Annotated in this window: 55 protein-coding genes and 1 pseudogene (1 of these 56 cut by a window edge); 22 read left to right on the top strand and 34 right to left on the bottom strand. The window is 61.7% G+C overall.

Annotated elements, in window-relative coordinates; all coding sequences use genetic code 11:
* From IP76_RS07465 to IP76_RS07450, 4 genes are all read right to left on the bottom strand, one after another.
* Positions 1-1680, bottom strand: the 5' portion of a protein-coding gene (locus IP76_RS07465) for a potassium transporter Kup (protein ID WP_054157584.1). Its footprint begins 222 nt before the window's first position; 1680 of the gene's 1902 nt are visible here — the first part of the coding sequence; it begins with the start codon at positions 1678-1680; the stop codon falls past the left edge of the window.
* Positions 1681-1695: 15 nt separating this feature from the next.
* Positions 1696-2679: a magnesium transporter CorA family protein gene (locus IP76_RS07460; RefSeq protein WP_054157583.1), complete on the bottom strand. Its 984-nt coding sequence runs from the start codon at positions 2677-2679 to the stop codon at positions 1696-1698.
* A gap of 299 nt (positions 2680-2978) precedes the next feature.
* The gene (locus IP76_RS07455) at positions 2979-4151 is read right to left on the bottom strand and encodes an Mrp/NBP35 family ATP-binding protein (RefSeq protein WP_054157582.1); all 1173 of its coding nucleotides are present in this window, start codon (positions 4149-4151) and stop codon (positions 2979-2981) included.
* Between the two features lie 329 nt (positions 4152-4480).
* Entirely contained in the window at positions 4481-5218 is a 738-nt protein-coding gene (locus IP76_RS07450; RefSeq protein WP_054157581.1) for an autoinducer binding domain-containing protein, read from the bottom strand.
* A 362-nt stretch (positions 5219-5580) separates the two neighbouring features.
* Between IP76_RS07450 and IP76_RS07445 the strand changes: the two genes are divergently transcribed.
* Together IP76_RS07445 and IP76_RS07440 are read left to right on the top strand one after the other, a co-directional pair.
* Positions 5581-6465: an SMP-30/gluconolactonase/LRE family protein gene (locus IP76_RS07445; protein WP_054157580.1), complete on the top strand. Its 885-nt coding sequence runs from the start codon at positions 5581-5583 to the stop codon at positions 6463-6465.
* 203 nt (positions 6466-6668) lie between these two features.
* Positions 6669-7262: a PRC-barrel domain-containing protein gene (locus IP76_RS07440; RefSeq protein ID WP_054157579.1), complete on the top strand. Its 594-nt coding sequence runs from the start codon at positions 6669-6671 to the stop codon at positions 7260-7262.
* Positions 7263-7370: 108 nt separating this feature from the next.
* On the opposite strand, the gene IP76_RS07435 is transcribed toward IP76_RS07440, so the two are convergent.
* Entirely contained in the window at positions 7371-8732 is a 1362-nt protein-coding gene (locus IP76_RS07435) for a bifunctional diguanylate cyclase/phosphodiesterase (RefSeq protein ID WP_054157578.1), read from the bottom strand.
* Positions 8733-8849: 117 nt separating this feature from the next.
* Positions 8850-10571: a response regulator gene (locus IP76_RS07430; RefSeq protein ID WP_245281415.1), complete on the bottom strand. Its 1722-nt coding sequence runs from the start codon at positions 10569-10571 to the stop codon at positions 8850-8852.
* A 273-nt stretch (positions 10572-10844) separates the two neighbouring features.
* On the opposite strand from IP76_RS07430, the gene mutL reads away from it, so the two are divergent.
* Together mutL and IP76_RS07420 are read left to right on the top strand one after the other, a co-directional pair.
* Positions 10845-12698 carry a DNA mismatch repair endonuclease MutL gene (gene mutL, locus IP76_RS07425; protein ID WP_054157576.1) on the top strand — a complete coding sequence of 618 codons (1854 nt, stop codon included), beginning with the start codon at positions 10845-10847 and terminating at the stop codon, positions 12696-12698.
* A 91-nt stretch (positions 12699-12789) separates the two neighbouring features.
* The gene (locus IP76_RS07420) at positions 12790-13020 is read left to right on the top strand and encodes a DUF2093 domain-containing protein (protein ID WP_054157575.1); all 231 of its coding nucleotides are present in this window, start codon (positions 12790-12792) and stop codon (positions 13018-13020) included.
* Positions 13021-13023: 3 nt separating this feature from the next.
* Here IP76_RS07420 and lpxK read toward each other — a convergent pair whose 3' ends face one another.
* From lpxK to IP76_RS07390, 6 genes are all read right to left on the bottom strand, one after another.
* Positions 13024-14058: a tetraacyldisaccharide 4'-kinase gene (lpxK, locus tag IP76_RS07415; protein WP_054157611.1), complete on the bottom strand. Its 1035-nt coding sequence runs from the start codon at positions 14056-14058 to the stop codon at positions 13024-13026.
* Positions 14059-14163: 105 nt separating this feature from the next.
* A complete protein-coding gene (locus IP76_RS07410; RefSeq protein WP_054157574.1) occupies positions 14164-14871 on the bottom strand; it encodes an HAD family hydrolase in 708 nt (235 codons plus the stop codon).
* A gap of 16 nt (positions 14872-14887) precedes the next feature.
* Positions 14888-16207, bottom strand: a complete 1320-nt coding sequence (waaA, locus tag IP76_RS07405) for a lipid IV(A) 3-deoxy-D-manno-octulosonic acid transferase (RefSeq protein WP_054157610.1) — start codon at positions 16205-16207, stop codon at positions 14888-14890.
* A 162-nt stretch (positions 16208-16369) separates the two neighbouring features.
* A complete protein-coding gene (locus IP76_RS07400) occupies positions 16370-16606 on the bottom strand; it encodes a DUF4170 domain-containing protein (RefSeq protein ID WP_054157573.1) in 237 nt (78 codons plus the stop codon).
* Positions 16607-16667: 61 nt separating this feature from the next.
* Positions 16668-17510 carry a 3'(2'),5'-bisphosphate nucleotidase CysQ gene (locus IP76_RS07395; RefSeq protein WP_082352446.1) on the bottom strand — a complete coding sequence of 281 codons (843 nt, stop codon included), beginning with the start codon at positions 17508-17510 and terminating at the stop codon, positions 16668-16670.
* Positions 17497-18843: a TldD/PmbA family protein gene (locus IP76_RS07390; RefSeq protein ID WP_054157572.1), complete on the bottom strand. Its 1347-nt coding sequence runs from the start codon at positions 18841-18843 to the stop codon at positions 17497-17499. The genes IP76_RS07395 and IP76_RS07390 overlap by 14 nt, the downstream gene beginning before the upstream one ends.
* A gap of 120 nt (positions 18844-18963) precedes the next feature.
* On the opposite strand from IP76_RS07390, the gene IP76_RS07385 reads away from it, so the two are divergent.
* Positions 18964-20769, top strand: coding sequence for a monovalent cation:proton antiporter-2 (CPA2) family protein (locus tag IP76_RS07385; RefSeq protein ID WP_054157571.1), 1806 nt, complete (start codon positions 18964-18966; stop codon positions 20767-20769).
* Between the two features lie 3 nt (positions 20770-20772).
* Here IP76_RS07385 and IP76_RS07380 read toward each other — a convergent pair whose 3' ends face one another.
* From IP76_RS07380 to IP76_RS07370, 3 genes are read right to left on the bottom strand one after another with little or no spacing between them, the layout of a single operon-like run.
* Entirely contained in the window at positions 20773-21651 is an 879-nt protein-coding gene (locus IP76_RS07380; protein ID WP_054157570.1) for a patatin-like phospholipase family protein, read from the bottom strand.
* 24 nt (positions 21652-21675) lie between these two features.
* A complete protein-coding gene (rsmD, locus tag IP76_RS07375) occupies positions 21676-22236 on the bottom strand; it encodes a 16S rRNA (guanine(966)-N(2))-methyltransferase RsmD (RefSeq protein ID WP_054157569.1) in 561 nt (186 codons plus the stop codon).
* 6 nt (positions 22237-22242) lie between these two features.
* Positions 22243-24315, bottom strand: coding sequence for a pseudouridine synthase (locus IP76_RS07370; RefSeq protein WP_054157568.1), 2073 nt, complete (start codon positions 24313-24315; stop codon positions 22243-22245).
* 69 nt (positions 24316-24384) lie between these two features.
* On the opposite strand from IP76_RS07370, the gene IP76_RS07365 reads away from it, so the two are divergent.
* Complete coding sequence (locus IP76_RS07365) at positions 24385-24837, top strand: nucleoside deaminase (protein WP_054157567.1); 453 nt, start codon at positions 24385-24387, stop codon at positions 24835-24837.
* Positions 24834-25184: a hypothetical protein gene (locus IP76_RS07360; RefSeq protein ID WP_054157566.1), complete on the top strand. Its 351-nt coding sequence runs from the start codon at positions 24834-24836 to the stop codon at positions 25182-25184. Before IP76_RS07365 ends, IP76_RS07360 begins: the two co-directional genes overlap by 4 nt.
* Before the next feature lie 104 nt (positions 25185-25288).
* Here IP76_RS07360 and IP76_RS07355 read toward each other — a convergent pair whose 3' ends face one another.
* The 8 genes from IP76_RS07355 to soxR all read right to left on the bottom strand — a co-directional run bounded on the left by IP76_RS07355 (position 25289) and on the right by soxR (position 34038).
* On the bottom strand, positions 25289-25768 hold the full coding sequence (locus tag IP76_RS07355) for a GNAT family N-acetyltransferase (RefSeq protein ID WP_054157565.1): 480 nt from the start codon (positions 25766-25768) through the stop codon (positions 25289-25291).
* 69 nt (positions 25769-25837) lie between these two features.
* Positions 25838-26470 carry a hypothetical protein gene (locus IP76_RS07350; protein WP_054157564.1) on the bottom strand — a complete coding sequence of 211 codons (633 nt, stop codon included), beginning with the start codon at positions 26468-26470 and terminating at the stop codon, positions 25838-25840.
* A 299-nt stretch (positions 26471-26769) separates the two neighbouring features.
* On the bottom strand, positions 26770-29685 hold the full coding sequence (ileS, locus tag IP76_RS07345; RefSeq protein ID WP_054157563.1) for an isoleucine--tRNA ligase: 2916 nt from the start codon (positions 29683-29685) through the stop codon (positions 26770-26772).
* Positions 29686-29957: 272 nt separating this feature from the next.
* Positions 29958-30185, bottom strand: a complete 228-nt coding sequence (locus tag IP76_RS07340; RefSeq protein ID WP_054157562.1) for a BrnA antitoxin family protein — start codon at positions 30183-30185, stop codon at positions 29958-29960.
* A gap of 88 nt (positions 30186-30273) precedes the next feature.
* Positions 30274-31254: a bifunctional riboflavin kinase/FAD synthetase gene (locus IP76_RS07335; protein ID WP_054157561.1), complete on the bottom strand. Its 981-nt coding sequence runs from the start codon at positions 31252-31254 to the stop codon at positions 30274-30276.
* Between the two features lie 13 nt (positions 31255-31267).
* Positions 31268-32116: a TIGR01459 family HAD-type hydrolase gene (locus IP76_RS07330; RefSeq protein WP_054157560.1), complete on the bottom strand. Its 849-nt coding sequence runs from the start codon at positions 32114-32116 to the stop codon at positions 31268-31270.
* Positions 32117-32216: 100 nt separating this feature from the next.
* A complete protein-coding gene (gene chrA, locus IP76_RS07325) occupies positions 32217-33527 on the bottom strand; it encodes a chromate efflux transporter (RefSeq protein WP_054157559.1) in 1311 nt (436 codons plus the stop codon).
* A 58-nt stretch (positions 33528-33585) separates the two neighbouring features.
* On the bottom strand, positions 33586-34038 hold the full coding sequence (soxR, locus tag IP76_RS07320) for a redox-sensitive transcriptional activator SoxR (protein WP_054157608.1): 453 nt from the start codon (positions 34036-34038) through the stop codon (positions 33586-33588).
* 93 nt (positions 34039-34131) lie between these two features.
* Between soxR and IP76_RS07315 the strand changes: the two genes are divergently transcribed.
* The 5 genes from IP76_RS07315 (at position 34132) to IP76_RS07295 (ending at position 38240) form a co-directional block, all read left to right on the top strand.
* The gene (locus IP76_RS07315; RefSeq protein WP_156318505.1) at positions 34132-34491 is read left to right on the top strand and encodes a hypothetical protein; all 360 of its coding nucleotides are present in this window, start codon (positions 34132-34134) and stop codon (positions 34489-34491) included.
* A gap of 180 nt (positions 34492-34671) precedes the next feature.
* Positions 34672-34968, top strand: coding sequence for a co-chaperone GroES (groES, locus tag IP76_RS07310; protein WP_054157557.1), 297 nt, complete (start codon positions 34672-34674; stop codon positions 34966-34968).
* A gap of 69 nt (positions 34969-35037) precedes the next feature.
* The gene (gene groL / locus IP76_RS07305) at positions 35038-36678 is read left to right on the top strand and encodes a chaperonin GroEL (RefSeq protein WP_054157556.1); all 1641 of its coding nucleotides are present in this window, start codon (positions 35038-35040) and stop codon (positions 36676-36678) included.
* Positions 36679-37059: 381 nt separating this feature from the next.
* Complete coding sequence (locus IP76_RS23455) at positions 37060-37650, top strand: hypothetical protein (protein WP_245281414.1); 591 nt, start codon at positions 37060-37062, stop codon at positions 37648-37650.
* A gap of 155 nt (positions 37651-37805) precedes the next feature.
* Positions 37806-38240: a DoxX family protein gene (locus IP76_RS07295; RefSeq protein ID WP_054157606.1), complete on the top strand. Its 435-nt coding sequence runs from the start codon at positions 37806-37808 to the stop codon at positions 38238-38240.
* A 198-nt stretch (positions 38241-38438) separates the two neighbouring features.
* Here IP76_RS07295 and hisG read toward each other — a convergent pair whose 3' ends face one another.
* From hisG to hisS, 3 genes are all read right to left on the bottom strand, one after another.
* Positions 38439-39134 carry an ATP phosphoribosyltransferase gene (gene hisG / locus IP76_RS07290; RefSeq protein ID WP_054157555.1) on the bottom strand — a complete coding sequence of 232 codons (696 nt, stop codon included), beginning with the start codon at positions 39132-39134 and terminating at the stop codon, positions 38439-38441.
* Complete coding sequence (locus IP76_RS07285; RefSeq protein ID WP_054157554.1) at positions 39134-40252, bottom strand: ATP phosphoribosyltransferase regulatory subunit; 1119 nt, start codon at positions 40250-40252, stop codon at positions 39134-39136. Before IP76_RS07285 ends, hisG begins: the two co-directional genes overlap by 1 nt.
* 196 nt (positions 40253-40448) lie before the next feature.
* Entirely contained in the window at positions 40449-41969 is a 1521-nt protein-coding gene (gene hisS, locus IP76_RS07280; protein WP_054157553.1) for a histidine--tRNA ligase, read from the bottom strand.
* A gap of 231 nt (positions 41970-42200) precedes the next feature.
* On the opposite strand from hisS, the pseudogene IP76_RS23270 reads away from it, so the two are divergent.
* From IP76_RS23270 to IP76_RS07260, 5 genes and pseudogenes are all read left to right on the top strand, one after another.
* A pseudogene (locus IP76_RS23270) lies at positions 42201-42320 on the top strand (type II toxin-antitoxin system RelE/ParE family toxin); the annotation flags it as partial.
* A 3-nt stretch (positions 42321-42323) separates the two neighbouring features.
* The gene (locus tag IP76_RS07275) at positions 42324-43091 is read left to right on the top strand and encodes a hypothetical protein (RefSeq protein WP_054157552.1); all 768 of its coding nucleotides are present in this window, start codon (positions 42324-42326) and stop codon (positions 43089-43091) included.
* A 49-nt stretch (positions 43092-43140) separates the two neighbouring features.
* Positions 43141-43569 (top strand): hypothetical protein, encoded by a 429-nt coding sequence (locus tag IP76_RS07270; protein WP_054157551.1) that lies wholly within the window; start codon positions 43141-43143, stop codon positions 43567-43569.
* 64 nt (positions 43570-43633) lie between these two features.
* Entirely contained in the window at positions 43634-44026 is a 393-nt protein-coding gene (locus tag IP76_RS07265) for a DUF305 domain-containing protein (protein ID WP_054157605.1), read from the top strand.
* 98 nt (positions 44027-44124) lie between these two features.
* Positions 44125-44829 (top strand): HAD family hydrolase, encoded by a 705-nt coding sequence (locus IP76_RS07260; protein ID WP_054157550.1) that lies wholly within the window; start codon positions 44125-44127, stop codon positions 44827-44829.
* On the opposite strand, the gene IP76_RS07255 is transcribed toward IP76_RS07260, so the two are convergent.
* Positions 44830-45465, bottom strand: coding sequence for a DNA-3-methyladenine glycosylase I (locus IP76_RS07255; protein ID WP_054157549.1), 636 nt, complete (start codon positions 45463-45465; stop codon positions 44830-44832).
* Positions 45466-45676: 211 nt separating this feature from the next.
* Between IP76_RS07255 and IP76_RS07250 the strand changes: the two genes are divergently transcribed.
* The 3 genes from IP76_RS07250 to IP76_RS07240 all read left to right on the top strand — a co-directional run bounded on the left by IP76_RS07250 (position 45677) and on the right by IP76_RS07240 (position 48106).
* Complete coding sequence (locus IP76_RS07250; RefSeq protein WP_054157548.1) at positions 45677-46519, top strand: L,D-transpeptidase; 843 nt, start codon at positions 45677-45679, stop codon at positions 46517-46519.
* Positions 46520-46671: 152 nt separating this feature from the next.
* Positions 46672-47295, top strand: coding sequence for a L,D-transpeptidase (locus IP76_RS07245; protein WP_245281418.1), 624 nt, complete (start codon positions 46672-46674; stop codon positions 47293-47295).
* 181 nt (positions 47296-47476) lie between these two features.
* Positions 47477-48106: an outer membrane protein gene (locus IP76_RS07240; RefSeq protein ID WP_156318508.1), complete on the top strand. Its 630-nt coding sequence runs from the start codon at positions 47477-47479 to the stop codon at positions 48104-48106.
* Between the two features lie 6 nt (positions 48107-48112).
* On the opposite strand, the gene IP76_RS07235 is transcribed toward IP76_RS07240, so the two are convergent.
* The 5 genes from IP76_RS07235 to IP76_RS07215 form a co-directional block, all read right to left on the bottom strand.
* Positions 48113-48583: a hypothetical protein gene (locus tag IP76_RS07235; RefSeq protein WP_156318504.1), complete on the bottom strand. Its 471-nt coding sequence runs from the start codon at positions 48581-48583 to the stop codon at positions 48113-48115.
* Positions 48584-48655: 72 nt separating this feature from the next.
* Positions 48656-49957, bottom strand: a complete 1302-nt coding sequence (gene glcF / locus IP76_RS07230; RefSeq protein ID WP_054157544.1) for a glycolate oxidase subunit GlcF — start codon at positions 49955-49957, stop codon at positions 48656-48658.
* A gap of 49 nt (positions 49958-50006) precedes the next feature.
* Entirely contained in the window at positions 50007-50396 is a 390-nt protein-coding gene (locus IP76_RS07225; protein WP_054157543.1) for a DUF4870 domain-containing protein, read from the bottom strand.
* A gap of 12 nt (positions 50397-50408) precedes the next feature.
* Positions 50409-51602, bottom strand: coding sequence for an FAD-binding protein (locus IP76_RS07220; RefSeq protein ID WP_054157542.1), 1194 nt, complete (start codon positions 51600-51602; stop codon positions 50409-50411).
* Between the two features lie 28 nt (positions 51603-51630).
* The gene (locus IP76_RS07215; protein WP_054157541.1) at positions 51631-53064 is read right to left on the bottom strand and encodes an FAD-linked oxidase C-terminal domain-containing protein; all 1434 of its coding nucleotides are present in this window, start codon (positions 53062-53064) and stop codon (positions 51631-51633) included.
* Positions 53065-53201: 137 nt separating this feature from the next.
* On the opposite strand from IP76_RS07215, the gene IP76_RS07210 reads away from it, so the two are divergent.
* Complete coding sequence (locus tag IP76_RS07210) at positions 53202-54098, top strand: LysR family transcriptional regulator (protein ID WP_054157540.1); 897 nt, start codon at positions 53202-53204, stop codon at positions 54096-54098.
* A gap of 8 nt (positions 54099-54106) precedes the next feature.
* Here the strand turns inward: IP76_RS07210 and IP76_RS07205 are convergent, their stop codons facing one another.
* Complete coding sequence (locus IP76_RS07205) at positions 54107-55522, bottom strand: DUF6880 family protein (RefSeq protein WP_054157539.1); 1416 nt, start codon at positions 55520-55522, stop codon at positions 54107-54109.
* 161 nt (positions 55523-55683) lie between these two features.
* Here IP76_RS07205 and IP76_RS07200 point away from each other — a divergent pair, with 161 nt between their 5' ends.
* Positions 55684-56571 carry a DMT family transporter gene (locus tag IP76_RS07200; RefSeq protein WP_054157538.1) on the top strand — a complete coding sequence of 296 codons (888 nt, stop codon included), beginning with the start codon at positions 55684-55686 and terminating at the stop codon, positions 56569-56571.
* Positions 56572-56590: 19 nt separating this feature from the next.
* On the opposite strand, the gene IP76_RS07195 is transcribed toward IP76_RS07200, so the two are convergent.
* The coding region (locus IP76_RS07195; RefSeq protein ID WP_156318503.1) for a DUF3422 family protein at positions 56591-56959 on the bottom strand (369 nt) is incomplete at its 5' end.

Here is a 56959-nt window from a genome sequence, read left to right as displayed (position 1 = left end):
GGAGACGTTCTGGGTCTCCATGAAACCGAAGCGAATCTCGACGCGCGAGAAGCGGGAGGACAATTCCTCGACGGCGAAGCGCTCGCCCTCCGTGACACGCGGGCGCCCGAGGGTCCGGATCGTCAGGATGATGTTGCGCTCGTGCAGCACGTGGTTGTGCTTGAGATTGTGCATCAGCGCCGCCGGCGCCCGGGTCGGATCGCTGGTGAGAAAGATCGCGGTACCGGCGACAGCGGCCGGGCCGTGCTCGCCCTTCTTCTCGATCATCTCGATGAAGGCATCGAGCGGAATGTCGTCCCGTCTTGTTTTGGCAAACAGGATCGCCGTTCCACGGCGCCACGTCCACATGACGATGGTGATGGCAAAAGCAAACAGGACGGGAATGTAGCCGCCATCCTGGATCTTGAGGAGGTTTGCCCCCAGGAAAACAAGTTCAAGTGCGAGAAGCGGCATCAGCACGACCAAGGCGGTCAACAGGCTCCAGCCCCAATTCTTGCGGACGAATTCGAAGGCCATAATGGTGGTCACCACCATCGCCCCCGTGACCGAGATGCCATAGGCGGTTGCCAGCGCCTCTGAACTTCCGAACACAAGGACCAGCACCAGGACGCCAACGAGCAGCAGCGTGTTGACCGAGGGCAGATAGATCTGTCCGGTCTGCGTCTCGGAGGTGAACAGAATGCGCATGCGCGGCAGGAAGCCGAGATGGATGGCCTGGCGGACCAGCGAGAAGGCCCCGGTAATCACGGCCTGACTGGCGATGATCGTGGCAAAGGTCGCAAGGATGACAATCGGCAGCAGTGCCCAGGAGGGGAACATCAGGAAGAAGGGATCGGACATCGCCTCCGGATTGTGAAGGACGAGCGCGCCCTGCCCCAGATAGTTCAGCACCAGCGCCGGGAAGACCAGGGCAAACCAGGCCAACTGGATCGGCTTTCGGCCAAAATGGCCGAGATCGGCATAGAGCGCTTCTGCCCCTGTAACCGTCAGGAAGACGGCACCGAGAACGACGATGCCGAGAAACCCCTCGCGCAGCATGAAGCTTGCCGCGTACCAGGGATTGAAGGCAGCGAAGATGCCGACGTCGTCGAAGATATGATAGATGCCGCCTGCAGCCATGACGATAAACCAGAGTGCGGTGATCGGGCCGAAGAAGCGGGCGACAGCGCCGGTTCCATGCGACTGCACGGCAAAAAGGCCAATCAGGATAGCCAGTGAGATCGGGACGATGAAATCGGCCAGATCCGGCGCCACGAGCTTGAGCCCTTCGACCGCCGACAGGACCGAAAGCGCTGGCGTGATCATGGAATCGCCGAGGAAAAGGGCTGCACCGATGAGGCCCAGTACCATCAGGATCGGTCCGTGCCCGTTTGCCGTCTTCGATAGAAGCGCCAGCAGCGAGAGCGTGCCGCCCTCCCCGTCATTGTCGGCTCTCAGCAGGAAGAGCACATATTTGAGGGTAACGATGATGGTCAGTGACCAGATCATCAGCGAGATGAGCCCGATGACCTCAACGCGCGTGATGCCGTCAACGCCGATCGGCTTCAACGCCTCGCGAAAGGCATAGAGCGGGCTCGTTCCGATATCGCCATAGACGACGCCGACGGAACCGAGGGCGAGAGCCAGGAAGGCACGGGTGTCCTTGGGGCCGGCATCGGCCTGATGTTCGACAGTCTGCATGGGACTTCAGGCTCTTCAGAGCCAGCCTTTCCAACGGAAAAACAGGAAGGGAACAATGGCGGACACCAGCATGCCGACCAGCGCCAGTGGATAACCGAACTGCCACTGAAGTTCCGGCATCAGCTGGAAGTTCATTCCATAGATCGATGCAACAAGCGTCGGCGGCAAGAAGACCACGGAAGCGATCGAGAAGATCTTGATGATAGCGTTCTGCTCGACATTGATCAGACCAAGCGAGGCATCCAGCATGAAAGTGATGTTGTTGGCGACAAAGGCCGCGTGCTCGCCGAGCGAATTGAGGTCTCGGGACAGAAGGGAGCAGAGCTCGACGGCTTCCTCATCGCGGCGGATGGCCGGCTGCGCTTGCAGGAAGGCGACGAGGCGCGAGAGGGAGACGAGACTGTCCCGGACCTTGCTCACCAGCTGGTGATGCCTTGCGATGGTCAGGAGCTTGTCTTCGAGAAAGTGCGGTGGGCGCCGCTTGGCGGCCTTTCGGTCGACAAACACCGTGATCGACAAGTCGTCGAGGCGTGTCGCCAGCATTTCGAGCACCTCGGCCGTCCGATCGACAACCGTTTCCAACAGACGGCAGGCCAGGGTCGCACCGGAACGGCAATGTCCATTGCCATTGCCGCGCAGCAGGCCCGCACTGAAAAGGGCGAAGGACTTTGGCTCCGCATAACGAATGGTGATCAACCGATCCTCATGCAGGATGAAGGCGATATCGGTGAGCAACGGCAAGTCGGTCTCGGCCCGATAGATCAGCGATCCAGCCATATAGACCGTACCGTTTTCGACATAGAGGCGGCTCGACGGCTCGATGTCCTTGAGCTCCTCCCGCGTCGGCAAGGGAATTCCCAGCCTCGCTTCGACGAACAGCTCCTCCTCGCGGCTCGGGCTGATCAGATCGATCCAGACGATATCGTCGGTAAATTTAGCATAAGCCGGATCCACGCCGATCACTTCGGCTTTGCCGTCTTTTCTGTAGGCCCTGATCAAGAATGATCACCTTCGTCCGCACCGTATCCGGCAATGGCGCGGACCAAATCACACTCCGGCATCGCTTGCCAAGTCTTATCTTGCACGACTGAATTGCAGGCTCCGCACGGCTGAACCCGTCAAGCGACCGGCCGAAACCACAGCTTGATCTCGGTCAACGCGTCCGGAATCGACTGGCGCGATGGTCGTTGGTGATCGTTTCGCGCTGGTGAGCGTCCAAGCCCCCGACCCAAGAAGCCGGGCCTGCGCGACCCGCCGCCTCCTTGCGCCTCTGCGTTCGGGGGCGGCGGCCCTTGCTCCTATTCAAAAACGATTGAGGGTGCCGCACGACCAGAACGGGTCTTCACCTGATCCCAGACCTTCTCGGCGATGTCGCGGTAGATGCGCGCCTGCGGCCCATCGGGTTCGGCAGCCACCACGGGCGTTCCGGCATCAGACATTTCGCGGATCGAGATTGTCAGCGGCACCTCGCCGAGGAAGGGCACGCCAATCGTCTCAGCTTCGGTCTTTGCCCCACCATGGCCGAAAATATCATAGCGGTTGCCGGTATCGGGGGCGATGAAATAGCTCATGTTCTCAACAATGCCGAGGACCGGAACCTCAACCTTGTTGAACATGTTCAGCCCCTTGCGCGCATCGATCAGCGCCAGATCCTGCGGTGTCGAGACGATGACGGCACCGGTCAGCGGCACCTGCTGCGCCATGGTCAACTGTGCATCGCCAGTGCCCGGCGGCATGTCGACCACGAGCACGTCGAGATCGCCCCAGGCGACTTCCCGCAGCATCTGCATCAACGCCGACTGCACCATCGGACCGCGCCAGATCATCGCCGTGCCTTCATCGACGAGGAAGCCCATCGACATCACTTTGATGCCGTAGTTTTCCATGGGCACGATGATGCGGTTCTCGATCTGCTGCGGACGGCCGGTGATGCCGAGGAGGCGCGGCATGGAGGGGCCATAGACATCGGCATCGAGAATGCCGACGCTGAGGCCATTCGCCTTGAAGGCGAGTGCAAGATTGACGGCCGTAGTCGACTTGCCGACGCCGCCTTTGCCGGAGGCCACCGCGATGATGGCGCCCACACCGGGAACACCTGCCTTGCCGCGCGGGCCGGCCGGCTGACCCGTCGGTGCCGGACCATGGCTGTGGCCGTGACTATGCCCGTGGCTGTGGGCGGCAGGGGCGGCTTGCGGGCGCGGCGGCGCGGCACTTCCCTGCTTTCGCTCGGCCGTCAGGCTGACCACGGCACCCTTGACACCGGCAAGCGCCTTGACGGTGCGCTCGGCCGCCTGACGCAGCGGCTCCAGCGCATCGGCACGGTCTGCGGGCACATTGATCGAGAAGTAGACCTTGCCTTCGGAAATGAAGATGTCGGACACCATGCCGAGGTCGACGATGTTTCCGTCGAGATCGGGTCCCCGGACACCGGTCAGGGCCTGGCGTACGATCTCGCGTGTCAACTCTGTCATGTCATGTCCTTCTGCGTCTTGTCGCGTCCGGCCTTAGATAATGGAGCGACACGACTTCGCCAACAGGCATCGCATGCCTGCGTCGACATATACCGCGCTGGATGCGAGAAAAGAAAAGCCGCCACGTGGTGCCGGACGGCCCCTATGGCGGCTTCTCCTTGCAGGACCCTTGACAGGTGCCTTGCTACGTCCCCTCTGGACTGATCCTCAAGATGCAGGATCCGTGCCAGATTGTGCAGCGCAGTATCGGCCGCTTAATGCTGCGAAATCCGTGGCTTCGTGCGAAGAAAGCAGGCGGAATGGCGCTCAAAAAAGCGCCAGTTGAGCATCTACTTGATCAGGCCGAGGCGCAGGGCCTTTGCAACGGCCTGCGTGCGGTTGACCGCATCGAGCTTCTTGGTCGCCCGATTGAGGTAGTGGTTGATGGTGTGCTCGGAGAGGGTCAGGATTTCGGCGATCTCGACGCTGGTCTTGCCAGCGGCCGTCCAGTTGAGGCAGTCGAGCTCGCGCTCCGTCAGCATGTCGCTGTTGCGGCTGTCCAGTTCCCGGATTTCCGCCAGCTGGTTGAAGACGAAGATCGACAGATAGGTCAGGTCCTTCATCTCGTCATTGGTGAAGGGCTGGCGATCGCCACTGAGCGAGATCGCGCCGCGCGCGCCTGATGCGTCATGCACTGGGAAATAAGCCCCCCTGTTCATTCTGAACCGGGTGAAGAGGGCTCTTGAAACCGCAGCCGTCTGCGCGTCACGTTTCAGGTCGCTGCGCTCCACGTCGTAGCGGAACGGAATGGAGGCCCTGCGCAGATGCGCCAGAACCGGGCTTCCGGCCAGAAGGCCGACCTGGTCGAATTCGGAAATCAGATCGGATGGCCAATTGGTGATGATCGAGCTGCTGGCGAGGCTGAGTGCCGTCGGACCCGGCAGATTGACCACCATGAAGGCACGGGAGCCATATTGCTCGGTCACGCGCTTCATGAACCGGAAGACGTCGAACTGCGTTTTGAACCCCGACACTTCTTCAACCAAAGTGTCGATCCGGCTTTCCTTCACATTCTCCAACGGACTCATGGCTTCGTCATTTCCGCGCCAGCGACAACCCGGTCGATCAGACGTACCCGCCGATACCGATCATCCCCGTCGTTTCCCATCATATCGTCCAGGTGCCAGCAGAGCATCCAAAAAATCCATCATCAATGCCATCGCGAACCACCTCTGGTAACATGTATCGAGGCGCCGCATTACAAAATAGATCATGCCGGAATAACGTGAAGGCGAAAGATTCGAAAACCGAATCCGCCTCCAATAATTGGGTGAGGATAAGCCCCTGCGGCTTTGGGGGTCCAGATAGGCCTTCAATTTTACCGTAAACCCCTGTTAGACAAAGGTCTGACGCCTAAAAACACGACCGAGATTTCGGCAGGAGACAACGCATGGTCGCAACTGAGACATTCAAGGGCACGGTTCTTTCGAAAGAGTGCCTGGAACTGGGCGAAGGCCCGTCCTACGATCCGATCACGGGACGCCTCTGGTGGTTCGATATCCTCGGATCCACGCTCTGCGAGCTCGATGTCGAGCGTGGCCAGACCTACACGCATGCCCTGCCATTCAAGGGCAGCGTCATCGCCTCGGTGGACGACCAGCGCCAGATGCTGGCGTCTGACAAGGGGCTCTACCTGCGCGACCGCCAATCCGGCGTCCTCACGCCATACGTCCAGATCGAGGACAAGCCGAGCAATCGGTCGAATGACGGGCGCGTGCATCCAAGCGGCGCCTTGTGGATCGGCACGATGAGCCGGACGGCGGAAACCGGCGCCGGCGCCATCTTCCATATTGCCGGAACGCAGGTGACCAAGCTGTTCGAGGCTGTCAGCATTCCGAACGGCATCTGCTTCTCGCCGGATGGCACGATCGGCTATTTTAACGACTCGAAGGTCAACCACATGATGAGCGTCGAGCTTGACCCGCTCACCGGTCTGCCGCGTTCGGCGCCGAAAGTGCTGATCGACCAATCCGCACGCAAGGGCGTGATCGACGGTTCCGTGACGGATCTCGAAGGCACAATCTGGAATTCCAACTGGGATGGGGGTGCTGTGGATCGCTATTCGCCGGACGGTCGTCACCTGTCGCGCCATGCCGTTCCGGTAAGTCGCCCAACCTGCCCCGCCTTCTTCGGCAAGGCCCTCGATCGTCTTGCCGTCACCTCCTGCTGGGAAGGCCTGACTGACGAAGAACGTGGCAACGAACCGCTGGCTGGTGCGCTTTTCGATCTTGGTGTCAGCGTTCGCGGCAAGCCGGAACCGCTGTTCAAGCTTTGATCTCCGTCCTGTCATAGATCGCTTAAAAAGGAGGCCCGCAAACCACGTTTTGCGGGTTTTGTTCCGTCAAAACAACAAAATAAACCTGCGACGGATAACGGAACGAACGCGGCCAAAGGGCATTTTCCCCTCGAACCGACAAGGCAGCAGCATCTCGCAGCCAAGTCATTCGATAGAGAATTCGAGAGGAAAGGTAGTCCATCATGAAGAAGTCCTTCAAGACCCTCGCCGCAGCTCTGCTGCTCGGCTCCACCGCCATGGCCCCGGTCGCTTTTGCCCAGGATGCCACGACCACTCCCCCTGCCACGACTGGCACGGAAGCCCCGGCCGTTGCGCCTGCTGCCCCTGACGCTACCAACGGCGCCATGAGCACGACCACTGCCGCTTCTGCCTCTTCGGCCACCTATCTGACCGAGCAGGCTGAAAACCACATCAGCGTCAACGATTTCATGGGTGAGGCAATCTACACCGCCGACAATGAAACGATCGGCAACATCAATGACCTGCTCGTTGAGAAGGATGGCGGTGTTGTCGCGGCTGTTGTCGGCGTCGGCGGTTTCCTCGGCATCGGCTCAAAGGATGTCGCAATCCCGTTCGACAAGATCACCATCACCCGCGAAGCGGCTGAGAACGGTGCGGAGGGCGAAGCCCGCCTGACGACCACTGAAACGGCTGAAAGCCTGACCAACGCGCCGGAGTTCCGCACGCTGGACGACCAGGCTGCTGATGCTGGCAATGCGACCGGTACCGGCGTGGCTCCGACCGACGGCACGACGACCTCGTCGACGGGTAACTAATCCCCGGAATGAGGGACCTGTTGCGGTCGACGACCACACAAGCCTCATGGGCGGCGCTTCGGCGCCGCCTTTTGGTGTTTTGGCCATCCTGAACGATGGTCGCAAGCGTCAGGCGGTTACCCGGTCGATGACCGCGAATTCGTGATGATGTTCGAGCAGGTAGCGCAAGGTGGCACCAGAATCGGCCGGCTTGCCGAAATGGTATCCCTGCCCCATGCCGCAACCGAGCTGCCGCAAGGCTTCGGCTTCCGCTTCCGTCTCGATGCCCTCGGCGACGACTTCGAGTTCCAAGCCCTTGCACATGGTGACGATCGCCCGGACGATGTGTTCGGAAATGCGGTCGGTGGTGATGGCGGAGACGAAGGCGCGGTCGATCTTGACCTTGTCGAAGGTAAATTCGCGCAGGCGCCCAAGGCTGGATTGGCCCGTGCCGAAATCATCCAGGGATATGCGGATGCCGGCGTCCTTTAGCTCGCGGATGATCCTCCGGGCTGTATCGGCCGAGGACATGACGGCCGTTTCGGTGATTTCCATTTCAAGCCGGCGCGGATCGAAGCCAACGCTGTTGAGGATGGACAAGGTGTTGAATGAGGTGCGCGGGTCCATCAGCTGGACCGAAGACAGGTTAAAGGAAAGGAAGAGGTCGCGGGGCCAAGCGAGCGTCGCTTCCGCTGCCTTGCGCAACAGTGTTTCGGACAGCGTGTCGATAAAGCCTCGTTCTTCTGCGAGCGGCACGAAGACGGCCGGTGAAACGAAACCGAGATCGGGATCGATCCAGCGAGCGAGCGCTTCGAAGCCGAGCACGCGCCCATCGACAAGGCGGACGATCGGCTGGAAGTGGACATCAACCGTGTCATTGATGATGGCATTGCGCAGCGCCTGTTCCAGCTGCGTCGCGCGCTTCATTTCCTGGGCAATTTCGCGGGAATAGACGGTGATCTGACCGCGGCCACGACGTTTCGAGCGATAGAGCGCGGTCTCGGCGCTCTTCATCAGATCCTCGAAATCGCCGCCGGCAAAGGGGTAGACAGCAAAGCCGAGCGAGGCCGATAGCCGGACATTGCGATCGCCGAGGTCGTAAGGCGCAGAGAGCACATCCTTGATCAGCTGGCCCGCGCGATCGGCACCATTGCGCTCGAAAACCAGCGGCAGAATGACGGCAAATTCATCCCCATCATGCCGCGTGACGGTCGCACCATCCGGCACACAGGCCTTCAGGCGATGCGCGACCTGGCACAGGATTTCATCGCCGGCTGATTGTCCGAAGAGATCGTTGATCGGCTTGAAACCGTCCAGGTTGACGATGCCGACAGTGAAGGGTGCAGGGTCTGCCGAACGGTCAGCCGCGAGCTGGCGCACCTTGTCGCGCAGGCGCACACGATTTCCCAGACCGGTCAGGCGATCGGTGTAGGTCAGATTCGATTGCTCGTCCTGGTCACCGTGCTCGGCTTTGGTTCCAGCGGGACCCATTCACTCTTCCTGGTACGCCTCAACATGTTCCAGAATGCAGCGCAAGCCTTAATAAAAGCATATCGAGGGCGGCTCCACACAGCCGTCCGTCACCCCATAATCAGGGGTGATTGAACATTATGCGGCCGAACGCGCAAGTTCGGGTGCATGCCGCTGGATGACCTGCTCTATGACATCAGGGCTCAGAGGCTTGAGGATCACCTCGTCCATGCCGGCAGCATAGCAGGCTTCGCGATCGCGATCGAAGGCATGGGGCAGGACGCCGATGATCGGCATGCGCGCGGGTGTGTCGTCTTCTGCTGCGCGGATGCGGCTGGCGGCTTCGAAGCCGTTCACGATCGGCAAGGTGACATCCATCAGGATAAGAGCCGGGTTGAGGTCCCGCCAGGCGGCGATGACCTCCTCGCCATCAGCACAGATCCGATAGGCATGGCCCAGTCCATCAAGGATCTGGGAAAAGACGATCTGGTTGATCTCGTTGTCTTCGGCCACAAGGATGAGCGACTGGCGGCTCGGCGGCTGAGGCTTTTCGATGACCTGGACAGAGTCGACGACAACCGGTGGATCGTCCTCGGTGCAGATTTCCCAATCGTCGACCGGCGCCGGGTCCGACTGCAGCGCCGTCAATCTGTCGAGAATCGCGAAGGCGAGATCCGAAGGCTCCTCACCATCCTCGACGGTCAGGTAGTCGATCTCCTGCGCCTGGATCAGGCCAAGGCACTGCATGTCGACCCTGATATCGACAATGGCGAGATCAATCGACACGCTGACGGAGCGGGCGACATCCAGAAAGGCCTCGAGTTCGTCGTCGTTGCGAACGCAGCAGGAATCAAGGCCGAGCAAACTCAGAAGGTCGAGCATTTCGCGCTCGAAGGCGGGCTCGCCACTGACCACCAGTGCCTTGCGGCCAGCAAGGCGGCCACCGGCCTTTTCCTTATCCGCATCCATCACCGACGGGAGAGCCTCCGCCTGGGAATGTCCAGAGATGCCATCACCGCTGTCGGCAAGCGCACCGCCGTCATCCAGGCTGGAGACAAGAAAGTATCGACCTGGCTTGCCGACGCGCTGCATGTGGATGCGCATCATCCGCAATGCAGATCCGTGAACCCGCATCTCCAGCGCCAGCGACGCGGTGACGCCGGTTTCGAGAACCTCGCGCGACAGTTCCAGCAGCCGCTCGGCGACGGCGTGCTCGAAGACATCGTGGAGCGGGCTGCCCAATGCCTGTTCACTTCCCACCGACAAGGTGGAGCAGAAGATCTTGTTGACGGCAACGACATGCAGGCTGCGGTCCTGGACAAAAACCGGATGGGCGAGATTGTCGAGAATTTCCTCTGTCAGCTGGACGCGCTCGACATCGGCTCGCCACTGGTCCTCGCGGCGCTTCTGGTCGGTCACGTCCGTCATGATGCAGAAGCCAAAACCCGAGGCGAGGCGACGCTTGCTGTAGCGGGTCCAGCGCTTGCCATCTTCCCAGACCTGCATTTCGAACCGTTCGCGCCAGTGCGCCGCAATCTGGCGTGTCAGCCATTCGTCACGTGTCGGCGTTTCGTCGTTGCCCTGCCCCGGGACCAGATGCCGCCAGCCGGCCGCATAAGCCGTTTCGAGAATGTCGCGCAGGCGCGTTCCCAGGCGAAAGGTGTCAGTCGGCAGATTGAGGTAGTTGGTGACGTTGCGGCTGGCGAAGATGAGATGGTCGTTGCGGTCATAAACGAGAACGGCTGCCTGCAGCGCTTCGGACATGGCCTCGAGCAGCGCCGGCTGTAGCGGGGCGTCTGGCAGGATATCGCGCAAAGCGCCCAATCCTCCCTCGCCGGAAACCGGAGTCAACTCTTTCAAACTACAGCCTCTAACGACGACGCCGAGACAATCGGCGGTCATTCCTCAAAGTGACGCCTGTGCGCAACATGCCGGGCCTTCCTGACGGAGCTTGCGGTAAAATCGGAACGCCCCGGCAGGCGCCCCCCGCCGGCCGAAACCGAGCCCTGGGACATGTCAAGTCATGGATCAAATTAAAGCATCTGCGTTAAGAGCCACTTAATGCCTGCGGCAAGACGGGGGAGAGCGCGATTTTTCCCTTTCCGTCTCTGCCCGAATCCCCGAAAATGGGGAATGTTCATCAAGCAACTCTCCGAAACCCTGATCAACCAGATCGCCGCGGGCGAAGTCATCGAGCGCCCGGCAAGCGCTGCGAAGGAATTGATCGAAAATGCCATCGACGCCGGCGCGACCCGCATCGAGGTAGCGACGGCTGCCGGCGGCAAGACACTGCTTCGGGTGATCGACAATGGCTGCGGCATGGCGCCGGAGGATCTGGAGCTCTCGATCCGCCGTCACTGCACCTCCAAGCTCAGCGAAACGCTGTTCGACATCCGCTCGCTCGGCTTTCGCGGCGAGGCGCTGCCCTCGATCGGCTCCGTCGCCAAGCTGACGATCACCAGCCGCCCAACGGGTGCGACCTCGGGTTCGGAAATCGCGGTGGTTGGCGGCAAGGTCGGCTCGGTTCGTCCAGCCCCGTCGAATCCGGGGACGACCGTCGAGGTTCGCGACCTCTTCTTCGCCACCCCTGCCCGGCTCAAGTTCCTCAAGACCGACAAGGCGGAAACTGCCGCGATCACCGAAATCGTCAAGCGCATGGCGATCGCCTTTCCCGCGATCCGCTTCGTGCTGTCAGGCACGGATCGCAGCACGCTGGAATTTCCCTCCACCGGCGACGATCATCTGGCCCGCATCGCGCAGGTTCTGGGCGCCGACTTCCGCGACAATGCCATTGAGCTTGATGCCGAGCGCGAAGGCGTAGCGCTCTCCGGTTTCGCCGGACTGCCGACATTCAATCGTGGAAATTCGGCCCACCAATATGCCTTTGTCAACGGACGCCCGGTGCAGGACAAGCAGATCCTGTCGGCGATCCGCGGCGCCTATGCCGAAACCGTACCACATGGGCGCTATCCGGTTGCCGTTCTATCGTTGAAACTTGATCCGGCCCTGGTTGACGTCAACGTGCATCCGGCGAAATCCGACGTGCGTTTCCGCGACACGCAGCTCGTGCGCGGGTTGATCGTCGGCGCGATCCGCCAGGCCCTGCAGCGGGACGGCGACCGGGCGGCAACGACGGGTGCGGGGGGCATGTTGCGCGCCTTCCGCCCCGGCTTCAGCCCGCCACCTTCGACCACCTGGACCGCCGCCACCTCGCCATCGCGGCCACTTGCCTTACCGACGTCCACGGTTCACGGCTTTGCCGGGACAGCGCCCGCCTATGCAGCGCCCAGCCCTTCGCCGAGCGGGTTTTCCGAAGCGACGCAGGCGGCTTTTGCAAGCCTTGCCGAACCGGCTGCCCGCGCCGAGCCCGCCCCCGGTGGCAATGCCACGGTCGAGGCGCTGGCGAGCTATCCGCTGGGGGCTGCGCGGGCGCAGGTGCATGCCAACTACATCGTCGCGCAGACGCAGGACGGACTTGTTATCGTCGACCAGCATGCCGCCCATGAGCGGCTGGTCTATGAGCAGATGCGCAAGGCGCTGACCGGCCGCCGTCTCCCCTCACAGGGACTGCTGATCCCCGAGATCATCGACCTGCCGGAAGAGGATTGCGACCGGCTGATGAGCCATGCCGAAGGCCTGGAGCAGCTCGGGCTCGCAATCGAGCGTTTTGGCCCCGGCGCGATTGCGGTTCGCGAGACCCCCGCCATGCTGGGCGAGATGGATGCGGTGAAGCTGGTGCGCGATCTCGCCGATGAGATTGCCGAGTGGGATACCGCCGACCGGCTGTCCGTGAAGCTTGAACATGTCGCTGCGACCATGGCCTGTCATGGCTCGGTGCGCTCGGGACGGCAGCTCAGGGTCGAGGAAATGAACGCGCTTCTGCGGCAGATGGAGCAGACACCGGGATCGGGCCAGTGCAATCACGGCCGCCCGACCTATGTCGAGTTGAAGCTCTCCGATATCGAACGGCTGTTCGGGCGCAGTTGACGAAGGTCGCGATGTTTCGCCCGAAGGGGCTTCAAATCCCGGAAGGGGCGCTGTATTGCAGTTTCAGGACAGACGGCGCAGGAGAAGAGTGATGAACCGTTTCGAAGGCAGCGGCAACCGCGAGGCCAAGATCCGCTATCTCGACGCCGACTTCCAGATCCTCTCGCCGGGCCATCATGTGGTGTGCGCGATTACGGGCAAATCCATCCTGGTTGACGAACTCAAATACTGGAGCGTCGCGCGCCAGGAGGCCTATGCGGATGCAGGCGCCTCCCTGGAAGCCGAAAAACGCGCGGGCGCCCTGCCCAACCAGAAGCGCTGAAGCTCAGTCCGTCTTCTTCAACTGACGCTGCCGGCAGGCGGCAATCGCCAGATCGATGATCCGCGATGGCGCTTCGGGATCGTCGAAGACCATGTCGACCTCGACCACCATCGATTTTTCCAGCAATTCCTCCGCCTTGCCATGCTGGCCACTCAGCCGGACATGATCCTTTGCAGTGGTCACAAGCTGAAGGTCTTCTGCCTCTGATCGCTGCAACAGATCGGCGATCTCGTCGTCTTCCAACTGATGATGATCGGGAAATCCCTGCCGATCGACGATTTCGGCACCCAGATCTGCCAGCGTGCGATAGAACTTGTTGGGATCGGCTATCCCCGCGAATGGGAAAACCCGGCGACCGCGAAGGAGGTCGGGATCGCGCGGCAAGACATCCGACCGCAGCACAGGCTTGCCGCCGCGGGATGCCTGGCGGACGAACTGGTCTGCCGCATCGCCCTTGCCGACCTTCAGGATCGCATCGAGATGGTGCATCTGCACCGCGATCGGCGCACGCACCGGTCCGGCCGGCACGATCGCGCCATTGCCGATACCGCGGAAGCTGTCAACGACGATCAGCGCATAGTCGACGACAAGTCGCGCGCTCTGGAAGCCGTCATCCATGATGATCAGGTCGACGCCCTCTTCGACGAGTTTTTCGGCGCCGGCAATGCGGCGTCTCGAAATGACGGTCAGGGCTTCGCGGGCCAGAAGAAGCGGTTCGTCACCGACGGCCGTCGAGCGATGATGGCCGGGGTCGACGATAGTGGTGACATCGAGTGTGCCGCCATAACCGCGGCTGAGGATGCCAGGCTTCAAGCCCTTTTCGACGGCTGCTCGCGCAATCGCGACGGCGGTCGGGGTCTTGCCGGCACCGCCGACGGTAAAGTTGCCGACACAGATGACCGGGACCGGCACGGCATGACGGCGCCGCCGGTTCATGAGCGTGCCGGCTACTCGGCCATAGACCGTTGCGATGGGCCAGAGGCTCCATGCACGCCAGTCCTTCCGGGTCCACCAGAATGGCGGTGCTTCTGAAACCATCATCGCCTCGATCAAACGCCTGCCCTTCAGGCAGCTGTGGGGTCGACAAGAAGCATTCACCGGGCGGGCCGGTCAAGCGCAAAGGTCACACCCGGCAACCGTGTGTCAGGCGAGCATGGCCTCAAGTTCGGTGATATCGGCGAGCACCATGTCGGAATGCTGCTCAAGCGTCTGGCGCGTACCCGTCCCGGAAAGGACGCCGACCTTCAGGCCGGCACCGGCTGCATGGCCCATAAGGAGATCGTGATTGTTGTCGCCAACCACCGCGACCTGATGCGGTGACAGCCCCGTCTTGGCGCAGAAACCGAGAACCATGCCGGCTTCGGGTTTGGCGCCATGACCACTGTCATAACCGGCGACATAGTCAAGGAAACCGAGAATGCCGAAACGTTCGGCGGCGACGCGGATCGACCGCTCATTGTCACTGGAGGCAATGCCCAGGCGCAGGCCCCTTGCATGCAATCTTTCAAACAGCGGCAGAAGATCGGTGACGGCCACGGACAGCTCCGCTGCCTCGGCGAAGAAATCATCGATGCGCGGAACCAGAACGTCGAGCGTAAGGGTAGAGCCGGCTGCGGCCATGCCCTCGGCGATTTCACGGGTATTGCCGGAGGCAAACAGGCTGTCGGGCGTGATTGCCCCGGTGACCGGATCCATGCCGCAGGCTGCAAGCAAACGATCCGCCAGTTCCGCATCACCGTCTGCCGCAAAGGTTGCCACCTTACGGTTGACCGGGCCCCAGCTGGCGTCAAAATCAAGCAGCGTGCCGTCCTTGTCGAACAGGATGCCCGAAATGGCTGGCTGACGCGTCATGATGATCCTGTCTGGTTCAGTTGGTCACGGCAGACCGAGGTTCGAGCTTGGCCTTCACCGACAACGGACTGACATAGGCTTCAAGACCCTTGATTGTCGCTGCCAGTGCGCCTCGCATTTCCTGCGTGGTTTCCAGCCCGGCGTCAATCATCTTGGTACGGGCGAGATCATTGCTCAGGAGAAAATGGACAGCCTTTGCCAGCATTTCTGCATCACGCACAACGCGAGCCGATCCCTTGCGCACCAGCTGCTGATAGGATTCTCGGAAATTGCTGACATTGGGGCCAGACAGCACCGCACAACCGAGCATGGCCGGTTCCATCGGGTTCTGGCCGCCCTCGGCCGTCAGCGAGCGGCCAACGAAAGCGAGCTCTGTCAGGCGCAGATAAAGCCCCATCTCACCGATCGTATCCCCAAGGAAAACATCCGTCTCGTCGGTAATCGGATCATTGCGCGTGCGCCGGGCAACAACCAGACCCTTTTCCTTGAGCATGGCCTCCACTTCATCTCCGCGTTCCGGATGACGCGGGACGAGAATGGTGAGGAGGCCGGTATGCGCCTTCAGCGCACGATGAACCATGGCGGCAATGGATTCCTCGCCGTCAAAGGTGGAGATCGCGGCCCAGCTCTTGCGCTTGTCGATCTGGCTTCGATACTGCGCCAGCACCGCCTCGTCGCAGGGTGGGGCTTCGCTATCGGCCTTGATATTGCCGGAGACCTGGACTGGCCAGCAGCCGAGGTCGCGGAAATTCTGCCCGTCGACATCAGACTGGGCAATAACGAGCGCGAGCTTGCCGAACAGCGCCTCCGCGACCGTCTTGTGACGATGCCAGCGGTTGAAGGAGCGGTCCGACATGCGGGCATTCACGAGGATCTGCGGGATCTGGCGCTGATGCAATTCGGCAAGCGTCGTCGGCCAGATCTCCGACTCGACGCCGATTGCGGCATCAGGCTGCCAGTAGTCGAGAAAACGGCGAACGGCCGGGCTGAAGTCGAGCGGAACGTATTGATGGATGACACTGTCGCCAAGCCGGTTCTGGGCAATCTCGGCGGAGGTCAGCGTGCCGGTGGTCAGCAGAACATGGATGTCGCGGCGGCGCAGTTCGCGCATCAGCGGAATGACTGCCATGGTCTCGCCGACGCTTGCCGCGTGGATCCACAGAAGCGGACCAGCTGGACGCTCGCGGCTTGCATAGCCGAACCGTTCGTTGCTGCGCGTCCTGTCTTCTTTGCCCTTGGCTGCCCGATAGGCAAGCCAAGGCTTACTCAGCGGATAGGCCATCAGACCCAGCCAACCGTAGGACCGTACGGCGAGCGATGCCATTCTGTCGCTCACCGTCATCGGACAAACCTGCTCATCTTCATCGATAATGCCATTCTGCCCCAAAACATCCGGGCTTGCGCAAAGACTGAGGAATGCAAGAAGACTTAGGTTAAAAAGTGACCCGTTTGAGGCACGATGTTCAGACTGTGACGCATGCTGCACTGCACTCGCAGCTTATTTCTCCGATGGGTTGAGAAGCTTGTGCATGTGAACGATGAAATAGCGCATATGCGCATTGTCAACCGTCGCCTGTGCCTTTGCTTTCCAAGCCTGGAGCGCGCTTGCATAGTCCGGGAAGATGCCGACTACATCGAGTTCGTTCAGATCACGGAACTGTATATCTTCGAGGCTGGAAAGTTCGCCGCCGAAGACGAGGTGGAGAAGCTGTTTCTTTTCGCTGGATTCAGTCATTTTCTAGTCTTTTCGGTGGATTTACGATTGGAAAAACATCTGCGCGATTTCGCCTTAAAGGTCAACTCCGGGGAATTCGGGTGATGTTCTTGAGCAAAACCGGAAGAAGTGCGGCAGATGCTGCACAGAGAACCGGATGGGTGACTTCCGCCCTGTTGTAGACAAGCCGTGCGCCGTCAAGATCAGTGATGCTGCCACCGGCACGCGCCAGGATCACGTCTGCCGCGGCAAGATCCCAGTCATGCGAATTCTTCTTGACCAGCGTGCCATCGATCCGGCCATCGGAGACCAGCGCCAGGCGATAGGCAAGCGAGGGGATATGCTCCACACGCTCGATCCTCGGTCGCAGTGGCGGGGCAAAGCCCGCAACCATATCCTGGGCCGATGCGAGCTTGAGCATGCCCTCCATGTCGGCGTCGGAAACGGCGATCTCCAGGCCATTGCGCAAGGCCGGGCCGTCAATGGTCGCGGTGAACTCCTCATTGAGGGCGGGCGCCACGAGGACGCCGGCGACTGGCATACCCTTATGGACGACCGCAACGCTGACACACCAGGTCGGCTTGCCGGCGAGAAAGGCCCGTGTGCCGTCGATCGGATCGATTACGAAGACCGTATCGCAGGAAAGCCGCGCCTGATCGTCGTCGGTTTCCTCCGACAGCCAGCCATAACCCGGCCGCGCACTGCGCAACATTTCTTCGAGCACGCGATTGGCAGCATAGTCCGCCGCACTCACGGGAGATGTGCCCTCGTTCTTCCACCAGACCTCGGGCGACTGGCCGAAATGCGAGACCGCAACCTTCGCCGCCTCGCGCGCCGCATCGAGGATCAGGGCGAGATCGGCCTGCCAATCGGGCGCGACCACGCCTTCTGCCGCGTCTGCGCCTATCGTCTCAGAGCCCGGCAAGGGTCATGCCCTCGATGGCGATCGTCGGGGCGGCCACGCCGTATTTTCGGTCGATATCGTTGGCTACCGTGATCCGCATGAACATGTCCTTCAGGTTGGACGCAATGGTGATCTCGGAGACCGGATAGGTCAACTCGCCGTTCTCGATCCAGAAACCGCTCGCACCACGGCTGTATTCACCAGTGATCATGTCGACGCCCTGGCCAATCATGTCGGTGACATAGAGGCCGGTGCCGATGCTGCGGATCAAATCCTCGGGTGAGATATCGCCAGGCTCAAGCGCCAGATTGGTGGACGATGGCGAGACGGAAGTGCCACCTCGTACGCCGCGACCGTTGGTCTTGAGACCCAGTTCTCGGGCGGCAGACGAGGACAGGAACCAGTGCTTGAGCACGCCGTCCTCGATCATCGTGAGGGGCTTGCCGATCACGCCCTCGCCATCGAAGGGGCGCGAGGAGGAGCCACGCACCTTCATCGGATCATCGGTGATGTTAAGGCCTGATTTCAGCACCTGCTGCCCCATACGATCGCGCAGGAACGAGGTCTTGCGGGCCACCGAGGCGCCATTGATCGCACCAGCGATGGTGCCGACGAAACCACGGGCAACGCGAGGATCAAAGACGACGGTCAGATTGGAGGCGGTCGGCACCTGGCGGGGATCGCGGCGGCGGACGGCACGCTCGGCCGCACGGCGACCGATGTCTTCCGGACTGTCGAGATCGGCATAGTAGAGCCGGCTGTCGAAATCGTGGTCCCGCTCCATCTTCGTGCCTTCGCCGGCAATCACGGCGACCGAGCGGGAAAAGCGCGAGCCGGCATAGCTGCCGGAGAAACCATGCGAGGTGACCAGTACCAGGCCGCCCATACCGGCCGAGGCACCAGCACCGAGCGAATTGCTGACACCGTCGACGCTGCGGGCCGCATCTTCCATGGCAAGCGCGCTTTCGCGCAGGCTGTCACTCGATACTTCGGTGTCATCATAGAGTTCAAGATCGGCGATATGGCTTGCCAGATCGCTTTCGTCAGCAAGACCGGCAAAGGGGTCCTCGGGCGAAACCTTCGCCATGGCGACAGCGCGTTCGGCAAGTGCCGTCAGGTCGAAACCGGGATTGGCGGACACACTTGCCACCTGGCGGCCGATGAAGACGCGCAGGGAGAAATCGTCGCTTTCAGAGGCCTCGGTCGACTCGACCTTGCCGAGCCGGACGCTGACGCCCTTGGAACGCGACCGCACTACGACGGCATCAGCGCGGTCCGCGCCTGCCTTGCGGGCGAGGTCGACCAGTTGTTCGGCACGTTGAAGGAGATTGGCAGAATCGATCTGATTGGGCATGGAATGGCCTTTCGTTCCTGCACCATTTATTGTGCCTTAGAGAGGGCATCAAGGGTAAGGGTGCCTTTTACCGTTCACGAGCCCGACATGACCGGGCCGCAAGACTGCAAGGAGAGACTGATGGCAGGCGCAAGCGAGGCTCTGTTCGCGCAACCATTGTTGTTGCTCGGAGGCGCCGTCATCGCAGCTCCGATCTTCCGCAAGCTTGGCCTGGGTACCGTGCTCGGCTATCTCGCAGCCGGGGTCGTGATCGGCCCGGTCCTGCATCTGATCGGCGGTTCGGGCGATATCCTTGCAGTCGCAGAACTTGGCGTGGTGCTGCTCCTCTTCATCATCGGCCTGGAGCTGAAACCCAGTCGCCTCTGGCACATGCGACGCGACATTTTCGGGCTCGGCTTGGCGCAGGTGGTGCTGACGGGCCTCGCGCTCACCGGCATGGCACTCGCCTCCGGTCTGCTCGACTGGCGGGCAGCCCTGGTCGCCGGCTTCGGCCTTGCTCTGTCGTCGACCGCCTTTGCCCTGCAATTGCTTGGAGACTATGGCGACCTCAACAGCCGCTATGGCCAGCGCTCCTTTTCAATCCTGCTGTTCCAGGATCTGGCCATCGTGCCGCTGCTTGCCATGGTGTCGGTGCTTGGGACGCCAAGCGGCGATGCCGATCAGTCGGCGCTCGTCCAGATCGGCATTGCCATCGGGGCCGTGGTTGGGATGATCCTCGCCGGTCGTTATCTGCTGACACCCCTCTTCCAGGTCATCGGGCGCACGGGGGCGCGCGAGGTGATGATTGCTGCTGCCCTCTTCGTGGTGCTCGGCTCAGCATATCTTATGCAATTGGCCGGGCTCTCCATGGCCATGGGGGCGTTTCTTGCTGGTGTGATGCTGGCGGAATCCTCTTATCGGCATGAGCTGGAAGCCGATATCGAGCCCTTCCGTGGCCTGCTGCTGGCACTTTTCTTCATGGCAGTCGGCCTGTCGATGGAGTTGCAGGTCATCGTCGACAATCTCCTGCTCATCGGGCTCGCCGTGCCCATCCTGATGGCGGCCAAGGCGCTGGTGCTTTACATCCTCTGCCGGGCTGCCGGCTCCCCACATGAAGACGCCGCAAAGGTGGGCCTGCTTCTGCCGCAGGGTGGCGAATTCGGTTTTGTGCTGTTCACCACGGCGGCTGCCGCCGGCGTTCTCAGCAATGCGCAATCCTCGCTCCTGATCTCCATCGTCACCCTATCGATGGCGCTGACGCCCGTGTCGGCCATTCTCGGGCAGCGACTGCTGAAACGAGAGGGTAGCGAGCGCGAGCAGATGGATGAGGATTTCGAAGGCGCCGGTTCCGATGTGTTGATGATCGGCTTCTCCCGCTTCGGCCAGATCGCTGCCCAGATCCTGCTTGCCAGCGGTCGCGACGTGACAATCATCGACGACAATCCGGATCGCGTGCGCCAGGCGTCCACCTTCGCCTTCCGCATCTATTTCGGTGACGGGACGCGTCTCGACGTGCTGAGGGCCGCAGGGATCGAGCGGGCAAAGATCGTTGCGATCTGCACGCACAAAAAGGAGGTCACCGATAAGATTGTCGACCTCATTCGCGCCGAATATCCCGATGTGCGGCTTTATGTGCGCGCCTATGACCGTATCCACAGCCTGGCGCTCAGGGCCCGCGACGTGGACTACGAAGTGCGCGAGACGCTTGAGTCCGGTCTGCTCTTCGGTCGGCGCACGCTGGAAGGCCTGGGCGTTTCGGAAGACGAAGCCTACGATATCGGCGAGGACATCCGCCGTCGTGACGAGGAGCGCCTGCGTCTGCAGGCCCAGGAAGGCATCATGGCCGGTCGCGACCTCGTGCACAGACGGCCGGTCAAACCGGAACCGCTGATCAAGCCGAAGCGCGCCGTGAAGTCGCAGCCGGAGGAAGATGCCGCCGAGGCATGATGATCAGCGGCGGACGAAATCCTCGATGCGGGCAGCGAGATCGCGCTTCAGCGGCTCCTTCAAGCTCTCGCAGATCTCGAATATCTGCCGGGCCTTGAAGAAATCGAGTACTCGATAAGAATTCACTTCGGGCTTCAGGTAGATGTCGGGCTGGCAGATCTTCATCTTCAAGGCGACATGCGACTGCATCATCAGCTGCGAAGCGCCGAAGAGGCTGTCGATGCGGTTGGGCACCAGTGAGCCGTCGCCTTCCGGCGCGCCGATCACATCCACAGCAACAAGAATGTCCGCTTCGCCAACCAGATGGTCATAGGGAACAGGATTGAAAATGCCGCCGTCGATCATCAGCCGCCCATCGATAACGACAGGGGCGAAGAGTGCTGGGATCGCAGCCGAAGCGGCCAGCGCTTCTTGAAGGTCGCCCTCGACGCAAACGAGTTCCCGCTGGCCGTAATAATCCGTGGCGACAACTTTCAGCCGCAGGCCAAGGCTTGCGAAATCCTGCGGGATCTGCGGCGGCAGGAAGGCTTTGAGGAGACGCGGCAGATTGAACTGGCCGAGGCGAAAGCCGCCAAGGGCGTCGCGAATGGTCGATGGGCGCAGGCCCCAGAACCTGTTCAGAACCAGCGAACGGTTATCGGCAAGTCCGAGTACATAGGCGCGGATATCACGGCCGCTCATCCCTGAGGCATAGCCGGCCCCAAGGATCGCACCCATTGATGAGCCGGCAATTACGTTCGGGCGGATGCCGAGCTCATCAAACGCTTCAAGCACCACGATATGGGCAAAACCCCGGGCACCTCCGGCTCCCAATGCAAGACCTATGGTCGGATCACCGCTGCGGTTTGCCGGCGGGGTAGCACTGTCTGCAATGGAATCCATGGATGGCCTGCTCCAGAAAGGGTTTCAGGCTGCCTTATAGGAAAAGAAGTACATTTTCGTGTCGCCGAACACCCGATCCTCGATGAAGGAAAAGACCGGATCGACGGAGACCTGCACATCGGCACGCTCTTCGAGAATGACGAGCGCACCCGGGGCCAGCCAGCCGCCGGCATGGGCGGAGAACAGCGCCTTCTCACCCAGACCCTTGCCATAAGGCGGATCGGCGAAAACAAGTTCGAAGGGTTCGATATTGTTGGCAGGCCCAAGATCCGTGGCATCCCGGCGCAACATGCGGGCCCGGCCATGCAGGCCGAGCGCGTCGATGTTTTCCCATAGAAGTCCACGACCCTCGACGCTGTTCTCGACAAAAAGCGCCGATTTGCAGCCGCGCGACAGAGCCTCCATCCCGACCGCACCCGTGCCGGCAAAAAGATCGAGGATCTTCGTACCGTCGAGCGCGCCGGGATGGGCATGAGACAGAATGTTAAACAGGCTCTCGCGCGTCCGGTCCGTGGTCGGCCGGATGTCGCTGGATTTTGGCGTGGCCAGATTGCGGCCACGAAATTCTCCACCAACGATGCGCATCAGGGCTTACCTCTTGCCCTTTGGTGCGCCACGACCGCCACCGGCAGGTCTGCCTGCACCCGAGCCGCCACCCGGCTTACCGCCGAATCCACGCGGACCGTCAGAGCGGGCGCCCGCCGGACGTGCGCCGGGCTTGCCGCCAAAGCTCTTGCCGCCACCTGGCTTGCCGCCAAACGACTTGCCCGCCGGCTTTCCACCGAAGGGCTTGCCAGCCGGACGATCGCCAAAGGGCCGGTCGCCAGCGGGCCTTGCACCGCGCGGTTTGTCGCCGAAGGGCCTGTCACCGGCCGGACGCTCGCCTCTTGGACGCTCGCCTCTTGGACGATCGTCACGTGGCCGGTCATCACGTGGTCTGTCATCACGGGCGCGATCGGACGAAAAACGTTCGGGGCGCGGACGCTCCGGCTTGTCACCGAAGGCCTTTCGCGGACCGCGGTCGCCGAAATCCTTACGCGGGCCCCGGTCGCCAAAGTCCTTGCGGGGTCCGCGATCACCGCCCTCGCGGCGCGGGCCACCTACTGCACCCTCACGGCGCGGGCCACCTACTGCACCCTCGCGGCGCGGGCCGCGGTCGGCACCTTCTGGGCGTGGACGATCGCCGCCTTCACGGCGGGGGGCCCGGTCACCAAAATCCTTGCGCGGGCCTCGATCTCCACCTTCGCGGCGCGGGCCGCGGTCACCGAAGCCCGACTTCTTGTCCGGGCCATCGGCGCGGATCCAATCACCCTCTTCGTCCCGGGCGCGGGTAATCTGAACCGTTGAGGTCGGACGGCTGTCGACGCGATCGTCAGCCTTGCCGGCGCGCGGATCAGGCCGGCGCCGTGCCGCTGCAGCGGCTGCCTTTTCACCGAGCGGACGGGCACCCGGCGCCATCCAGACATTGGCGGTGCGGCTCTTGGTGCCGAGCGGCGGACGCTTGGGCTTGTCGCCATCGTCGCGGCGAGTGTCCAATCGGTCGAGAGCCCGTTCGCGCCGGTCACCCTTGTCACCACGATCGGTCCAGCCGGATTTCTCGGGCTTGCCACCCTTGTCGCCGCTGCGCTTGCGATCAGAAGAACCGCCCGCACGCTCGTCGCGGCCCCATTCGGCCTTGGCGGCCTTCTGCGGCTTCTTCTGGCCTGGCTCTTCGTCTTCCTCGACGGGGGCACCATGGCTGTAGATCGGCGCGTCGAAATTGGCTTTGGAATCCTCGATCAGGCGCGGCCCGAGCTGGTCGCGCAGCATGCGGCCACGGACTTCCTGCACCTGGGCTTCCGGCAGATCACCGAGCTGGAACGGACCGTAGGAGATGCGGATCAGACGGTTGACCTCGAGACCGAGCGCGCCGAGCACGTTCTTGATCTCGCGGTTCTTGCCTTCGCGAAGACCCATGGTGATCCAGACATTGTGGCCCTGCTTGCGGTCGAGCGTCGCGTCGATTGCGCCGTAGAGCACGCCATCAACGGCAATGCCTTCCTTCAGCGCATCGAGTGCCGGCTGGTCGACTTCACCATAGGCGCGCACGCGGTAGCGGCGCAGCCAGCCGGTGGTCGGCAGTTCGAGCACGCGGGCGAGACCACCGTCATTGGTGAGCAGCAACAGGCCCTCGGTATTGATATCGAGGCGGCCGATCGACATGACGCGTGGAAGATCTTCCGGCAGATTGTCAAACACGGTCGGGCGGCCTTCCGGATCGGAATTGGTCGTCACCAGGCCGGCCGGCTTATGGTAGAGCCACAGACGGGTGCGCTCGATGCCACGGATCGGCTGACCGTCGACCTCGATCGTGTCGGCAAGCGTTGCGTTCAGCACGGGGCTTTCGAGCACCACGCCGTTCACGGAGACGCGGCCTTCCATGATCATGCGCTCGATATCGCGGCGCGAGGCTACGCCGGCGCGCGCCAGCAGTTTCGAGATGCGCTCGGGCTTCATCGCCTCATCGCCGGACGACACGTCGGCCCTTGGTGCACGCGGTGCGCGCGCGGGCTTGTCGTCGGACTTCGAAGCGGCCGACTTCGCGGCGGAATTGCGGGTTAGCGGCTTGCCGCCGCGGTCAGCAGGTTTGCCTGCCGGACGCCTGGACTTGTCTTTGAATGTCATTTGTTGTTTGCCTGTCGTTTGGGCTGTCGTATCAGGTCGCGCGGTCCGGGTTAAGCGGAAAGTTGATGCATGTCTAAGACAAACGGCTTCATGGAAGCCGCCTTTGCAGAGGCGCGCGCGGCGAAAGCCCGTGGCGAGGTGCCGATTGGCGCCGTCGTGGTGCTGGACGGCGAAATCATCGCCCGCGCTGGCAACGAGACGCGCGCCCTGAAGGACGCAACAGCGCATGCCGAAGTTCTGGCCATCCGGCGCGCCAGCGAAGCGCTCGGCGATGAGCGGCTGATAGAGGCCGACCTCTATGTAACGCTGGAGCCCTGCACCATGTGTGCGGCCGCAATTTCCTTTGCCCGCATCCGAAGGTTGTATTATGCTGCACGTGACGCTAAAGGTGGCGCGGTGGAAAGTGGCGTGCGTTTCTATGCCCAGTCCACCTGCCATCACGCACCGGACGTTTACTCCGGCATTCGCGAAACAGAGGCGGCAGACATGCTCAAAACCTTTTTTCAGGAGAGGCGGGATTGATCGACATCTACCTGTTCGTATCTGCCCTGATCATGGCCATGCTTGCGTTGGCGACCTGGTCCAACATTTATATTGCCCCTGACCGCTCGACTTTGCCCATGCAATGGTCGCTCAGGGGTCGCATAAACTGGCAAGCGCCGCGAATGGTGGCCCTCTTTTCGCCGCCGCTCGTTCTCGCCGTTATCATGACGCTGGTCGCTCTCTTTGCCTCAGAACAGAACGACTTTGACAAGGCCTTGGTGTTCAGGGCCTTGATGTTCATGGCCGTGTTGGGCCTTGCGCTTCAGCTCTTGCATATCTGGCTCATCGCGCGCGGTGTCGGCGATGATGGTGACCAAAACTTCTAAAGCCTTTCACGCAAAGGCGAAGTTACGGATCGGCGCTATCTCTTTGCTTTATCCAATTCCGGACGTGCAAACCGCTTCGCACTTTGGCGGGAAGTGCTGAAGATTCAACCGGCCGCGAAAGCCTTCAGCTTTTCGCCGGTCAGGCGGTAGCGTATCCATTCCGACTGCGGTTCGGCGCCGACAGCATCATAGACGCGGATAGCGGGTTCGTTCCAGTCCAGCACGCTCCACTCGAACCGACCACAGCCCTTGTCGACCGCGACCTGCGCCAGATGCCGCAGGAGCAGTTTCCCGGCGCCACTGCCGCGATGATCGGGCGCGACATAGAGATCCTCCAGATAGAGACCGTTTTTCGCCTGCCATGTGGAATAGCTGTAGAACCAGACGGCGAAACCTGCCGGCTTGCCATCAGCCTCCAGGATCACGGCTTCCGTCACCGAGCCTTCGCCGAAGATCGTGTGTCGGATCATCTCCTCGGTCGCCTCTACCTCATGCCCGGCCTTCTCATAGACGGCGAGTTCAATGATGAAGCCGAGGATGGTTGCGGCATCATCCGGCTGCGCAGGGCGAATGGAAAACGACATCAGGAAAACCTCAAAGAAAAAGGCAGGTCGTTTCCGCCCTGCCCTGTCGTGATGTAACGGCGTTTCGCCTTATTGGAAAGGCTGCCACCAGGAGCTGTTCTGCTGGGCAGACTTGGCCATCTTCTTGCGGCGCTTTTCCTTGACCGATTCAGGCTCGCCCAGATCGGTGAGAGCAGTGTCCTGGGTCTGGCGATACTCCGACGGCGGATCAGACAGCAGGCGGCGCTGATCGAGATAGGCGCCCTTCTGCAACTGGCGCGCATCGCGGAAGGCCTGCCACTTCTGGGTTTCCGTCATGGTGCCAGCCTTGCCGTAACCGGCGAGAAGCGGCGAACGGTATCGCGGATTGTCAGCATTGGCGTCGGCCTCTGCGACGAGACGCTCGCGCGCCTCTTCGGGGGATTCGACCCATTCCGGATTGTTTTCGCGGTTGGCAACCGACGGCTGGGGCGCCACGAGCGCTGCCGTCTGTGTACCGCCCGGCGGCAGGACGAGGTCCGGACGCGGATTGTATTTGGTGCCCTTGTTGGCTGGCTCCTTGGGGGCGAGCGACACGGCCGAGCCGACGTCATCCACCAGCTGTTCCATTGCCGTCTTGTCGGTGCCGTAAGTCGGGCTGCCGACGCAGCCGGAAAGACCGGTGGTGACAGCAAAAAGCCCGGCCAAGCCGACGCCAACCCTGAACAGATATGCCGAATTCATGAATGCCTACCAGCCTCGCCGCATAACCTTGGTCGTGCCGAATGTGATTTCTTCCACCCCTGCGGGCAGAATTCGGCCAATTTCAGGCAGTTTTACCGGATGAGCCGCGAAAGCGCAAATCATCCGGTAAGTTTTCCTTAAACTAGTGGTTTGATTCCGACATTTGCTCCCGATCGCAGCACCCTCGCAGGCAAATGTCGGAATCCTCAAAACCACTAGCAAGCTTATGCTTCTAGTGGAATTTTAGAATTTGACATTTGATCCGCGAGATCGCCGCAAATGGATATCAAATGTCAAATTCATTCCACTAGTGATGCAAGCTCCCGCAGCGCCTGGGCATCACGGGCCGAAACCTCGGGATAATCGGGGTCCGAGCCGACATCCTTGGTGATCTTCCAGGAGCGCGCGCACTTGGTGCCCTCGGCCAGCTTCGGCTCGACCGCAACCTTGGTGCCATCGTCGAGACGGAAGGCGTCTGCTGCCCCCTCGCCCGCAACGACGGAGATATCCGAGGTGATGCAGATTTCGGCGAAGTCCAGACCTTCGAGCGCTGCCATCAGCTCCGGATCAGCGATATGGACGACCGGGGCCGCTTCCAGCGAGGAACCGATGCGCTTTTCCTTGCGCTCGACTTCCAAGGCACCGGTGACGGCACGGCGCACGGTGCGGACATGCTTCCATTTGTCGGCCACCGCCTCGTTCGACCAGTCGGCCGGGATGACCGGGAACTGTTCGAGATGGACGGATTCGGCGTTCGGGTCACGCGACAGCCATGCCTCTTCCGTGGTGAAGGGCATCATCGGCGCAAACCACAGGACCAGGCAGTCGAACAGCTTGCGGATGACGAAGAGGGCCGAGCGGCGCTTCAGGCTCGACGGGGCGTCGCAATAGAGCGTGTCCTTGCGGATGTCGAAGTAGAAGGCGGAAAGCTCGACATTGGCGAAATCGCTGAGCGCACGGACGATGCGCTTGAAGTCGAATTCGTCGTAGCCCTTGCGCACGATCTGGTCGAGTTCAGCCAGGCGATGCAGCATCAGCTTTTCGAGTTCCGGCAGATCGGCATAGGCGATCTCGGCGCCATGATCATGGGCGAGCGTGCCGAGCATCCAGCGCAGCGTGTTGCGGATCTTGCGGTAGCTGTCGATATTGGTCTGGATGATCGTCTTGCCGAGACGCTGGTCTTCCCAGTAGTCGGTGTTCATCACCCAGAGGCGCAGGATATCGGCACCCGACTGGCTCATGACTTCCTGCGGCGTTACCGTGTTGCCGAGCGACTTCGACATCTTGCGGCCGTCTTCCGCCATCGTGAACCCGTGGGTGACGACGGCATTATACGGCGCACGGCCACGGGTGGCGCAGCTTTCCAAGAGCGACGAATGGAACCAGCCGCGATGCTGGTCGGAGCCTTCGAGATAAACGTCCGCCGGCCATTTGAGATCCGGGCGATCTTCCAGTGTGAAGGTGTGGGTCGAGCCTGAATCGAACCAGACGTCGAGGATGTCAGACACCATCTGCCACTTTTCGCCGTCATGCTCGGACCCAAGGAAGCGTTCCTTGGCACCTTCAGCAAACCAAGCATCGGCACCTTCAACTTCGAAGGCAGCGAGGATGCGGGCATTGACCGCCTCGTCCTTCAGGACATTGCCTTCCGTATCGGCAAAGACGCAGATCGGCACGCCCCAGGCGCGCTGGCGGGAAAGCACCCAATCCGGGCGCTGCTCGATCATGGCGCGCAGGCGGTTCTGACCGCCAGCCGGCACAAAGCGGGTCTGGTCGATGGCCGAGAGTGCGCGGCTACGCAGCGTCGTGCCGTCGCCGAGGTCCTTATCCATATAGACAAACCACTGCGGCGTGTTGCGGAAGATGACCGGCTTCTTGGAACGCCAGGAATGCGGGTAGTCGTGCTTGATGCGGCCACGGGCAAAGAGGTTTTGAGCCGCGATCAGGGCATCCATGACGCGCTTGTTGGCGTCGCCCTTCTTGCCGTTGTCATCAAGCACGCGGGCAGCGCCGCCTTCAGCCGAAGGGCCGAAACCGGGGGCGTCTTCCGTGTAGAAGCCGGCATCATCAACCGGGAACGGGATCTTGGTGTCGATGCCACGGGCTTCGAGCGCCTTGGCATGACTCATCCAGGCGTCAAAGTCTTCGCGACCATGGGACGGCGCCGTATGCACGAAACCGGTACCGGCGTCATCGGTGACGTGATCACCATCGATGAGGGGTACAGCAAAGCTGTAGCCCATGGATGCCAGAGGATGGGCGCAGGCGATGGCAGCGAGTTCAGCCGCTGGCACGCCGCGCAGGCGGTTGAATTCGAGCTTGGCCTTGGCAAAGGATTCCGGCGCAAGCTTGTCGGCAAAGATCAGCTTCTCGCCCGGCTGCGGACCGAAGTCGTTGGCAGCAGCGGTGACTTCGTAAAGGCCATACTCGACGCGCGACGAGTAGGAGATCGCGCGGTTGCCCGGGATAGTCCAGGGTGTGGTCGTCCAGATGACGACGGAGGCGCCCGACAGTGCATCAGAGCCCGACACCACCGGGAACTTCACCCAGATCGTGTCGCTCTCGACCTCGGCATATTCCACTTCGGCTTCGGCAAGCGCGGTGCGCTCGACGACCGACCACATGATCGGCTTGGAGCCGCGATAGAGCTGGCCGGACATGGCGATCTTCAGGAGTTCGCCGGCAATGCGGGCTTCCGAGTGGAAGGCCATGGTCGTGTAGGGGCGGTCGAAATCGCCCTCGATGCCGAGACGGCGGAATTCGTCCGACTGGGTGTTGATCCAGCCCTGCGCGAAGTCGCGGCATTCCTGGCGGAATTCGTTGACCGGGACTTCGTTCTTGTCCTTGCCCTTTTCGCGGTACTTTTCCTCGATCTTCCATTCGATCGGCAGGCCGTGGCAATCCCAGCCGGGCACGTAGTTCGCGTCATAGCTGCGCATCTGGAAAGAGCGGGTGATGACGTCCTTCAGCACCTTGTTCAGCGCATGGCCGATATGGATGTTGCCGTTGGCGTAGGGAGGGCCGTCATGCAGGACGAATTTTTCGCGGCCGGCGGCGGAGGCGCGGAGCTTCTTGTAGAGCCCCATTTCCTTCCACTTGGCCGCCATTTCCGGCTCCTTCTGCGGCAGGCCTGCGCGCATCGGGAATTCGGTTTCGGGCAGATAGAGGGTCTTGGAGTAATCAAGCTTTTCGGTGGTGTCGGTGCTATCGGTCATGGAGCCTTGCAATCGTCTCTGGCGCGTTTGCCGCGCATGCGAACGGGATATCGGAATGAGATGTGGCGCTTGGGAAGCACCGAAAACCCGGACCCTCCGGCAGCAATCAATGCGCGCAGAAGGCCGGGCCAATAATTCGCAAGTCTATCATCAAGCGACGATATCGGGTCATGGTGGCCGTTGTTTAAGAGGTTTTCGCGTCCATGGGAAGAGGTTTGACGCGCGCTTCGGACGGTTCCGACGCCAACTCGTGAAAGCGGCGCAAGCCCGGCTCAGCCCCTATCCGCCTCAACCACCGCCCGCAGCGCATCATTGATGCGGTCCTGCCAGCCGGGGCCCTCGGCCTGGAAGTGCTCCAGCACGGCGCTGTCGATGCGCAGCGAGACAAGCTGCTTGGCCTCCGGCGCTGCGCGGCGTTCCACGGCGGGTGCGACCGGCTTTGGGGTCGGACGGAACAGGGCTTCGGCGGCGTCCTTGGGATTGATGGGGCGGCGGGCCATGGGTGCGGGCTTTCTGATGTCGGGCCGGGTGGGTCGGCCGAGGTTTCGGTTGGAGACAATCAACCCGCGGCACACAGGTGCACGGGCGTCAGAAGGCAATCTTGGCGTCCAGTTCGCCCATCGGCTTGACGCCTGCGAGAAGCGCCCTCGCCTCTTCCTCGTCCTTGCGGATCTGGGCAACCAGCGGATCGAGACCGTCGAATTTCCACTCGTCGCGCAGATGGCCGAAGAAGGAGACCGAACAGATCTCGCCATAGAGATCGCCAGAGAAATCGAAGACGAAGGTTTCGAGCCAGGGATCGCCGTGATCGGTCACGGTCGGACGGTAGCCGAAGCTTGCGACACCATCGCGAATGATGCCATCGGGGCGACGGAAACGCACGGCGTAAATGCCGGGCCGGAGCATCGCTTCCGGCGGCAGATGCATGTTGGCGGTTGGGAAGCCCAGGGTGCGGCCAAGCTGCTGGCCCTTCATCACTTCCGCCTCAAGGGTGAAGCGGTATCCCAGAAGACCGGCGGCCTGGGTCACATCACCCTCGCCCAGAAGTTGGCGGATGCGGCTCGACGAGATCACCTCGGCGCCCTCATCGCGGAAGGCATCGATCAGGCTGACGCCGAAGCCATGGCGACTACCGGCCTCCATCAGGAAGGCAGGGCCACCCTCACGGCCCTTGCCGAAGTGGAAATCAAAGCCGGTGACGACTTCCTTGGCGCCGATCCAGTCAACCAGGATGGCCCGGACGAAATCATCGGCAGAGCGCTGCGAAAATTCGCGGTCGAAGGGATATTCGATGACGGAATGGAAGCCCATGGCTTCCAGGATGCGGGCGCGGATGGGGGCCGGCGTCAGCCGGAAGACGGGCTTATCCGGATTGAAGACGGAGCGCGGATGCGGCTCGAAGGTGAGCACCAGGGCGGGCACGCCAAGCGCCTCGGCGCGCTCCAGCGCCCGGTTCAGCACGGCCTGATGGCCGCGATGAACGCCGTCGAAATTGCCGATCGCCACCACGCCGCCGCGCAAGGCTGCCGGCAGCGGTTCTTTTTTTTCGTTGCGGTGGAAAACCGTCATGATTGCCGTCGCCTCACGCCAGCCGGTGCATCCAGTATTGCGGCGCGACCTTTTCGCGGTCGAGGTAGACATGCAGCCGGTCCTCGTCGGTCACGCCGCCGGTCGCATATTCGGCAGCATGGATGCCGCCGGAGATATAGAGCAGATCAAGGCCTGCATCGACCGCACCCTTGACGTCGGTCGGCATGCCGTCGCCGATGGCGAGCACGCGGGTCATGTCGACATCGCCCCGGGCTTCGCGGGCAGCGGCAAGCGTTTCCTCATAGATCGGCGCATGCGGCTTGCCGGCAATGCGGGTTTCGCCGCCGAGCGTGACGTAAAAGGCGGCGACAGCGCCGGCGCAGGGGATGATGCGATGGCCGCGCTCGACCACGAGATCGGGGTTGGCGCAGATCAGCGGCACCTTGCGCGCAACAAAGGCGGTCAGCATGTCGCGGTAATCTTCCGGCGTCTCGACCTCATCGTCGAAGAAGCCGGTGCAGACGACGCAATCGGCTTCGTCGGCCGAGACCACCGTCACGTCGAGACCGTCGAAGAGCGGCATGTCGCGTTCGGGGCCGAGCAGGAAGACCTTTTTCGGACCGGCGGCAATCAGTGTGCGGGTCACGTCACCCGAGGTGACAATGCGGTCATAGGCGGTATCCGGCACGCCGATGGCGCGCAGCTGCGGAATGACGCCGATCGCGGGCCGCGGCGAATTGGTGATCAGGACCACCGTCAGGCCTTTTTCGCGGGCGGCCGTCAGCGCTTCGCCGGCGAGCGGAAAGGCATCGATGCCATTGTGCAAAACACCCCAGACGTCACACAGAATGACGTCGTAAGCGTCCGTCACGTCGCCAAGGGTGGTAATGCTGCGGGCCATCTTTGTTCCTGACTGCTCTGATTGTGCCCGCTGACATGGCAAAGGAATGCTGCCAAGGCAAGGGGCGCGGCGTCACCCAAACGCAAATTCGCCGCCTCACTCAAATCAGCGCATGCATGGCGAGGCCGAGAAGGGCTGCCACCAGAAGCGTGCGACCGACCCCCTGATGGAAGCGGAAGAGCAGGATGGCGGCCATAATCGCAATCAGCAGAGCCTCAACATCCAGCGTCGACCAGTCCGGGACCGGCAGGGCGGCGGCAAGCGGCCCGAGCCTTGCGAATTCGACCTCTGCGACCGCCTTGAAGATCACATGCAGGGCGAACCAGAGAGCGAGATTGAGGATGACGCCGACGACGGCGGCGGTGATCGCGGAGAGGGCTGCACTGACCTGACGGTTGCCGCGCAGGCGCTCCACATAGGGCGCCCCGGCAAAGATGAAGAGGAAGCTCGGAATGAAGGTGGCCCAGGCGGTGAGCAAACCTCCGAGCAGTCCGATCAGGAGCGGATCGAAAGGGCCGCTTTCGCGAAAACCGGCGAGGAAGCCGACATAGGAGAGGACGAGGACCAGCGGTCCGGGTGTGGTTTCGGCCAGCGCCAGCCCGTCCAGCATCTCGCCCGGTCGCAGCCACTGATACTGTTCGACGGCAACCTGCGCGACATAGGCAAGTACGGCATAGGCACCACCGAAGGTGACCAGGGCCATGCGGGAGAAAAAGGCCTGCAACTCCGGCAAGGCTGTCTCCGGCAGGAAGAGCCAGAGAAGCGGAAGTGGTGCCAGCCAGATGGCGATCCAGACAAGGCCGATGCCGAGCTGGCGACTGAAGGCCGGCCCACGGCCTACGGGCGTTGCGATTTCCATGCCCGTGCCGGGCCGTATGCGCGCATGGGCAAGGCCAATGATGGCAGCGGAGAGCACGACCAGCGGAAAGGGCAGCGAAAAGACGAAGAGCGCGACGAAGGCGATGGTGGCAATCCAGCGGTGAAAACCGCTTTTCAAAGCCCGTTTGCCGATGCGGATCAGCGCTTCGATGACGATGGCAAGCACCGCTGCCTTCAGCCCGAAGAACAGGCCGGTCACCATGCCGGTATCCTGATAGAGGGCATAAAGGGATGAAAGGCCGAGAATGACGGCAAGCCCCGGCAGCACGAAGAGCAGACCGGCGACGATGCCGCCCCTCAACCCATGCAGGAGCCAGCCGATATAGGTTGCCAACTGCTGCGCCTCAGGCCCCGGTAGCAGCATGCAATAGTTCAGCGCATGCAGATAGCGATCCTCATCGATCCAGCGCTTTTCCTCGACGCAGATCTTGTGCATCAGCGCGATCTGGGCGGCGGGACCGCCGAGGGAGAGGAGGCCGATGCGGGTAAAGGCGGCGGTGAGTTCGGAAAACGTCGGTCGTGTCTCTGTCATGCCGGCTTTCCGTCTTTCCTCAATTCTGCCGCCACAAGAGCGGCGAGCACCGCCGCAGTCAAGCCAGAAGCCTGGCGCCGGGGCCGGACTTTCCAAGCTGATCGTCGCCATTGCGCAAGGGACAATCCTCCAGGGACAGGCAACCGCAGCCGATGCAGCCATCAAGCCTTTCTCGCAACCCTTGAAGTTGCGAGATGCGGCGGTCGAGATCGGCTCGCCAGGTTTCCGACAAGCGGCGCCAGTCGGAGACAGAGGGCGGACGGTCGTCTGGCAGGGTTGCGAAGGCGGCGGAGATATCGGCAAGCGACAGGCCCAGCGACTGGGCGACCTTGATGACGGCAACCCGACGCAGCACGCCGCGCGGAAAACGGCGCTGGTTTCCGCCGCTGCGCAGCGAATGGATGAGCCCTTCCCGCTCGTAGTAGTGCAGAGCCGAAACGGCGACACCGGCACGGCGCGCCACCTCGCCTACGCTCAGGAGAACAGGCTTCTTTGGCTTTTGCTCTGCCATAAACTTTTGATCCTTGACCTCAATGAAGGTTGAGGTCCTATCCATGTCAGCGTCCCGGTTCAAATTCAAGATCGAACAATTATGGAGCGCAGCATGAAGAACGCATCCGCCTTGCCGATGAATGACCAACTCGCCACCCCCGCGACCGTTCTCCGGATCGACCGCTTCACCTGCCCGCTTGCCCATTGGCTGGCGTTTGCCGAACGCCTCGCCTTCATCGACGGACATCTCCGGAGCCACCCGCATTGCAGGATGAGCCGCGTGGCCTCATCCGAGCGCGACGGCCAAGTCTATGTGATCACCATTGCAGAATGGGACAGCCGGGACGCGCTGCTTGCGGCAAAGCAGGAAATGGCGGCGGTTTATGCCGAAAACGGCTTCGATCCTGCCGCATTCCTCAGCCAACATGGCATAGAGAGCGAGTTTACCACCTTCGAAACCATGGTTCTCTGAGGGTTAACAGGCCATCCGGTGCCATTTACGATAGGCATCGGATTTTTGCGCGCTTGCCTTGACTCAATCCAAGCCTGTTCTTATCTGACAGTCGCTGGCACTCCTCTAGGGGGAGTGCTAATAGTATCCGATGTGATCCCGTCCGGGATCGCGAGTGTCATTTGATCGAGGGATTAGACAATGGCAAGCACCAATTTCCGCCCGTTGCACGACCGCGTTGTAGTCAAGCGCGTCGAGTCTGAAGAAAAGACCAAGGGCGGCATCATCATTCCCGACACCGCCAAGGAAAAGCCGGCTGAAGGCGAAGTCATCGCCGTTGGCCCGGGCGCCCGCGACGAAAGCGGCAAGCAGATTGCGCTGGACGTCAAGGTTGGCGACCGCGTTCTGTTCGGCAAGTGGTCCGGCACCGAAGTGAAGCTCGACGGCGTCGACCTCCTCATCATGAAGGAAGCCGACATCATGGGCGTTATCGGCTGACTTAGAGCCGGTTATTTCCACTTCTCATCCTGAAATTCGCAATGGGCTAGACGCCCGGGAGTTTTGAATATGGCTGCTAAAGAAATCAAGTTTGGCCGCACCGCGCGCGAAAAGATGCTGCATGGCGTCGACATCCTCGCAGACGCCGTGAAGGTAACGCTCGGCCCGAAGGGTCGTAACGTCATCATCGACAAGTCCTTCGGCGCTCCGCGCATCACCAAGGACGGTGTATCGGTCGCCAAGGAAATCGAACTGGAAGACAAGTTCGAGAACATGGGCGCCCAGATGGTCCGCGAAGTTGCTTCGAAGACCAACGACATTGCCGGTGACGGCACCACGACCGCAACCGTTCTTGCCCAGGCCATCGTTCGCGAAGGCAACAAGGCCGTTGCTGCCGGCATGAACCCGATGGACCTGAAGCGCGGCATCGATCTGGCCGTTGCTGAAGTCGTCAAGGACCTCCAGGCCAAGGCCAAGAAGATCTCGACTTCGGAAGAAGTTGCCCAGGTCGGCACGATCTCGGCCAATGGCGACACGCAGGTCGGCAAGGACATTGCCGAAGCCATGCAGAAGGTCGGCAACGAAGGTGTTATCACCGTCGAAGAAGCCAAGACCGCTGAAACCGAACTCGAAGTCGTCGAAGGCATGCAGTTCGACCGCGGCTACCTGTCGCCCTACTTCGTGACCAACCCGGAAAAGATGGTCGCCGATCTCGACGACGCCTACATCCTCCTGCACGAAAAGAAGCTCTCGAACCTCCAGGCCATGCTGCCGGTTCTCGAAGCAGTCGTTCAGACCGGCAAGCCGCTCGTCATCATCGCTGAAGACGTCGAAGGCGAAGCTCTTGCAACGCTCGTCGTCAACAAGCTGCGTGGCGGCCTGAAGATCGCTGCCGTCAAGGCTCCTGGCTTCGGCGATCGCCGCAAGGCCATGCTGGAAGACATCGCCATCCTCTCGGGCGGCACTGTCATTTCGGAAGACCTCGGCATCAAGCTCGAGTCTGTCACCCTCGACATGCTCGGCCGCGCCAAGAAGGTCTCGATCACCAAGGAAAACACCACCATCGTTGATGGTGCTGGCCAGAAGTCCGACATCGAAGGCCGCGTTGCCCAGATCAAGGCGCAGATCGAAGAAACCTCTTCGGACTACGACCGCGAGAAGCTGCAGGAACGCCTTGCCAAGCTCGCTGGTGGCGTTGCCGTCATCCGCGTTGGCGGCTCGACCGAAATCGAAGTCAAGGAACGCAAGGACCGCATCGACGACGCGCTGAACGCAACGCGCGCTGCTGTTCAGGAAGGTATCGTTCCTGGCGGTGGTACGGCTCTGCTCCGTTCGTCGACCAAGATCACCGTCAAGGGTGCAAACGACGACCAGGAAGCCGGCATCAACATCGTTCGCCGCGCTCTCCAGTCGCTGGTTCGCCAGATCGCCACCAACGCTGGTGACGAAGCTTCGATCATCGTCGGCCGTATCCTCGACAAGAACGAAGAGAACTACGGCTACAACGCCCAGACCGGCGAATTCGGCGACATGATCGCCATGGGTATCGTCGATCCGGTCAAGGTTGTTCGCACGGCTCTGCAGAACGCAGCTTCGGTTGCTTCGCTGCTGATCACCACCGAAGCCATGATCGCCGAGCTTCCGAAGAAGGAATCGGCTGGCGGCATGCCGGGCGGCATGGGCGGCATGGGCGGCATGGACATGATGTAAGACCCATCGGGTCTTTCATCTGAACCATCGGTTCAGTCTTACGAAGGGCGGTCGCAAGGCCGCCCTTTTTTCGCTCTTGTGGACACCCGTAACGCATGCCAGACGCAGGGCTGCGACAGATTCTGATCAAACGTCCAAAAATAAGCACGCTTCCCAGCCGCACAGCGCTTGTGCGCAGCACGATAGTCAATTTAAATATTTCTTAATGCTAACTGGCTTTTCCACTTTGACGCGGCCGCCTCTTTTCTTGCGCTCATACGTGGCAGGGCATTTTCAACCCGACGGCGTCGTGATATCCGTCAGTTGTACGTTCATTCTCGTTGGGGAACGAGATGGTTGTGCCGATGCTTCACAAACGCGTTTCGTGAGGCGAAAAATATAGTGGTTGCGCCGCCGGGCTGGGCCGGTGTTGGTATGTTAAGGTCTCTGCGGCGGTTCGCCGACGAGAGGCGGATTTTCGGGAATGCGGCCGGTCGCGCAGCGTCGACACACAAGAGCCGCTACCTGTTGCTGGGTTTGGGGAAGACAGTGTTTAAGATCGCAAATGCCGAACTCGATATGGGCAACCCATACGATTGCCCGCCGGATCGCGGCGGCTTTCTGGCGGATGACGCGTGTCGTTTTGGCGTGTCCGAAGACTGGACTGGTAATCTGACCAACGGATTGCTGCAATTGGGCGAGCGCGCCCGGACTATTCATGGCCTGGATACGCCGGAGATCGGCCTCCTGACCATGATGCGCTGCTACGATCCAGCAGATCGCGCGCATATCCTGAGGCTGTTCGAGCAGGCGGCAACCGAACCATCGCGCTTCTGCTATTCGACAACCATCATCGTGGGAAACAACCATCGCCAGCCGTTGTTCTGCATCGGCGAGTCGTCCGGGCTTGTCGACAATGGCGGCAATATTGTCGGCCTGTTCATCTTCCCTCGCTTCCAGCTTCCCACCCCAGTCTCGGTCAAACCGGCCTGAGATCATCAACGATCAGATGAATGGCATTTGCTGTTTCGTTTTTGTGAACGAATAGTCAAATGTCGTCAACCTATCCGGAGATCAGAAAAGCGGGCATTAGTGCGTCACTGGCTGGCGCCGAGGAGCGGCACAGCACCAACGTTATGGAGCCCCCGATGTCGTCCACAAACAATGCCCTTCTGGTCCTTGTCCGCGTTCTTCTCTCCTTCATCTTCATCCTGTCCGGTTTCGGCAAGCTGACCGACCCGACGGCAACTGCCGGCATGATCACCGGCGCCGGCCTGCCGGCTGCCGACCTGCTCGCCTATGCTGCCGGCCTTTATGAGCTGGTTGCCGGCCTCTTCATCCTCGTTGGTTTCCAGACCAAGCTCACCGCCTGGACTATCGCGCTGTTCTGCGTGTTCACCGGTCTGGTCTTCCACTCCGGCACCGTTGCCATCGAAGGCTGGCCGGAAGGCGCGCTCGGCTGGATCAACACGCTGAACCAGATCATGCTGATGAAGAACATCACGCTGGCCGGCGGTTATATCGCTCTCGCCATCATCGGCGCCGGCGCCTACTCGATCGACGCCCGTCGCTCGGCTGCCTGATCCCTGCCCTAACCGGCAAAAAGAAACCCGCTGGAGCGATCCGGCGGGTTTTTTTCGTGAGCGATTGCCCCTCATCCACCCTTCGGGACACCTTTTCCCAGCAGGCGATGAGAGGAGCGAGACCGCCAAGGCATGTTGTCCCCTCTCCCCGCTCGGGTGGAGAGGTCAGGAGGAGAGGCGAAGCTCTCTCGCCAGCGTTTAGAGGACGCCGCGCACAGCCTCGATGATGCGATTGATCATTGCATTGCCCTCATGCTCCGGCTTTCTTGCCCGCACAAGGCAGGCCTCGGAGCGCAGGATCACACCATCCGACAGCACTTTCAGGTGGTTCGCCTTCAAGGTCGAGCCGGTCGAGGTGATATCGACGATGATATCCGCCTGGCCGGCGGCGGGCGCGCCTTCTGTGGCGCCCAGGCTTTCGACGATCCGGTAGAGCTGGATTCCATGCTGGCGCGAGAAATGCTGCTGGGTTAGGCGCCAGTATTTGGTGGCAATCGCCAGGCGCCGGCCATGGCGGGTGCGGAATTCGGCGGCGACATCGCCGAGGTCGGCCATCGTATCGACGTCGAGCCAGATCTCGGGAACGGCGACGACCACGTCCGCATGTCCGAAGCCGAGACGGGCCGATATTTCGACGCGGGCATCGGCATCGGCCAGCCCCTCGCGGATCAGGTCTTCCCCCGTCACGCCGAAATCCACCGTGCCATTGCCGATCTCGCGCGAGATTTCGGAAGCCGAGAGATAGGCGATCTCGACATCGTCGAGCCCTTCGACACGGCCGCGATAGGAGCGGTCATTGCCGACGGCGACGATCTTCATGCCCGCCTTTTCGAAGATGGCGGAGCTATCATCCTTCATGCGGCCCTTGGAGGGCAGACCGATGGTGATGGTCATCAGACTGTCCTTTCCGTTTCGATGCGGTCTAGCCAGAGCGAGAAGCCGACGGCTGGTATATGCGTTGCGGCGCCGAGCAGCGTCAGCAGACGGTCAAAGCGTCCACCGCCAGCCAGTATGGCCCGCTGATCCTTGGCCGTCACTTCGAAGACGAGGCCGGTGTAATAATCCAGCGGACGGCCGAAGGCGGCGCGGTAGGTCACGAGGCTAAGATCGATGCCCGTATTGGCAAGGGCTGCAACCCGCTCGTCGAAGCGAGAGATGGCCGCTCCAAGCTTCAAGCCGGCAGCATCGGCGAAACCGGCAAGGGCGGCGGAGGCCTCTCCCAGCGGCAGTTCGAGCGAGAGGAACTCGCGCAGCAGCAACAGCGCCGCACCATCGAGACGGGTCTCGGCCAGTTCCAGCTTTTCCTTCAGCCTTCTTGCGATTTCGGTCGGCGTGCGGCTGGCATTGGTGAGGTAGCCAGTCTCCTGCATGGTCGCATCGATGTAAGCAATCAGCGCGCTCTGGTCGCCGCTGGCCAGGAGATCGGAGACCTGCGGATCCAGGCCCGGCACCGGTGTCGGCGTGGCCAGTTTGCGCAGCAGCTGGTCGAGCTGGTCAGGGTTGCCAAAAGCCTGAATCAGTCGCTTCTGCCAACCGGCGGGCAGGCCCAGCGCCTTGACCACGGCCTCGAAGACAGACTGGTCGCCGAGGGTCACTGCGAGCGGCCTGGTAGGCAGGAGGCGGGTGAGGATTGCGACGCTATCGGCAATGGCGCGCGCATCCGATGCGGCGACCGCGATATCGCCAAGGTCCTCGATGCCGGCCTGGTAAAACTCCTGCGGGCCTTCGCGGCGCTGACGGAAGACTTCGCCGAGATAGGCATAACGCTTCGGCGTGCCCGTTGCCGTCTCGATATGGCGAAGACAGACGGGAATGGTGAATTCCGGGCGCAGGCAGAGGCTCTCGCCCCGCTCATTCTCGGTCAAGAAAATACGCCGGCGCAGGTCTTCGCCTGCCATGTCGAGGAAGGGTGCCGCCGGCTGGATGACCGGCGTATCGACGCGCGTGGTGCCGCGCGAGACGAATTCCTGCAGAATGGTGCCGGCGAAATCCGGCATGTCGGTCATGGGCATGAGGTTGGTCCTGCGATTGGGGAGTAAGTCCCCCTCTGGGCTGCCGCCCATCTCCCCCACAAGGGGGGAGAAGACCTGAGGCAGGCGCCAACCAGGCTCATAGAGGAGGTAAATCCGGGCGCGAGCTGTATGCGCCGACCGGCTCCCTCCCCCTTGTGGGGAGGGTTGGGGAGGAGCAAAGCCGCGAACTCAGACATCAAACACCCTTCGCCCGACGGCGATCTTCCGCCTGGGCGGCGAGGATCTCGCGGACCTTGGCGACGAGATCCGCCTCGGCCACGACTTCCTGCGCTACGCGGGCTTCGCGCCATTCGGCATTGTCGGTGATCTCGCCCGAGAGACGCTTGCCCTCGATCAGGTCCTTGATCTGGACGACGCCTTGCGCGCGCTCGTCGCCGCCCTGGATGATGGCGATCGGCGCGCCACGGCGGTCGGCATATTTCAGCTGGTTGCCGAATTTCTTCCAGTTGCCCTGGTACATTTCAGCACGGATGCCTTCGGCCCGCAGCTGCTGCGTGAAGCGCTGGTAGCGGCCCATGCTCTCGACATCGCCGTCCATGACGGTGACGAGGACCGGACCCGCCACGTCGTCCTGACCGAGCTTGCCGAGGTTCTTCAAGGCCGTCATCAGGCGCGAGACGCCGATGGAGAAGCCTGTCGCCGGGACCGGCTGGCCCATGAAGCGCGAGACGAGTCCGTCATAACGCCCGCCGCCGCCGACCGAGCCGAAGACGACCTTTTCGCCCTTCTCATTAGTGACGTCGAAGGTGAGTTCGGCTTCGTAGACAGGGCCGGTGTAGTATTCGAGGCCGCGGACGACGGAGGGATCGATCTTGATACGGGTCGCATCGTAGCCTGCGCCGGCGACGAGTGCACCAATCATGTTCAGCTCCTCGACGCCTTCCTCACCCTTAGAGGTGCCAGCAACGAGGGAGGCGAGTTCGGCAGCGCTTTCGGCATAGGAGGTGATACCGACAAAGAAGAGAACCTTGGCGATCTGTTCCTCGTTCAATCCAGCACCCTTGGTGAAGTCGCCGGACTCATCTTTGCGGCCTTCGCCGAGCAGAAGTTTCACGCCTTCCGGACCAAACTTGTCGAGTTTGTCGATGGCGCGCAGCACGTTCAGACGACGGCCGGCATTCTCCTCGCCGCCGAGACCGATCGCTTCCATCACGCCGTCCAAAACCTTGCGGTTGTTGACGCGGATCACATAGTCGCCGCGCTTGATGCCGAGCGCTTCCAGCGTGTCGGCCATCATCATGCACATTTCGGCATCGGCCTGGACGCCCGGCGCGCCGACGGTGTCGGCGTCGAACTGCATGAACTGGCGGAAACGGCCCGGGCCCGGCTTTTCGTTGCGGAAAACGTAGCCAGCGCGATAGGTGCGGTAGGGCAGCTGGATTTCCTGGAAATTCTCCGCGACATGGCGCGCCATCGGCGCTGTCAGGTCATAGCGCAGCGACATCCACTGCTCGTCATCGTCCTGCAGCGAGAAGACGCCTTCGTTCGGGCGATCGCTGTCGGGCAGGAACTTGCCGAGCGCATCGGTGTATTCGAAAAGCGGGGTCTCGATCGGATCGAAGCCGTAACGCTCATAGACCTCGCGGATGGTCTCCATCATCTGGTTGGCAGCGCGAATGTCGGCAGCCTCGCGATCGACGAAGCCGCGCGGCAGACGGGCCTTCAGCTTCTGGGGCTTCTTGTTCTTATCGCTCATGATGACAACCGGAATTTCGTTTCAAAAAGGTGCCGGTGTCTTAGAGGATCAAGGATTTGGCGGCAAGGGCGAAGGCAGGCAACGCGGCGTCGGACGCTGGAAAAGGGGCGTTCCTGGTGTTGTGTTTGCGCGCATAACCAGAAGTTGGACCGATGAACAAGCGCGTCACGCTCAAGATGCCGCCACGCGCGACGCCCCCAGAAGTCTCGGCGAACCTCTGCAGGACAGCACAAGCTCGGTGCCTATTGGCGCTACAAGGTTGTCGATTACCGCATCATTTGCGATATCCGAGACGGCAAGCTCATCGTGCTTGTGGTCGAGATCGGCCATCGCAGCTCCGTCTATCGGTAATCCATGATCCTTGAAGCCCTGAATTATGCCGCAAGCTGGCCGCTGACTTCTGCTGCTCATCGTCCCTTCATCCGGTCCTCGGTCAATCTCTCTGCGCGCGCCAATCGCTGCGGCAAAGCCTGGGCCGAACATGAGCGGCGGACAAAAGGGGCGATGCTGAAGGCGGCCGAGGGCTGCCGGCAAAGGCGAACGGCGGTGATCCTCGGCTCGGGGTTACTGCGCGATGTGCCGGTCATCGCGCTATCTCGGATGTTTGATACGGTGGTGCTGGTCGATCTCGTGCATCTCGCCAGCGTCCGGGGCTGGATTGCGATGAAAGGCCTCAAGAATGTGCGGCTGATCGAGCGGGACCTTTCCGGGCTCGATGATTTTCTTGCGGGCACGACACCGGACCCGCTCTCCTTCCTACGGCAGGTGCCCTACCTGGACTTCGTTGCCTCGGCCAATCTGCTCTCCCAGATCGGCATCGGTGCGGAGAGGCGGATCGCGCGCGCGGACGGCGGCGTGGCAGCTGCGGACGCGGTACCCCTTCTGATCCGCGCCCATCTCGATGGACTGCAGCAGGTGGCAGCAACCACATGTCTGGTGACCGATGTCTCCTACCGCGTGATCGACCGCGCCGGCCGCTGCCACGAAACCGTGGACCTTCTCCATGGCGTCGATCCGGGCGATCCGCTTGAAACCTGGGACTGGCCGGTGATCCCTTTCGGCGAAGAAAGCCGCGACTATCAGATCGTTCACAGCGTTATCTCGCGCCAGATGGCTCCATGAATCGTCGGCGGCCTTGTTTTCGGCACAAGGATGCACAATCTTCAGCCTCATGATGCTCTTTCGCCGCTTCTTGCTGCTTGTTGCCGCTCTCGCCTATGGCGTGATGCCGATGTCCGGGACAAGTTCCGGCCTGTCGGCCATGGCGATGCCCGTGGCCGGCGTTTCGGACGGGGTGGTGCCTGAGCATCACGGTGGATCGAGCATGGTACGCGAGTTTGCAGCGATCGCGGCTGATAGCGCAGACTGCCCGCATTCCGGCATGTCAGCCACCGTGTCCGAGCTCGACCCCGAGAATCACGCCGATCACGGCAAGGGCAAAGGCAGCGCCGTCTGGCACTGTTCGGCCTGTCTGACGCTGCCGGTCGATATCACCTTCGCATATCAGGGCCCTGCTGCCCGCGCGGCAGAAGCCGCAACCTTGCCGCGCCCGCTCGTTTCACAACGTGCCGCGCCGCTGACGCCCCCTCCCCGCGCCTGATCTTATGACCGTCGCGGCCCTTGTTGCCGCCCATTTCATGTTTCGATCAGCACAGGAGATACTCATGCTGAAGACCATTTTCGTTGCGGCATCGCTTGCGACCGCACTGACCACCGCATCCCTCACCGCTGTCTTGGCCCAGGACAACACAATGCATCAGGGGCACGACATGTCATCCATGGAGCATGGCATGATGGATAAGAGCGCCTCATCCAAGGCCTTTGCCGAGGCCAATGCCCGTATGCACAAGGACATGGCCGTGCCGCTCACCGGCAATGCCGATGTCGATTTTGTCCAGGGCATGATCCCGCATCACCAGGGCGCGATCGACATGGCGAAGATCGTGCTCGAACACGGCAAGGATCCCGAAATCCGCAGGCTGGCGGAAGACGTGATCAAGGCGCAGGAAGGCGAGATTGCCATGATGAAGGAGTGGCTGGCGAAGAACGGCCAGTAACTTCCAAGGCCAACAAACCGGCAATGGCGCATTCCTGCGCCATTGCTTTGCCGGCAACCGGGGGTAATCTGCCGTTCACAGATCGACAAGGAGGCACCATGTCCATCCGTCCCGTGACCGTGATCGGTTTTGATGCCGACGATACGCTCTGGCAGAACGAACAGTATTACAAGCTGACGGAACAGCATTATCGCAGTCTGCTCGCCGAGTTTGCCGAGGGCGAGCACATCTCCGACAGGCTGCTCGAGGCAGAGAAGCGCAACCTTGCGCATTACGGTTTTGGCATCAAGGGTTTCACACTCTCGATGATCGAGACGGCGCTGGAGATTACCGAAGGCCGTGTTCCCTCAAGCGTGATCGGCGAGATCCTGGCGATCGGGCGGGATCTCCTCAGCCATCCGGTAGAATGCCTGCCACATGCGCGTGACGCGCTGGAGGCGCTGGCCGGGCAGTATTTCCTCGTGCTGATCACCAAGGGCGATCTTTTCGATCAGGAACGCAAGCTGGCGCAATCGGGGCTCGGCGATTATTTCGATGCGGTCGAAATCGTCTCGGACAAGACGGCCACCACCTATCGGAGGATCTTTGGTAAACATGGCGATGGGCCGGAGCGATCAATGATGATCGGCAATTCGCTGAAATCCGATGTCGTGCCCGCCATCGCTGCCGGCGCCTGGGGCGTGTTCGTGCCGCATGAACTGACATGGGTGCTGGAGCACGTGGACAAGCCGGTGGAAGCACCGCGCTTTCGCGAAATCGCCGATCTCGGCGCCGTGGCGGATCTGGTCAGAAGCCTCGGCTGATCAGGGCCGAACGAAATTGGCTCGCAATTGCTCAATGCCCGCGCGGCAGCAGCAGCCTTCGATATGATCGTTGACGAGGCCCATGGCCTGCATGAAGGCATAGACTGTGGTCGGGCCGACAAAGGTCCATCCGCGCTTTTTCAGGTCTTTTGAGAGGCGGATGGAGGTCGGTGACGTGGGGTTGGCGCGCAGCGTCGCATAGTCCATGCGGGTCGGGCGTTCCGAGGCATCCGGCTCGTAACTCCAGAAGTAACGAGAGAGCGAGCCGTATTCGTCTTCAAGGTCGATGGCACGGCGGGCATTGTTGATCGTCGAGACAATCTTGCCGCGATGGCGGACGATGCCGGCATCGGCGAGGCAGCGGGCAATGTCGTCATCACCGAACGTCGCCACCTGATGGAAATCGAAGCCAGCAAAGGCTGTCCGGAAACTCTCGCGTTTGCGCAGAATGGTCAGCCAGGACAGGCCGGACTGGAAACCTTCAAGGCAGATCTTCTCGAACAGCCTGATATCGTCGGTAACGGGGCGGCCCCATTCCTCGTCGTGATAGCGGCGATAGTCTTCCAGGCCGCCATGCCAGAAGCAGCGGTCGAGACCATCATCTCCGCGGATCAGTCCATCTGGAACACCCGTCATGCGATTCTCCCCTCCGGTTCAGGGCGTTTACCATTTGTTCACGATTTTTCCAAACGAGACGCTAACCCTGACAAAAGGTTTCGCGGATCACGGGCATTTTATGGAGAGCTGTTTACCTGATGGCGGGTTGGCTCTGGCAGGATCCGGCCATTCCGGCGTGCGCACTGAACCAGCCTCGCCTCCCCTTCGGTCCCGTGTTGTGAGTCGTCCGATGTCGTTGAAGAAGATCCTGATGGCCCTCGTGGCCGCCCTGCCGATGGCCTTGCCCGTTCACGCCAATGATCGCTACCAGAACCGTCCGCCGGTGATGGTCAGCCCCGATCTATCTGCGCCCTGGGTTCTGCAACTGGGTGGCGTGCCGACAACGCAAGCGCGCCAGCAGAGGCCTCGCGCGGGTGCACGCCCGCTGTTTCCGCAAGCGCAGCAGGCCGGCCGTCAGCTGAGACCCGTCTATCGCAATCAGGTGCGGCAGCAGATTGCGCAGCCGGCACCGGTTGGACAACGCCGGATCGCCTCCCAGCGGCGCGGCCTGTTTTCGCAGCAACCCCCGGTTCAACAGGTGGTTGCCCGTCCCGCAAGGCCAGCCAAACCGCAAATCGAGCCAAAATTCCTGCCGCAGATGGTGCAATACGATACGAAGCACAAGCCGGGCACTGTGGTCATCGATACGCGGGAACGGTTCCTCTATCTCGTGATGGAGAATGGCAGCGCCAAGCGCTACGGGGTGGGCGTCGGCAAGCCAGGCTTCGAATGGGCCGGTACCCACAAGGTGACTGCAAAGAAGGAATGGCCGGATTGGCGCCCGCCGCAGGAGATGATTGCCCGCGAGGCCGAAAAAGGCCATTTCCTTCCAGCGCATATGCCGGGCGGGCCGGAAAATCCGCTGGGTGCACGCGCACTCTATCTCGGATCGACGCTTTATCGAATCCACGGCACCAATGCGCCCTGGTCGATCGGCAGCGGCGTGTCCTCCGGCTGCATCCGTATGCGCAATGAAGATGTCATCGATCTCTATGACCGCGTGCCCAAGGGCGCCAGCGTCATTGTGATCTAAAGCACTGATTGCGTCACACGCATTTCATTCGATCTTGCTTTGGCAGGCAAATTGACTAGGGTTTCCCTCGATCCAAAGGGGGATTTTCCATGTCGAAACTGAAATTCAGCACGGCGGCGCTTCTGCTCGTCGCCGCGTCCATCGCCCTGCCAATGCAGGCATCGGCCTTCGGCCTCGACCGTGTCGAGACGAAAAACAACGTCACTCTGGTCGCCCAGCAGCGCAAGGAAGTGCCGGAAAAGTTCAAGCGCAAGGTCGTGCGGCTTTCGACGGACGAAAAGCCCGGCACCATCATCATCGATACCAACAACAAGTTCCTCTACTATGTCGAAGGCAATAACCGCGCCACGCGCTACGGCGTCGGTGTGGGCCGCGAAGGTTTTGGCTGGTCAGGCGTGGTGAAGATCGGTCGCAAGCAGGAATGGCCGGAATGGCGCCCGCCGGCAGAAATGCGCCAGCGTGAAGCCGCCAAGGGTCACATCCTGCCGGTCGTGCAGGAAGGCGGCCCGGACAATCCGCTCGGTGCACGCGCCATGTATCTCTACAAGGGCGGCCGTGACACGATCTTCCGCATCCATGGCACCAACCAGCCCTGGACCATTGGCCTCAACATGTCGTCTGGCTGCATCCGGATGATGAACAAGGATGTCGAGCACCTCTACGAGCGTGCCGATATCGGCGCCAAGGTGATTGTCGTGGGCCCGGGCAACAAGCAGGGCGAAGTTTCCTTCGACGACAAGGGCATCGACATTCTGCGCACGATCTTCGGCGGCTGATCCCAGCCCCCGGCATCTGCCTGTCATCAAGGTCGCGCCCATGCGCGGCCTTTTTTCATGTCATCTTCCTGTAGCAGGGACATAGCAGTCTCCGTCGCATGGCCGTATCCATCATCCGGCCGGCACGTTCCGGAGATCCTGCATGAACCGCCTTTGCTGCCGCAGCCTGCCCTTCCTGCTCATGACCGGCGCCTGCCTGATGGCGGCCAGCCCCGCATCCGCCGAGATGGCGATCTCCGCTTATGGCGGGTTTCAGACCGCGCCGCATAGCGATATCGAGGTATCTGACGACGCTGATTTCCGCGCCGGCTGGGATGGCAAGTCGTTCGAGATGCCCCCCTATTACGGCGTGCGCGGCACCTGGTGGATGGAGGGCATGGGACGGCCCAACCTCGGCCTTTCCGTCGACTTCACCCATGCCAAGGTCTATGCCGATAGCGAAACGCTCGACCGTTCCGGCTGGTCGCATTTCGAGTTTTCCGACGGCATCAACCTGCTCACGTTGAATGCGCTTTACCGGATGCCAATCGAAGGCACGAAGTTCGTGCCTTATGTCGGCGCCGGCGCCGGCATCAACGTGCCACATGTCGAAGTCACACGCGCTTCCGGCCGGACCTTCAATTACCAGCTCGGCGGAGCGACCGTTCAGGCACAGGCCGGTGTCGCCTACGAGTTCGCCGACAACTGGTCGGCCTTCCTTGAATATAAGGGCAACTATTCCTGGGTCGATGTCGACATCGATTCCGGCGCATCGCTGAAGACCAACATCCTGACCAACGCGGTCAATATGGGCGTCAGCTATAAGTTCTGAGCCGCGTCAACGCTTGATCGAACAGAAGATGGGCGCACGGTAATCCAGAACGGTTTGGGCACCAGCTGAAGCCGTGGCGCCCAGCCGGGTCAGTGCCATCACATATTCGCCTTCGAAGCGAAGCGTATCTGCTGATTTCCGCGTCGTCAGAAGCGAGAGCGTCAGCCGGTAAACCGGCTCGCGTTTTGGAAAGACGGCCTGCAGGCTGAAGCGCAGATCCCTGTCGTCTGTCCAGTATTGCCGGATCATTTCAGAATCCATCTGGAAGCGGCGCAGTTCGGCTGGAGCCCTCTTAGCCTTGAGCCCTGCAACACCGCGAAAGTGAATGAGCTTCTGCTCGTCCTTCTTGCTGAAACCGCTTTCCAACGACATGTCGAGCATGGCATCGGACGCGGCACAGTAGATGCGCTCTGCCGCGCTTACCGCCACTGGACTGGATACCAACAGCAAGGCGACCAGCACCAATTTTCCAGTCACTGCAACCTCCCAGGATGAAACATCCGCAGGAGAGTATTACAGACATCGCTTAACAATTCGCTGAAGCCCGCTTCAACCGCGCAGTGCCCTGGGCCTCTCTCCGCCATAGGCCCAGTTGAGCAATTCCACCGTATGCACGATTGGAATGCCGGTTGCCGAACCGATCTGCGTCATGCAGCCGATATTACCGGCCGCGATGAGATCGGGTCTGGTCTTCTCGATGTTTTTCACCTTGCGAGCCTTGAGGCGGGCAGAGATCTCCGGCTGCATGATGTTGTAGGTGCCGGCAGAGCCGCAGCAGAGATGGCCTTCTGGCGGATCCTTGACGGTGAAGCCGGCCGCTTTCAGCAAGAGCTTGGGCGCCATGGTAACCTTCTGGCCGTGTTGCAGCGAACAGGCGGAATGATAGGCAACGGTCAGGCCCTTCGGCGCTTCGACCGGCAGATCGAGGGTGTGAAGATATTCGGTCACATCCTTCGCCAGTGCTGAAATGCGGGCGGCCTTTTCGGCATAGACAGGATCCAGCCGCAGCATGTGGCCGTAATCCTTGATCGTCGTGCCGCAGCCGGATGTGGTAACGATGATCGCATCGAGACCACCCTCATCCACGGCGCGGCTCCAGACGTCGACATTGCGCCTTGCGCTTTCCAGCGCCTGTTCTTCCCGCCCCATGTGATGCACCAGCGCGCCGCAACAGCCTTCGCCCCTGGGCACGACGACTTCCACGCCGAGCCGGGTGAGAAGCGCAATCGCCGCTTCGTTGATGCCGGGATCAAGCACCGGCTGGGCACAGCCTGTGAGGATCGCGACGCGGCCACGGCGCTCAGTCTTCGGCGCATGGGTTGCGGGTTCGGCAAAGGTGGAGGCTGGAGGCACGGCAGAGGGCGCAAGCCGCAACATGGCTGCCACCGGCTTCAGCGGTTTGACCTGATCAAAGAGGCCGGCAAAGGGCCGACCGAGGCCTGCTGCCTTCAAAGCCCAGCGGAAACGGCCCGGATAGGGCAGCACCATGGCCAGCACGTTGCGGATCAGCCGGTTCGGCAAGGGCCGCTTATAGGTCTTTTCGATGTGGATGCGGGCGTGATCGACCAGGTGCATATAGTCGACGCCGGAGGGACAGGTGGTCGTGCAGGCAAGGCAGGAAAGACAGCGGTCTATATGGGTGACGATCTGCTCATCCGCCGGCCTGCCGTTTTCCAACATGTCCTTGATCAGGTAGATGCGGCCACGCGGACTGTCGAGCTCGTTGCCGAGCGTGACATAGGTCGGACAGGTGGCCGTGCAGAAGCCGCAATGCACGCATTTGCGCAGGATGCTTTCCGCTTCTGCCACATGCGGATCGGCGAGCTGTTCGGCGGTGAAATTGGTCTGCACGTCGGTCCTCCCCCGGAGCAGCGTTGAAAGCTGCGCCGGATATGCTGCTTCAGATCCACCAAGTATCCGGTTTTCCCACTGGCTGGCCTGCGGATGCCTTTTGCAGGCCGATAACACAACGGATGACGCCCCAGATTGAAACGCCTAGCATCAACAACATGCCCAACGCCCCCATCAGCACAAACATCGCCACGACTGCGAGAAGCGAATAGAGTAAACCCAGCCAGAATGTTCTGATGGCATAGGTGTAATGGGTATCGACCCAGGCATCGCCCTTGCTGCGGTTCACATAGGCCATGATCAAGCCGATAATTACGGTGATGCCGACGACGAAACTGACCAGATAGAGGCAATAGACCAGCTGCGCATTCAGACGGCCGGGAGAAAACCAGCCCTCCCCGCCCGAGGTTACAGGCGGCTGGTAGTTCGGATCAGTCATGACAAAACTCCTTCATGCCATCAGTTCGGGATTGAAGATCCCGTGCGGGTCGAGTTTTGCCCTGACTCGGGCGGAAAGCAAAGCGACAGCCGATGTCTGCGGCTCGAATGCCGGCGTGGCGGCCCTGACAGCCGGGCTCGCGCGAAGCAAGGCGGCATGGCCTCCGCCCAGCGTGCGAACGCCGTGCCTCAGCACCTCTGCTTCCGGATCGGCCTCCATCCGCATCCAGATCAGGCCACCCTGCCAATCGTAGAAGGCATCGATGCCGGCGCGGAGCCGGAGGCCGGCCACCAGCTTGTGCGCTTCCGACGGGGCCATGGACACGCGCCAGAGCGGCCGCGTCGTGCCATCGGCATAGGGTGTCACATCGCGGATCTCGCGCCACAGCGCCTTCGTCTGCTCGGCATCAAGCCGGCTGATGGATCCGAAGCCGGCCAGGGCCGACGTCAGCTTGTCGGCGCGGACAGCGACCGAGGCTTCGAGCCCTTCCAGCCTCAGAACGGTCGCGGCACCCTCCGGCAGCACGCCGCCAATGACCCGACCTCGCACGCTTTCCGGCAGATGTGCGGCACCCGACACCTCGACAGAGAGCGACATGGCCGAGGCGAGAAGTCTTACCGCCTCTTCGTCATCCAGCCCTGAGACGACGAGGGTGAGCGCCGTCTTCGGCACGGGCAATACCTTGAAGGTTACCTCGGTCAGGAAGCCGAGCGTGCCGTATGAGCCGGCGAGCAGCTTGACGAGATCAAGCCCGGTAACGTTCTTCATCACCCGGCCACCCGCCTTTACCGCCTCGCCTTCGCCATTGACGAAGCGGATGCCGAGAAGATGATCGCGGGCGGCACCGGCGGTGAAACGGCGCGGGCCGGAGCTGTTGACGGCAAACAGGCCACCGATGGTCGGCGTGCCCGATGTACCCATCAGGCCCCGATGATCCATGGGCTCAAACGCCATGCCCTGACCGTTTTCGGCAAGCGCTGCCTCGATCTCGGCGACCGGCGTGCCGGCATGGGCCGTGATGACCATTTCGGCGGGATTGTAGGCGGTGATGCCGCTGAGGGCTGCGGCAGAGAGGACGCTTTCCGCGGTCACGGCATTGCCGAAGCCGGCCCGCGTGCCGCCACCCCGGATGGCGAGCGGCGAGCGGCTGGCGGCGTGGTCGCGGATAATGTCGGCGGCTTCGGTTTCTGTGGTGGGGGTCAGCATGGGGTGGCTTTCGTAGAGACTGTGTCCCTCATGCCCTGCCCTCCAGCGGAAAGACCTTGGAGGGGTTCAAGATCCAGTCCGCATCGAAAGCCGAGCGCACCGCCATCTGCTGGGCAAGATCGACCTCGGAGAACTGGTGCAGCATCAGGTCGCGTTTTTCGATGCCGACGCCGTGTTCGCCGGTGAGGCAGCCGCCGGCATCGACGCAGAGTTTCAGGATTTCCATGCCGGCCGCTTCGGCCCGTGCGGCATCTTCGGGATCATTGATGTTGTAGAGGATCAGGGGATGCATATTGCCATCGCCGGCGTGGAAGACATTGGCGACGCGCAGGCCGTAGCGGTCGGTAATCTCCGCGGTCTTCTTCAGAACATAGGCCAGCTGGCTGAGCGGCACCGTGCCGTCCATGCAGATATAATCGGCGATGCGGCCCGTCGCGCCAAAGGCGGATTTGCGGCCTTTCCAGATCAGGGCGGCTTCCGTTGGTGACTGGCTTTCGCGCACGGTCTTGACGCCGTGGCGCCTGGCGATCTCGACGATCGCGGCGAGCATCGCCTCCATCTCGGCTTCCGAGCCTTCGACCTCGACGATCAGCAGCGCCTCGACATCGAGCGGGTAACCGGCATGGGCAAAGGCCTCGCAGATCTCGATGGCCGGCTTGTCCATGAATTCGATGGCAACCGGAATGATGCCGGCGCCGATGACATCGGCGACGCAGGAACCGGCAGCTTCCGCGCTGTCGAAACCGAAGAGTACGGGGCGCGCCCCTTCCGGCTTGGCGAGCAGGCGCACCGTCGCTTCGGTGACGATGCCGAGCTGGCCTTCCGAGCCGCAGACGAGTCCGAGCAAGTCATAACCTTCCGCATCCAGATGCTTGCCGCCGATATCCACCACCGTGCCGTCGACCAGCACCAGCTTGACCCCGAGCAGGTTGTTGGTGGTGACGCCGTATTTCAGACAGTGCGCGCCGCCGGAATTCATCGCGATGTTGCCGCCGATGGTGCAGGCCAGCTGCGAGCTTGGATCAGGGGCGTAAAAATATCCATCACCGCCAACGGCCTCTGAAATGGCGAGATTGGTGACGCCGGCCTGAACCGTTGCGGTCCGGTTTGCGTAATCGACATCGAGAATGCGGGACATGGCCGAGAGGCCAAGCACGACAGCATCTTCCTGCGGAATGGCGCCGCCCGAGAGGGACGTTCCGGCGCCGCGGGGCACCACGGGAATGCCGTAGCGGTGACAGTATTTCATCACGGCAGCGACCTGGGCCGTGGTTTCCGGCAGGACGACCGCGAGCGGGCGGCGGCGATAGGCAATGAAGCCGTCGGTCTCGAAGGGGACGAGGGCGTTGAGATCTTCGACAAGGCGGCCAGCGGGCACGAGTTCCCGGAGGTCACCGAGGATCTCGGCGCGACGGGACAGAACGCCTGCCCTCACCGGCAGAAAGGCTATGGCTTCGCTCATGTCTCGCTCCCCCTCAATGCCTGGAGTATAGCCTTGCAAGCTGCCTCGCTCAACTGGTTCATTTTTCTTACCACTATGCCGTAGGTTCGGCAAATGCTATAGACTTATGACCGAAGAGGAAAAAGTAGTACTCGACCATGACCAATCTCGGTGACCTTGAAGTCTTTGTCCGCGTGATTGCAGCCGGCAGCATGTCGACGGCTGCGCGGGACCTTGGATTATCGCCAGCCGTGGTGTCGAAGCGGATCAAGCGCCTCGAAGACAAGCTCGGCACGCGGCTTTTGCAGCGCACGACGCGACAGATCTCGCTGACGGAGGCGGGCCAGGGTTTTTACGAGCGTGTCCTGACGATCCTTGGCGGACTTGAGGAGGCGGAAGCCTTCGCCTCAGGGCGCTCTTCGGAGGTTGCGGGAACGCTGAAGATCTCCGCACCCACCTCCTTCGGGCGCATGCATGTGGCGCCGCATCTGAAGCCCTTCATGCAGGCGCATCCCGACCTGACGATCAATCTTATCCTGTCGGACGAGTTCACCGATATTGTCGGGGGCGGCTTCGATCTGGCGATCCGCATTGCCGAACTCCACGATTCCTCGCTGGTGGCCCGAAAGCTTGCGCCGGTGCGCCGGGTGCTCTGCGCCTCACCGGCCTATATCGCCGAACACGGATTGCCGCAGAGCCTTGAAGAGCTAAAACGCCACCGCTGCCTTCCGGCCCACAATCACGAACAGTGGCGCCTGGAGGGGCCGACGGGACCCGTGGCACTGCGCCCCGAAGGCATGCTGGTCACCAATTCCAGCGAAGTGATCCGCGAAGCCGTGATCGCCGGGCTCGGGATTGCGCTGCGATCTACCTGGGACGTAGGCGCGGAGCTGAAGAGCGGCCGGCTGGTGCAGGTAATGCCGGGATATGAGAGTTCGCGCAACGTGGCGCTGTCGGCCGTCTATCCAAGCCGGCAATTCCTGCCGGCGAAGGTCCGCCTGTTCATCGACTATGTGGCAGAGCTTTACGGGCCGGAACCCTATTGGGATCGGTGAGATCAGGCTTAGCTACCCGTCAGCCCACCCGGCACCGAACTCCAGAAACCATACTTCTTCGAATGGCTCCGCCTTAACTCCGCGAGGAAAGCGAGATGGGTGGACAGCCCATGGCCGGCCGGCAGATGCGGCATCAGGCGTTCCAGTTCGGCGACGTAGCGGCCGGCATGCGGATAGGCCATGCCGATGCCGCGCCTGAGAATGTCCTCGACGAGCACGCGGTAGAGCACCACGGCCGCCAGCGGCTCCTTGGCGGACAGGGCTTCGGCCGCCGGTGCTAGATCGTCGTAGTAGCGTCCCTCCCAGTCATGCTGGTGGCGCAGAACCTGTTCGGCGGCGAGATCGAGGCGCGGCCAGGTGATGAAGAAGTCGAGCGCGAGATAGATATCCTCATGCGCCCGGACGACGTCAAAGGCGCGGTCCATCTCGTCGAATTCAGCAAAATCGTCGAGCTTCGACAGATAAAGCCGCAGCACGCCCGGATCGAGGGCCTCGGAAAATTCCCGCCAGCGCAGTTCCTGGGCATCCTCGCGGCGCTTCAGGCGATCAAGGATCTCGGCCTCGAGTAGCCGGCGTTCATGGGCACCGTATTCCGGACCGACGGATGTCGGCATGCCGTTCACCGGAATGATCCGCATGCCACGCGGCCGCTCGCGGACCCATTCGAGCGCATCTTCGAAACGTGCCGCGCGATAGAGAAGGTCTGCGACAGCGAGCGTGTCGCGGCGATTGTCGGGCTTCTGGCGCTCCAGCACGAGAAAGGCGTCAATATCACCCTGATGCAGGGCGAGCGCCTGCAGGAGATCGAGCGCGCCAAGCTTCAGCGGTTCCGTCGGCACAACCTCGGCCAGCAGCGCCCGCCAGGCATCGGAGGCGGGCTTTGCCAGCACGGCGGTCAACTCGCGCAGGAAGCCGGTGTGTTCGCCGTATTTGTCACGCAGACGCAGCCGCTCAATATGGGGCACCAGGCGGGCTTGCTCATCTGCGTCGATGGAGCGGATCAGCTGAACGGTTGCGGTTTCGGCATCTTCAAAGACTTTCCACAGCCGGGCGCTGTCGGCGACCAGCCGAGCGGACAGGGGAAAGCGCAGGCCGATGAAACGCAGGATACGCTCGGCGGCAGCCGGCGCATCGGCCAAGCCGAGTTCGGAGAGGATATTGCGGGCAAGGGCTGAAAACTCGACGGCCATATCGCGGGCGCGGGCCTTGTTGATGCGCGTGCGGGCCTGGTCGATGGTGTCGAGACGGCGGTCGATCAGCCGGGCCATCTCGTCCGGTCCACCTTCACCGGCCAGCGCCGTCTGCAGCCGGGCCTTCAGCGCCTTGTTGGCCGCCGCCTCGTCGAGCAGGATATCGATCAGCTTGTCGATGCCGAGCGCGGTCAAGCCCTTCTTGTCGAGCTTCGCCTTTACCTGTTTTGCCATGCGCCTGCGGGATCTCGGGTTTGTGTTGACGTCTTACATGGTCAAGAAGCACGAAACTGGCAAGACTGTATATTCGATCCTCTGCGCGACGTTGCCGAATAGCCAGGCCATTTGGAGAATGCTAGGCAAGCCGCCTACCTCACAGCCATGGCCTTCCTTAAATGTTCATCTCCGAATTCCTCGCGCTCGGCGCAGCCACCTGCATTGCCATGAGCGGCATGCTGATCAACGAGCTCAATGGCCGCGTGGGTCTGTTTCGGCTGGCGCGCTGGCAGTTGCTGGCCGCCTTCGGAATGACGGCAAGTGCTGCAGTCGTGACCGGCGGTTGGCGAAGCCTGGAGGGCTGGCATGTCGGCGCGCTTGCGACGTCCAGCCTGTTCGGCATCATGATCGCCAGCACCACCTATTTTGCCGCGATCTATGCGGCTGGCCCGCGGGTGACGGCGCTGCTGTTTTCACTGACCTCACCTTTTGCGCTTATCCTGGGCTATCTGGTGCTCGGCGAAACCATCGACCTGCAACAGGCGCTTGGCGTGGTGCTGGTTCTCGCCGGCATCCTGCTGGCCATCGGCCTGCCCGGTGCAGCAAGCGCGACAGAGGCGACTTCGCGACAGCGCATTTCCCGGACAGGCATCGCGCTCGGATTGGTGACAGCACTCGGGCAGGCGCTTGGCAGCCTCTGTGCCCGACCGGCCATGGCGGATGGCGTCGAACCTTTCACGGCCATGGCGGTGCGCTCCGGGTTCGCTGCCGTGTTTTTTGTTGTCCTTGCCTTCGTGCCGCTTCGGCCGTTGCGCAGCAGCGAGGCCTTCTCCTGGAAGGCGCTCGGGCTTGGCGTGACGGCCTCGTTCTTCGGCACCGGGCTCGGCATGTCGCTGCTGATGGCGGCCTTGGCCGGCGGCAATGTCGGGATCGTCTCGACGTTGTCGTCAATGACACCCGTCGTCATCCTGCCGATGCTGTGGATCAGAACCGGCGTCGCACCCCGCCCCTCAGCCTGGCTCGGCGCGGGACTTGCGGTGGTGGGTACGGGGTTGATCAGCCTCTGATCACACTCCCCTTATCCAGTCAGCCGCCAGCCTCGTGATGGCGCCTGAGCCGTCGGACCATCCACCACACACCGAGAATGGCGAAGGGCACCGAGATGCCGGTCACGACGGCCGGGTCAACGGGCAAAAGGTCGTGCGGGATGGCCTTGGCGGCATAACCGACCAGGCCGATGATGTAATAGGAGATGGCGGCTACCGACAGGCCTTCGACGGTCTGCTGCAGGCGCAGTTGCATTTCGGCGCGGCGGTTCATCGTGGCGAGGAGATCGGAATTCTGCCGCTCCAGTTCGACATCGATCCAGGAACGCACGAGACCGGTGGCGCGAGACAGCTTGCGCGACAGGTTCGCCTGCCGCTCCTCGATCGACTGGCAGGTGCGCATGGCGGG

This window comes from Rhizobium sp. AAP43, assembly GCF_001296045.1.
Classification (GTDB): domain Bacteria; phylum Pseudomonadota; class Alphaproteobacteria; order Rhizobiales; family Rhizobiaceae; genus Allorhizobium.
The sequence above is the reverse complement of the archived record's forward strand: the minus strand, read 5'-3'. Positions and strand labels throughout refer to the sequence as shown.

Bases quoted from the DNA above. Each gene is read 5' to 3' on its own strand.
- IP76_RS07455 (WP_054157582.1), bottom strand. From the start codon at position 4,151: ATGACAGAGTTGACACGCGAGATCGTACGCCAGGCCCTGACCGGTGTC.
- IP76_RS07450 (WP_054157581.1), bottom strand. From the start codon at position 5,218: ATGAGTCCGTTGGAGAATGTGAAGGAAAGCCGGATCGACACTTTGGTT.
- IP76_RS07445 (WP_054157580.1), top strand. From the start codon at position 5,581: ATGGTCGCAACTGAGACATTCAAGGGCACGGTTCTTTCGAAAGAGTGC.
- IP76_RS07440 (WP_054157579.1), top strand. From the start codon at position 6,669: ATGAAGAAGTCCTTCAAGACCCTCGCCGCAGCTCTGCTGCTCGGCTCC.
- IP76_RS07435 (WP_054157578.1), bottom strand. From the start codon at position 8,732: ATGGGTCCCGCTGGAACCAAAGCCGAGCACGGTGACCAGGACGAGCAA.
- mutL (WP_054157576.1), top strand. From the start codon at position 10,845: ATGTTCATCAAGCAACTCTCCGAAACCCTGATCAACCAGATCGCCGCG.
- IP76_RS07420 (WP_054157575.1), top strand. From the start codon at position 12,790: ATGAACCGTTTCGAAGGCAGCGGCAACCGCGAGGCCAAGATCCGCTAT.
- lpxK (WP_054157611.1), bottom strand. From the start codon at position 14,058: ATGGTTTCAGAAGCACCGCCATTCTGGTGGACCCGGAAGGACTGGCGT.
- IP76_RS07410 (WP_054157574.1), bottom strand. From the start codon at position 14,871: ATGACGCGTCAGCCAGCCATTTCGGGCATCCTGTTCGACAAGGACGGC.
- IP76_RS07400 (WP_054157573.1), bottom strand. From the start codon at position 16,606: ATGACTGAATCCAGCGAAAAGAAACAGCTTCTCCACCTCGTCTTCGGC.
- IP76_RS07390 (WP_054157572.1), bottom strand. From the start codon at position 18,843: ATGCCCAATCAGATCGATTCTGCCAATCTCCTTCAACGTGCCGAACAA.
- IP76_RS07385 (WP_054157571.1), top strand. From the start codon at position 18,964: ATGGCAGGCGCAAGCGAGGCTCTGTTCGCGCAACCATTGTTGTTGCTC.
- IP76_RS07380 (WP_054157570.1), bottom strand. From the start codon at position 21,651: ATGGATTCCATTGCAGACAGTGCTACCCCGCCGGCAAACCGCAGCGGT.
- rsmD (WP_054157569.1), bottom strand. From the start codon at position 22,236: ATGCGCATCGTTGGTGGAGAATTTCGTGGCCGCAATCTGGCCACGCCA.
- IP76_RS07370 (WP_054157568.1), bottom strand. From the start codon at position 24,315: ATGACATTCAAAGACAAGTCCAGGCGTCCGGCAGGCAAACCTGCTGAC.
- IP76_RS07365 (WP_054157567.1), top strand. From the start codon at position 24,385: ATGTCTAAGACAAACGGCTTCATGGAAGCCGCCTTTGCAGAGGCGCGC.
- IP76_RS07355 (WP_054157565.1), bottom strand. From the start codon at position 25,768: ATGTCGTTTTCCATTCGCCCTGCGCAGCCGGATGATGCCGCAACCATC.
- IP76_RS07350 (WP_054157564.1), bottom strand. From the start codon at position 26,470: ATGAATTCGGCATATCTGTTCAGGGTTGGCGTCGGCTTGGCCGGGCTT.
- ileS (WP_054157563.1), bottom strand. From the start codon at position 29,685: ATGACCGATAGCACCGACACCACCGAAAAGCTTGATTACTCCAAGACC.
- IP76_RS07340 (WP_054157562.1), bottom strand. From the start codon at position 30,185: ATGGCCCGCCGCCCCATCAATCCCAAGGACGCCGCCGAAGCCCTGTTC.
- IP76_RS07335 (WP_054157561.1), bottom strand. From the start codon at position 31,254: ATGACGGTTTTCCACCGCAACGAAAAAAAAGAACCGCTGCCGGCAGCC.
- IP76_RS07330 (WP_054157560.1), bottom strand. From the start codon at position 32,116: ATGGCCCGCAGCATTACCACCCTTGGCGACGTGACGGACGCTTACGAC.
- chrA (WP_054157559.1), bottom strand. From the start codon at position 33,527: ATGACAGAGACACGACCGACGTTTTCCGAACTCACCGCCGCCTTTACC.
- soxR (WP_054157608.1), bottom strand. From the start codon at position 34,038: ATGGCAGAGCAAAAGCCAAAGAAGCCTGTTCTCCTGAGCGTAGGCGAG.
- IP76_RS07315 (WP_156318505.1), top strand. From the start codon at position 34,132: ATGAAGAACGCATCCGCCTTGCCGATGAATGACCAACTCGCCACCCCC.
- groES (WP_054157557.1), top strand. From the start codon at position 34,672: ATGGCAAGCACCAATTTCCGCCCGTTGCACGACCGCGTTGTAGTCAAG.
- groL (WP_054157556.1), top strand. From the start codon at position 35,038: ATGGCTGCTAAAGAAATCAAGTTTGGCCGCACCGCGCGCGAAAAGATG.
- IP76_RS07295 (WP_054157606.1), top strand. From the start codon at position 37,806: ATGTCGTCCACAAACAATGCCCTTCTGGTCCTTGTCCGCGTTCTTCTC.
- hisG (WP_054157555.1), bottom strand. From the start codon at position 39,134: ATGACCATCACCATCGGTCTGCCCTCCAAGGGCCGCATGAAGGATGAT.
- IP76_RS07285 (WP_054157554.1), bottom strand. From the start codon at position 40,252: ATGCCCATGACCGACATGCCGGATTTCGCCGGCACCATTCTGCAGGAA.
- hisS (WP_054157553.1), bottom strand. From the start codon at position 41,969: ATGAGCGATAAGAACAAGAAGCCCCAGAAGCTGAAGGCCCGTCTGCCG.
- IP76_RS07275 (WP_054157552.1), top strand. From the start codon at position 42,324: ATGATCCTTGAAGCCCTGAATTATGCCGCAAGCTGGCCGCTGACTTCT.
- IP76_RS07270 (WP_054157551.1), top strand. From the start codon at position 43,141: ATGATGCTCTTTCGCCGCTTCTTGCTGCTTGTTGCCGCTCTCGCCTAT.
- IP76_RS07265 (WP_054157605.1), top strand. From the start codon at position 43,634: ATGCTGAAGACCATTTTCGTTGCGGCATCGCTTGCGACCGCACTGACC.
- IP76_RS07260 (WP_054157550.1), top strand. From the start codon at position 44,125: ATGTCCATCCGTCCCGTGACCGTGATCGGTTTTGATGCCGACGATACG.
- IP76_RS07255 (WP_054157549.1), bottom strand. From the start codon at position 45,465: ATGACGGGTGTTCCAGATGGACTGATCCGCGGAGATGATGGTCTCGAC.
- IP76_RS07250 (WP_054157548.1), top strand. From the start codon at position 45,677: ATGTCGTTGAAGAAGATCCTGATGGCCCTCGTGGCCGCCCTGCCGATG.
- IP76_RS07245 (WP_245281418.1), top strand. From the start codon at position 46,672: ATGCAGGCATCGGCCTTCGGCCTCGACCGTGTCGAGACGAAAAACAAC.
- IP76_RS07240 (WP_156318508.1), top strand. From the start codon at position 47,477: ATGACCGGCGCCTGCCTGATGGCGGCCAGCCCCGCATCCGCCGAGATG.
- IP76_RS07225 (WP_054157543.1), bottom strand. From the start codon at position 50,396: ATGACTGATCCGAACTACCAGCCGCCTGTAACCTCGGGCGGGGAGGGC.
- IP76_RS07220 (WP_054157542.1), bottom strand. From the start codon at position 51,602: ATGCTGACCCCCACCACAGAAACCGAAGCCGCCGACATTATCCGCGAC.
- IP76_RS07215 (WP_054157541.1), bottom strand. From the start codon at position 53,064: ATGAGCGAAGCCATAGCCTTTCTGCCGGTGAGGGCAGGCGTTCTGTCC.
- IP76_RS07210 (WP_054157540.1), top strand. From the start codon at position 53,202: ATGACCAATCTCGGTGACCTTGAAGTCTTTGTCCGCGTGATTGCAGCC.
- IP76_RS07205 (WP_054157539.1), bottom strand. From the start codon at position 55,522: ATGGCAAAACAGGTAAAGGCGAAGCTCGACAAGAAGGGCTTGACCGCG.
- IP76_RS07200 (WP_054157538.1), top strand. From the start codon at position 55,684: ATGTTCATCTCCGAATTCCTCGCGCTCGGCGCAGCCACCTGCATTGCC.